Consider the following 57671-nt stretch of genomic DNA (forward strand, 5'->3'; position numbering starts at 1 on the left):
AGCGCCTTGTTTAGGGTAGAGTAGCATGCGTATAGTCACTGTTCGGGATCGCCTGATCACTCAACACAACTCTCTTTTTTCTATGAAAATCTATTTCTTCCTGGTACTCATTTTATTCGGTAGCACTTTGTTTGCTCAGACCAATTACGTACAACGAACCGCCAATTCAGCCACGCCAGCTAGCTTTAACACGTTGGTTGGTCCATCGGCAGGTAATCTGAGTATGAGTGGTGAGAGAAGTGTATTTATAGGCTTTTCATCGGGGTTTTCGAATACCACAGGCTCCCAAAATACCTTTATGGGCTACCAGGCGGGCTATTCAAATAAAACAGGAGGAGCCAATATCTTCACGGGTAATGAGGCCGGTTACTCCAATACAAGCGGAGGATCCAATATCTTCACAGGTAACCGGGCCGGTTACTTCAATACAACCGGAATCGCCAATGTCTTCACGGGTAATCACGCTGGTTATTCAAACACAATAGGTCAGAATAATATCTTTACGGGCGGCAGGACGGGATATAGTAATACAACAGGTAATGATAATGTCTTTACAGGAACTGAAGCTGGCTATTCAAATAAAACAGGGTTCGGGAATGTCTTTACAGGAACTGAAGCTGGCTATTTTAATATAACAGGGCGGGCTAATGTATTTACAGGAACTGAAGCTGGCTTTTTTAGTACCACGGGTAATAATAATGTCTTTACGGGTAATGAAGCTGGCTGGAGAAATACCACGGGCTCCCAAAATACCTTTATGGGCTATCAGGCGGGTTCTAACAACACTACTGGCAGCAACAACATTATCATTGGTCCTAATTCAGGTACGACCATCACCACCAGCGACGACAATGTACTGATGGGCTACAACGTACAGGCAGGTGATGGCTCGGGGGGGCACCATGTGATTATCGGTGGCGAAGCTGGTGGCGGAATCTGGGCGGGGGTGAGCAATACGTTGATTGGCCACCAGACCGGCGCCGAATCGCTGGCCCTTCATCATGCCACGGCCATCGGTGCGGGTGCTCAGGTCAGCGTGAGCAATGCGGTGGTGTTAGGCAGGGATGCCAATGTAGGCATCGGCACGAGTGCGCCAACGGCCCGGTTACACATCCGAAGTGCGCAGGCTAACGAGTCGGGCATTCGTCTGGAAGCGCTCACCAGTACTAGTCCTGTGCTGACGGCTAGTGACCGGTTTCTGAGCGTGAACGAGCGGGGGGATGTGGTGCTGGCTCGTTATCGGTTGACGATAACGCATACGAACGAATGGGCTGACCGGGTGTTTTCTTCTGACTATTTGCTCAAACCGCTTGCCGATGTGGAACGCTACGTTCAGACGAAAGGCCACTTGCCGGGTATGCCATCGGCAGAGGACGTAGCGAATCAAGGTGTTGACTTAGCCGAATTGAATGCCAAACTGCTGGAAAAAATTGAGGAATTGACCCTACATGCTATCAAGCAGGAGCAGCGGATCGACCAACTAGAAAAGCAACTGATTCGTCAACGCAATTAAGCCTGACTTGCCCTACTTTGAGTTCTACCTGTCATTACTGTCATGCGCGGCAGCCTGATGCTACCCGCACAACTGATCCAGTGCAGAAAAACGATATCTGGAACGGATCAATGGGGAATAGAAATTCATGAACGTAACGGTGCTTGCGAAGCGGTAAATGCCATTTTGGGCCGGATACTGCACGTGATAGGAGGGCATGTGGACAGTAAATAGGCTATTTACCACCCCCAACCCCCTCCTAAAACAGGAGGGGACTCCAGACTCCACAGCTTTTTTTAGACCACTCCAGGGGGTGGTGAAATCAAAACCCCTACAAGATTAGCCTATGGTTGAATTAAGGTAGGATTATTCAGCCATAGAAGATTTTGAACGTCGTTTCCAGACACTATCCATCCAACACTATGAAAACATTGGCAATCGTTTTTTCTCTTGTGTTAAGTGGCAGCCTGCTTCAGGCCCAGTCCTTCGTTGGAATCTGGCAGGGAACATTACTTGGCTCGCAAGATCAATCGGTACAGGTTGCCTCGACGCTCACGCTACGTCAGGAAGGCAATAACTACCTGGGTAATTTAGTGATGCGGCTTCCGAATGGCACGGAAGAAAGCTATGGCATTAAGGCTGTTTTGGTGAACAACATACTGGCAGGAACGGCCACATTTCCTTCCGATAACACGTCATATCAGATCGAGTGTGTATTCCAGGGCGACAAGTTGGTTGTTGCTGTTGGGCTATTGACTGTTCCAGTAATGGGTGGTGTATTTACGAAGGGGCAACAATCGGTAAAGGTTCCTCAGATGAAGAAAAACGAACCGTCGGCGGTTGCCAGTTCAGACGGATTATTCCGAAATAATCGGCTGGTTGGTGCGTGGGCTCATACCCGATACTACGGTAGTGGGGAGTTTTATGGGTCAGTACGTACTACGCTGATTTTTTATCCCGACGGTCGTATGGCGACAGGATCATCGTCGGGCAATGCCAGTTTGGGAGGAAGCTCCGTCAGCAGTACGTCCGATGGTATTCAGAGTATGGAGGGCGTTCGCTGGTACTCAAAAGGCGCTGAACAAATCTGGTTACGGTATACCGGGCGTGGCGCAGGGGCAGACAAGCTTTTTGCCGAGTATGGTATATCGTCCGATGCGCAAAAAATTCTCTTATACCGAAATGGAGGTAAGCAACTCTATCAGCGGGTGCAATAGTATTCCTGGTCGGGTATAGATGAGCAAGTCTCACCGGAAAGACATTGTTGTGCGCAAAAAAAGTACGCCTGTTCATCTACAAGTACTCGTTGATTTGCACGCTAGTAGAGGATTTATACTCTCTGAGAACTTCGTTTTGTTAACCCTAACAGACGTAAATCCGACTAAATCAATTATTCGTCAAACCAATTACTATCCAACCATGAAACGATGCCAACAGTTTATCCAGTACGGATGGTTACTGGCACTAGCAAGTTTGTTTATTGCCTGTAAAGAACAGCCGCAAACCTTTGCCGTACATGCGCCTATTTTCCCCTCAAATACCGAAAGAGTGACCTATACGCTTCGTCGTATTGAGGGTGATGTAGAGGTGGTTCGTTTATTCGAATCGGTACAAACGATCAATAGCGCGGGTACTACGTCGGCCCCGTCTGCGGAAGTGCTGCTCAAAACCTGGAACAGCCCGTCAGCCTCTTCTTTTCCGCTCACCTTTACTCGTTCAACGGGTTACGGATCAAACCGGCTCGTAACGTATCGTTTTGAAGTGGTTGGATCAAAAAACAACTACCAGCATCGAATTACGTTTGCTACCCGCCCTTATCCAGTACCCAATCAGGCGGCTCCAGTCTATGTCGTAGGGGATGTCAATAAAATCATGAATCTGGTTTTTATTCCGGATACAGATATGGCTTCGGACCTGACCACCTTCAGAAATGCAGTCAAGACGGATATTGATGAAGTATTTCACGAAGAGGACTGGATTCGTCGGTTTAGAAGTTCATATAATTTTTTCATTAACCCCGCCACTGGTCATGCGCACGATTACGATACCGAAACGCGCGACCACGAACTGCCTTCTAACTGGGATAATTTGAGTTTTGCTCAGGGGAAAGTTATTCTGCACAGCCGTTCTATCCGTGATTTTAATGAGCCGGATAAAAATCTATTCTCGGCCGAACACTACGTAAAAGGCACGTTATTACACGAGAGTGGCCATTGTTTTTATCGGTTGGCCGACGAATATGGAGGAGGAGTCCATTGGCAGGAAGCTGAACTGCCCAATAACTGGTCGACATTGATTGCCTGTCGGAATGATGCGGCTGGCCGTGGTATGACCACTGCCGATGCGCATCAGATGGGTACTAGCGGTTGGTATAAGTTATGCCCCGCTAGTTGCGTTATGGAGTCGTCGGGAGCAGCCATGCATCCTTACGAAAAGCCCTGCCGCGATCGGATTCTGTATGCATTGCTCAAACGATCATCTCAATAAACGCTAGCTATGAAAACGACATATCTATTCTTGTTGCTGACGATGTTGACTGGCTATTGTTATGCCCAAACCAGCACGGAGAAACTCTCGAAAGAGGAACGAAATCAACTGTCGAATGAACTCCCCAAATTAGACCGGTCGGCTGGTCAGTTTAATCCGGCATTTTTTAACGATACAAAAAATAGCCATCAAGCCGTCATTGTTCAGGTCGACAATGGTGTTTATACGCCGGTTAAGCGTGTTGAGCGGCCTGGTAAACTACCTTTTTTACAAGAGCAGGATGCACCATTTGTTATTAGCTACCTTTCCAAAGATGGCAAACAATTGGGGGGCTATTCTATTGCTACCCCAGCCAGTGTACGTAGTTGCGAAAGTCAGCGCGTTGGGGCGCGTAGCCCGGTGGGGAAATTCACGTTTGAATTGTTGATCCCTAATGACCCAGCGATTGAGCAACTAGCACTTTTCGATAATAAAAAGCGGATCGTTACGCTATCGCTTCCCCGTGCGACGAAGCCACCCAAAAAATAAGCCCTGAGCGAATTGGGTAGCGCTTTCTGAGCCGTACCCACGAATAGTAACAACTTAATCTGACCATTTCGGGCGAACGGTAGCGCGGCACGACTACTAGGTCTGAATTACGCCCACAGAAAATGATTTGGTGATGGGCGCATGATTAGCGGCTGCAATACCTTCTGACAGGATCTGCCGGGTTTGTAACGGGTCGATAACTGCATCGACCCAGAGCCGGGCGGCTGCATAGTAAGGCGACAATTGGGCGTTATACTGATCGGTGATTTTTTTCAGCTGAGTTTGCTCTTCGTCGGGCGTCATGGGCTGGCCTTTGGCTTTCTGGGCGGCTACCTGAATCTGTAGCAGCGTTTTCGCGGCCGAAGCGCCACTCATAACCGCCATTTGGGCCGTTGGCCACGCCAGCATCAGACGAGGATCGTAGGCTTTGCCACACATAGCGTAGTTGCCCGCTCCGTACGAATTGCCTAGTACAACGGTAAATTTCGGTACTACTGAGTTAGCCATAGCGCTAACCATTTTGGCACCATCTTTAATAATGCCCCCCTGTTCGGCCCGGCTACCAACCATAAAACCTGATACGTCCTGTAAAAACACCAGCGGAATCCGTTTCTGATTGCAGTTCATGATAAATCGGGCGGCTTTGTCGGCGGCATCACCGTATATGACACCGCCCATCTGCATTTCGGCGGGTTGGCCAGTACGTCCTTTCGCTTTCACAACTTTACGTTGGTTGGCAACAATGCCCACCGCCCAACCGTCGATACGTCCGTAACCACAAAGCAACGACTGTCCATAATCGGGTTTGTAGGTGTCAAAAGCAGAGTTATCCACCAGTCTATCCACAATCTCCTGCATATCGTAGGGTTTTACCCGATCAGTTGGTAGAAGCTGGTAAATATCGTCGGGGTTTTTAGCGGGCAGGGTAGGAGCAATACGGTCGAAGCCAGCGGTTGCCTGATGGCCGGTTTTGTCAAAGATTCGTTTAATAGCATCCAGGCAGCTTTTGTCGTCAGGATATTTATTATCGACAACGCCTGATATTTCGGTGTGGGTTGCCGCTCCGCCGAGGGTTTCAGCATCAACGTCCTCGCCGATGGATGCTTTTACCAAGTACGGGCCCGCCAGAAAAATGGAGCCCGTGCCTTCCACAATCAAAGCTTCGTCGGACATAATGGGCAGATAGGCTCCACCGGCTACGCAGCTACCCATGATGGCCGCTACCTGCAAAATGCCCATTGCTGAGAGCTGAGCGTTGTTACGAAAGGTTCGGCCAAAATGCTCTTTATCCGCAAAGACTTCATCCTGCAGGGGCAAATACACGCCAGCACTATCGACCAGATAAATAATCGGCAGATGATTCTCCATCGCGATTTCCTGCGCCCGGAGGTTTTTCTTCGCTGTAATGGGAAACCAGGCACCGGCCTTGACCGTCGCATCATTCGCCACAATCACGCACTGACGACCTGATACGTAACCAATACCGACCACAACCCCGCCCGACGGACAGCCGCCATGCTCGGCATACATGCCTTCGCCGGCAAATAACCCAATTTCAATAAATGGCCGATCTGTATCGGTCAGATAAGCGATACGTTCGCGAGCGGTCAGTTTCCCTTTCCGGTGCTGATCGTCAATTTTCTTGGTGCCACCACCGAGTTGGGTTTGAATAGTCCGTTGGGTTAGTTCGTCGATGAAGGGTTGCATGAATGTAGGGTTTGGATACTGTAGATTTTGCTGTATGTTAAGGGAAACGTAGCAACTACCCTAACTGTTGGTTATGGCTACATTTTCAGATAAGTCAGAAATGACTTTATCTTTATTGTCTACGCTGGTACGAACGAATCGTGCGGATAAATGGGTAATTGGCTACAATTCAATAAACGGTATTTCTTTCTGGCAGTTTTTCTATTTGTTGTTGAGATTCTGATTGCCAGATTCGTACATGATCAAATTGTCCGTCCTTACGTTGGGGACTTTCTGGTTGTTATACTTATCTATTGCTTCATAAAAGCATTATTGAACGTATCAGTGGAAAAAACGGCGCTATTTACGCTCCTGTTTGCGTATACGCTTGAGATTTTGCAGCATTTTCAATTCGTTGATAGAATTGGGCTAGGTAAGTTTCGACTGGCTCGAATCGTTGTCGGAACTTCGTTTGAATGGCTTGATCTGGTTGCTTATACTGCCGGTATTGGGCTGGTGCTCTTCGTTGAAGGGCGACTGGTTAAAAATAAAAAAAGAGATATCAGTACGTACTGAATATGTATTTGTTTCCGTAAGGTTTGTCCTATACGCCATGTCTCAAAGACATGGCGTATAGGACAAACCTTACTCCTGGTTGGTGGAATCTGCCGGAACAACCGTCGTGATTGTTGTGCTGGCTGCGGGCGTAGTAGCTGATTTGTCCTTGCGGCCAAAAAGAGAGAAATGAACGTAGCGTTTGGGGTGCTCGCGGAAATCAGTCAGAAGTTTTTCGAGGCTTACCGTCGTTTTATTCACGTTGCTATAGAATGCTTCGTCGGAAGCCAGCTTACCAATACTACCACGCCCTTTACTGATGTCGCCCAGAATTTGCTGAAGATTACCGACGGTTTTGTTAACGGTAGCCAGCGTTTGTTTAAGCTGAAGGCCCTGTAAGGAATCGGCGAACGTATCGGCTTTAGCTAAGATCGGCTTTAGCTGTTTTTCGGTTTCGACCAATGACGATGCCAGGTGGTTTACGTTAGCCAGCGTTGCCTGGAGCGCGGCCCGGTTTTCAGAAACCGTTAGACCCAGGGTACCAACGGTAGCATTAGCGCTTTTAAGCGTTTGGTTCAGCATAACGCCCGTCTGATCGAACTGAGCAACCACTCGATTCAACTGAAAGGTTAGTGAATCCACATTGTTAAGAACCGGCAGGGTTTTTTCGCGGATGAGGGCCGATAAGCCAGATTCTTTAGTGGCTACCAACGTACCACCATCTTCCAGGACAGGAGCGCCAGGGTTGATGGTAAGCTGAATCACTTTTCCGCCCAGAAGACCATCGTCGCCCAGAATGGCTTTGGTACCCTGGGTAACCCGAATATCTTTTCGAAGCTCCAACGTAACGAGTAGCTTATTAGCCTGATCCTGTAGAATTTCAATGCTTTTTACCTGCCCGACCGATAAACCATTGATGCGTACGGGATTAGATGGAGTTAGTCCGTCAATATTATCGTAAGTGACCTGGTACTTGCGGGTAGAGGAAAAAAAATCAGAACCTTTCAGAAATTCAAATCCAAAGTAAAACATCGTCAAGACGATGACAGCGAACAAGCCAACTTTTGCTTCCTGCGAAATTTTCATGCGTATGTGAAGGTGAACAGCCTATCAGGCCGCGCAAGCCATTTGATTAAGGGTATAACCAACTTTAGCCTGCGTTTGTCCCGCAAAGATGGGATTTTCGACCATTAGTAAGTACGCAAAGTGATCAGCGGTACGTATAAGTGCCGTTTGCCTTACTTTAGGGTTAATCGGAGGTCTCAATTTCCTCTTTGTATTGAGCGAATGCTTTATAAATAGCCGACGAAATTTCGTCCTGACCTTCCTCTGACCGTAAATAATTTTCTTCGGTTGGATTGGTTAGATAACCCGATTCGATCAGCACGCTCGGCATCGTCGCTTTCCACAAGACAATAAAACCCGCCTGCTTGACACCGTTGCTTTTCCGGTCGGCATTTCGGCGAAAACTACGCTCAATTTTTTCGGCAAAGTTGATGCTGCTTCCAATAAAGGCGTGTTGGTAGTTTGCCAGCATGATTGTAGCCAATGGCGAGTTCGGGTTGAAGCCCTTATAGGTTTGCTGATAGTTTTTTTCCTGCAAAATAACTGCGTTCTCCCGGCGTGCTACGTCGAGGTTTTGCTGGGTCTTGTGTAAACCCAGGGTGTAGGTTTCAGTGCCGTATACCTGACTGCTCGATGGACTAGCATTGCAGTGAATGGAAATAAAAAGATCGGCTCGATTCCGGTTCGCAATAGCCCCTCGTTCATATAAATCGACGAAGTGGTCCGACGAACGAGTATAAATAACCCGAATATTTGGATGGTTCTTCTTAATTTTCCGTCCCAATTGCAAAACGAGCGCCAGATTGACGGTTTTCTCTTTGACGTAACGCCCGTGTGTGCCGGGATCTTTACCGCCATGACCAGCATCGAGAATAACTGTTCGGAGTTGATTCGGTGCAGCCGCAGTTTCACTTTCCTGTTGCTCGGCCCGGCGTACAGTATCCTGGTTTACATCCTGCAAAAGCGATTGCTGAGCAGGTAGCACGGTCAGTGCCAGAAGAGGCAAAGAAACCAGAACGAGTGTTGTTACTATTCCGGGAGAAGGAACCGAAAATTGAACACTCGTTGATTTAATAATTTTTAACAGCTGAAAACGTTTCAAGGCAATAGCGGGATAACTGTTCGTGAATACCTTTGTAAGCCATAGGTTTAATACCGCTTTGGCAAATATAATTTTTTTGATAAAACTCAAAATAGGACACTTTATTTTACGGTCCCCGTTTATACGAGTTATCATCTGTCTCCTTTGGTCGTTTTGGGCGCTATCGGCGTTAGGACAGAATCAGCCGACATCAAAGCCGTCGACTCAAACGACCGTACCCCAAAAAACAACGTCTAGCAAAACAACGGCTACGTCAGGTACAACAATAACGACAAAACCGGCTTCACAGACTGCGCTTAAGGCAAAAACTACGCTACGGTCCGGAATTGTGTCGCCAAATATAGTTAGACCGGAAAGCTTAACCACTATTGGCAACGATTCGCTCCGGGTGGCTGCCGGCGATACGTCGAAAGCTGATTCGCTGAAAAGCGCTGACTCCTTTGCCACAACGGTTAAGTATCAGGCTAAAGACTCGACGATTTACGCGGCTGACGGCCAGACAGTTGAGTTGTTTGGCGATGCTAGCGTTACCTATGGCGATATATCGCTTAAGGCCGACTACATCCGCCTGAACTACCTGACCAACGAGGTTTACGCCAAAGGTCGTTATGATTCAACAACGAGCAAATGGATCGGCCGACCTATTTTTCAGGATGGAGAGGGCAAATATGATACCAAAGAAATTCGGTATAATTTCAAATCGAAAAAAGGCAAGATTCAGGGGGTTATCACGCAGCAGGGAGAAGGAAATATTCGTGGTCAGAACGTAAAGAAAGACGCTGAAGACAATTTATATATTGGGAAGGCAATCTATACAACCTGTAATCTGGCTACTCCTCACTTTCATATCAACGCCAGCAAACTGAAGGTCATTCATAACAAACAAGTGGTAGCTGGCCCATTCAATCTGGTTATCAATCAGGTGCCATTGCCCATTGGGTTGCCGTTTGGTTTTTTCCCGTTCCCGAAAAAGAAAGATATTGGTGTATCGGGAATCATTGTGCCGACCTATGGCGAGGAGCCGAACGGCCGAGGCTATTATCTGCGCGATGGGGGCTACTATTGGGCTGTTAACGAAAATCTGGGGCTGCAGTTCAAAGGTCAAATTTATTCGCGGGGGAGCTGGGGACTTGGCGTGTCGTCGGCGTACAATAAACGATATCGCTATAGCGGTGGGGTAAATCTGCAATTCAACCGCAACCGCTCCGGCGACCGGGTAGATACAACGCAGACACCACGTAACGATTTTTCGTTTACCTGGGCTCATACACCCGTACCGCGTGGTCGAGGGAGTTTTTCGGCCAACGTGAACGTCAGTAGTAATAGTTATAACCAGTTCAATTCCAATACTGGCACCAATGCTTACATCTCGAACGTAGCGGGATCTTCGGTACAGTATAGCCGTCAGTTTGGGCAGTATGCCCGCGCCGGAGCCAATGTTCGGGTGAATCAGCAGTTTGGACAGATTAACCGAGTTACGGGCGTTCGCGAAAACGGTAAAACAGACGTATCGTCCGATTTTAACTTTGGTATCAACCAGATCGCGCCGTTTGCCTTGAAAGGTGGTACGGGGCGCTGGTATGAGAGTTTCCGGGTTGGTTTGGATGTCAGCGGGTCAATCGGTGTCAGCAATACCATTCGTACTCAGGTTGATACGAGCGGCTTAGGATTTCCGGTTATTACCAATTTGGCGGTGATCAATGCCGTTCAGCGCGCTATTGACAGTGCGGCACGAGCAGCCGCTATTGCACGGGGCGAGGTAGTTCGAGACCCGAACCTGATTCCGTTCGATATGGACAATTTAGACCGGATTTGGGCAAACCGAACTATCCAGGCGCAATACAGTATCCCTATTTCGCTGCCTAACTTTAAGCTGCTACGTTATATCAACTTAACACCGGGCTTCTCGCTCCAGGGAAACATTTACACGAAGAAGCTTACGTATAATTATGAGGGCTATACCAATGGGGTTGGTGTTGACCCTGTTACGGGGAATTACTATCGGGATGCGGTCCGAATCGATACGGCGCGAGGTTTCTTTCCTTCCTATAATTTCTCGGCTAACCTGAGTATGAATACACGTTTCTACGGTACGTATTTTATTCGGGGGAAACGGATCGAGGCTATTCGGCACACGGTTGCGCCAACTATCTCGTTCAGCTATATTCCTAATTTTACAAATCCATCGTTCGGGCAGTTTCAGGTTTTACCGGGTGTGGGCAGTCTGGCAAACCTCAGCGAATATCGACGGACTCTGTCGGTGTTCAGGGGGTTGGGAGGTAGTACGGCCAGTACGGAATCGGCGTTTATTTCATTCGGGATCGTAAACCAGCTCGAGATGAAGGTGCGCTCCCGTGGTGATTCAACGGGGCAGGATTTTAAGAAGATTCCTATTTTCGACAATATCAGTATTACCGGAAGCTACAATATGCTGGCTGAAGAGTATAAGCTCTCGCCGATTTCGATCAGCGCCAATACGCAGATATTCAAGAACGTCAGCTTTAACCTGTCGTCTACGTTTGATCCGTACGCCACACGGCCTTATGGTGGCACAGCGTACTACGCGCTTATGGCTGCTACATCGGGGGCTGCGGCTATTCCGGGTAATACGTATTCGCAATATCTGCTTCAGGTGCTCGGCTATTCTGATCAGCAGTATGCACGGGTGCCACAGGTCTATGCCATTCAGGCTGGGCAGGGACTGGCGCGGTTAACGAATTTGCAGGCTTACGTAAGTACGCGATTTGCGCCCAAGCAGGCCGATAAAAAGAAAACCAGCCCTAATGCGTCGGATGCGACCATGAAGGCCATCAACAACAATCCTGAGTTATACGTTGATTTCAATATTCCCTGGTCGATCAATGTGAGCTATACATTCGGATTGACCAAGCTGACGCCGGAGATTTCGCAGGTTATCCAGGCATTGACCCTGACGGGTGATTTGAGCCTGACGCCCAAGTGGAAAATTACGTTCAACACGGGCTACGACTTCCAGTTCAAGAGCCCAACACTGACCACAATCGGCATTAACCGCGATCTTCACTGCTGGGAAATGGCCTTCAACTGGACGCCCTATTCGGGAAGCAATATTCGTTCGGGGAACTACTCCTTCGATTTACGCGTACGGTCGTCTATTCTTCAGGAGCTTAAACTCAGCCGTCGCCGTAGCTTCTACGACAATGGCGGGTTTTATCAGTAGAAAAGTTTATAGTTTGTAGTTTATGGTTTATGGTTTTCGGTTTATAGTGGCTGACGCCAGATACTTGCTGACGCATCAGTTACTATAAACCGAAAACTATAAACTCTAAACCATAAACTATAAACTTTTTTAATCCTGTTCCTCATTCACGGGCTCATTCATAATGGTATGGCCCATTTTGTCCCGTTTGGTACGTAAGTAGCGTTCGTTGTATGGATTGGATGGAATCTCAATAGGAACCGTTTCCACTATTTCCAGTCCATAGCCCATCAGGCCAGCCCGTTTTTTAGGGTTATTGGAGATGAGCCGCAGCTTACGAACACCGAGGTCGCGGATAATCTGAGCGCCAACGCCGTAGTTACGGGCGTCCATGGGTAATCCTAAGTCCAGATTAGCCTCCACCGTATCGCGGCCCATTTCCTGAAGTTTGTAGGCTTTCAACTTGTTAAGCAGACCAATACCACGACCTTCCTGAAACATATACACAACGACACCTTTGCCTTCAGCTTCAACCATCTCCATGGCCGTATGAAGTTGACCTCCACAGTCGCAACGGCAGGAACCAAAAATGTCGCCTGTCACGCACGATGAGTGCACACGTACCAGGATGGGTTCATTGGGTTCCCAGGAACCTTTCACCAGGGCGAGATGCGTATCGCCGGTGTCGTTCTGCTGATAAGCAATCAGGTCGAAGTGGCCCCATTCGGTGGGCATATCAACACCAATTTCGCGACGTATCAGTGTTTCAGTACGTAGTCGGTATTCGATTAAATCCTGAATGCTGATCAGTTTCATCCCGAACCGATCGGCCATCACCCGTAGTTGCGGCAGGCGGGCCATCGTACCATCTTCATTCAGTACTTCGATCAGAACACCGGCTGGTGATAAACCAGCCAGACGGGCCAGATCAATGGCTGCTTCCGTATGGCCAGCCCGACGTAGCACACCGCCTTCGGCCCCACGTAGCGGGAAAATGTGTCCTGGCCGACCGAGTTCTTCGGGTTTGATGTTCGGGTCGACCAGGGCCCGCAGTGTGCTGGCCCGGTCAGAGGCCGAAATGCCCGTTGTACAGCCGTACCCCAGCAAATCAACGGACACCGTAAAAGGCGTCGTATGAACAGACGTGTTACTGGTGACCATCATATCGAGGCCAAGCTCATCGCAACGTTCCTGGGTAAGGGGAGCACACATAAGGCCCCGGCCTTCACGAACCATGAAATTGACCATTTCAGGCGTAACCAGCTCGGCTGCGCAGATCATATCGCCTTCGTTTTCGCGATCTTCATCATCCACTACCAGAATAATTTTGCCTGCTCTAATGTCGGCAATAGCGTCTTCAATACGATCCAATCGGATAGGCGCCAGGCCTGATTCTGTTGGCTCGGTTCCGGTAATGTTGGTATTATTATTGCTCATTGGTTTGTTCGATGCGTGTAGCCAATGTATCTTTAAATTTTCGGTACAAGTTTATGCTTTTCGTTTTTAAGGTTCCTAAAAAGCGTGCGTGCATAAGCTTATATGCCTGAAAACTGTTTTTAAGAAAGATACGTTTCGTTGGACGCGAAAATGTCCGCTGAGTCGTTTCTAGGGATAGAAACTCTCTTAACAACTATACTTGATAAAACCTTTACCCTTGTGCGAATATTACGACCGTGGCCGCTTGATAGTGGGGTTAGAGCCAGATGGATTGCTTTGATCTGGACAGGCTTGTTTGTTGTACTAAGCGTGATTACCCAGGCACAGAATTACTGCGTAAACCCACAAGGTGCGGCTCAGGGCGGCTTTACGTTAGAAAAAGATAGAGTTTGTTTAGGTGATCCCGTTCGAATTACGGCATCCTCCCCCAACGTAGCGAATGTTGGGTATAATTTTGAATACAACGGAAACGGCCTGCCTAGCTCAACGACAAACCAGTCCAATAATCTTTATAACGCTCCTGGTTCATACACGATCATTCAGGTGGGTAGCGGTGGCGGAGCTGCTACAGGTACCATTTTCTGCCGCGTCGTAACGGTACTTCCGCGTAATCCCATAAAATTTACAGCTAAGCCTTGTGCTGGTCGGCAAGTTACTGTTAATGTAGAATTAGATGCTTCTACAGGGCAATATGACAATTTCATTATTAACTGGGGTGATGGTCAAAACAGTGGACCATTTAGTAGAACTGACATAGTTAATCCGCAAACGCATACGTATACCGGGACAATAACAAACCCGACGATCTATATACTGGGTACATACAATGCTCCGGCTAACTGTGGACTTTCTATAGCTGATGCCAGAACGACCCAGCAAACCGTGACACTTACAAGTAATGCATCGGCTCCTATTATTAATGAGCTCACTACTACTGGCGATAATACGATAACGATACGCTATCAGGCAACGGGTACTGTCCAGTTATTACAGAAGGATGCTTCGGGGATCTTTGCGCCGAATGGGCAGACGGGCACCGGCTCTGGTACGTTTACGGTGCAGGCTAATACCAAACAAGTGCAATGCTTTCAGATTCAAAACCAGGATGCCTGTAGCAATACAGCTACCAGTAAATCCGATCAGGTTTGTAGTCTGGTACTGGACGCTAAAGCGGCTAGCAAACAGAACGATTTATCGTGGCCAGCCTATAGCGGCAGTGGGTCAGTAAGGCGTTACACTGTTTCCAAAGGAGGTAGCCCAATCGGTTCCATCGTTAATCCGTCAGCTTCGTCTTATTCCGATAATAACAACATTAAATGCGGAGTGCAGTATTGTTATAGTATCGAAGCGACGGTTACGGGCACCGCTCAGGCAATTGTTAAGTCGAATCAGGCCTGCGTAACGGGTATCGATAATGAGCCATTAGAACCCTTCACTAATGTTTTGGTCTCTGTTGAAAATGATAAACCGCGTATCGTTGCTACGTTACCAGCTACCGCTACGTCGGCGAGTTACACGATGACAATTAGCCGATCGTCGAGTCCAACGGGTCCTTTTCAGGTAATTGGAACAACGAATCAGAACGTTTTTACCGATGAGTCGGCTAATGTGTCGAGCGGGGCTTATTGTTATCAACTAACGTACCAGACGGGTTGTGGACAAGTATCGGCTCCTTCAGCAACAGTTTGTACCGTGTTTTTGTCTTCCCAGTCATCGTCGGGTATCGATTGGACGACTGGTTCGCCGTTTACTCCGGCAGCTATAGATAGTTACTCACTGGAAATAGTCGATTCAGTTAATAATACAAAACGGGAAATTTCGATGGGTGGCAATACCCATTATGAACCCGACCCCGCTGATCCGACCCTTCAATCGCAACGCTATCGAGTAGTTACCGTGTCTAGTACGGGGGTGGTTAGTTACTCTAACTTCTTTACATTCCGGCGCGATCCGAAAATTCTGGTGCCCGATGCCTTTACGCCCAATGGCGATGGAACGAATGATACGTTCCTGGTAAAAGGAATTTATGTCGATCAGTTCAGGATGACGATTTTTAGTCGATGGGGCGAACCTATCTTTACAACCGATGATAGAACGCGGGGGTGGGATGGTACGATTAACGGGCAATTGGCTAATCCGGGACAGTATATGTACAGGATTGAAGTGATTGACCTGACCAACCAGAAAACTGTTCGAACCGGAGCGTTGTTACTAATACGATAAGGGTAGCGTTAGCTTAATGCCCAGTAATTACTAGAGAAATAGACGATGAATTTTAATATGATGGATATGTTCGGGAAAATGAAAGAAGTTCAGTCCCGGATGAAAGAAGCGCAGGAAGGGCTTGGGGTCGTTACGGAAACCGGCGAATCAGGTGCCGGATTAGTTAAGGTGACTGTCAATGGTCTGAAAAACGTGCTGAAAATTGAGATCGATGCTGATCTGATCAAGCCCGACGATAAAGAAATGCTTCAAGATCTTATTGTGGCGGCTACCAACAAAGCCATGGCTAATGTCGAAACCAAAGCCCGTGAACATCTCCGCCAGGCCACCGAAGGATTGTTACCCAACATTCCTGGCCTGAATCTGGATGGGCTAATGGGATAAAAGTGTTTAAGTTTGCAGTTTACAGTTGACCAGCGCAGGACTTCTTGCGGTTTGTAAGCTGTAAACTGTACGGACTATTCCGTGAAAACTGTAAACTCTCTTTGTGGATACCCTCGCAATCGTTATTCTGAATTATAACGGTCAGTCATTTTTAGCTAAGTTTCTGCCAACAGTTATTGCCCATGCCGAAGGACATCCGATCTACGTAGCGGATAGCGCGTCGACGGATGGGTCAGTTGCTTTCGTTCGCGCTAATTTCCCCGCCATTCGCCTGATTGAGCTGCCTTATAATGGCGGTTATGCGGGGGGGTATAATATGGCGCTCGACCATATTCGAACGCATTACGGTGGTGCTACGTACTACGTTCTGCCTAACTCCGATATAGAAGTAACTCCTGGCTGGATTTCACCCGTGTTGTCGTTGCTGGAAGTCAATCCACACATTGCAGCCTGTCAGCCTAAAATTCTGTCGTATAGCGAGCGTACTATGTTCGAGCATGCGGGGGCTGCGGGTGGTTTTGTTGATTGGCTCGGGTATGTTTTCTGTCGGGGTCGCGTGTTTGCTACGTTCGAGGCCGACCACGGGCAGTACGACAACAATCGATCGATTTTTTGGGCTACCGGAGCCTGTTTATTTATACGTAGCGATTTGTTTCATCGAGTCGGCGGTTTTGATACTTCTTTTTTCGCTCACATGGAAGAAATCGATTTATGCTGGCGATTACAGCGACTTGGCTACGAAATATGGGCCTGTGGTCAGTCGACGGTCTATCATGTTGGTGGAGGGACGCTACATAAGTCAAACCCGCACAAAACGTATCTGAACTACCGGAACAGTTTGTTTATGCTCTATAAGAACTGGCCTGCCGATGGCTGGTTATGGGGTAAGTTGCTGCTACGATTGATTATGGACGGCGTGTCGTCGTTGCTGTTTTTGAAAGTGGGTCAATGGCGCGATGTTCTGGCTATTATTCGGGCACATTTCGCCTTTTATGGGCAACTGCCCCAGCTACATAAACAACGGAAGCTGTTATTGAGCCAGCAAAAGAAGGCCGTTTCCCTTTATCCCAAAAGTATTGTCTGGGCGTATTTTGTGAAGGGCAAAAAGACGTTTAATGCAATGGAGTAGTACGTATGCGATAGGATGTATTACGTACTGGAACCCATCTATCGGATCTATAGCATAGAGTTTACATCATACTTCGCTACAGTTCCCAGATGGTAGGGTGGGCATGACGACGAAGATGCTTGTTCATTTCCATCCAGAATGCCAGAATCAAGTATAAGACGACTGGGGAGCCCAGCGTAAGAAAGGAAGTGTAGATGAAGTATAGCCGAATGCTGCTGGCCGAAATATTCATTTTCTCGCCCAGGACTGAACACACGCCAAAGGCATGCTTCTCGACAAAATACCTGAGTTTATCCATGCTTAGTTAGCTTGTCTATGAACGTTAACGAGTCAGTACAGAATTCATTGTACGAATAAAACTAACGTACCAAATCAATAGAATGTTTGCCGTTTACACAGAAATTCATATCTTTTTAGTAAAACTACCTAAAAAAACATTCGTTTCGCCTTGTGTTTGGAACAAATTTATTTACTTTGTGTTGTAGCGTGGGCAGGAGTTATATAAAATTCTTGTCTATCTATTGACAACAAAGTCCGTTGAGTGTCAGCCAAGTGTTCCGTGCATTGTATACTTTGGTGCCTGTTTCGCGTCCTTTGTTACTCTATATCCCTTTGTATGTTTAATTAGTTTAATTTTTTTTAGTTTTATGCAAACAGGTGTAGTAAAGTTTTTTAACGAAAGCAAAGGCTACGGATTTATCGTTGAAGATGACACCAACCGGGACATTTTCGTCCACATCACGGGTCTCAACGGAATCACTATCCGCGAAAAGGATCGGGTGCAGTTTGAAGTAGTTGACGGTAAAAAAGGCCTCAACGCTGTTAAGGTGAAGAAAATTGAGTCGGAGTACTAAATCAATCTCCGACAACGAGATAAAAAACCCCGCCCATGCAGTGAGCGGGGTTTTTCTATTGCCTACGCTTCCTGCCCAGTCCAGCTACGTACATCCGCAATGGCTGGCATCGGCACATCCATTTTGAGTTTCTTCCGAACGCCACCTAAATCGTTGAACAGCTTGTTGGGATTAGCCGTACGCAACTGTTCTACCGTTAGGAAGCCAAGTTTTTGCAGAGCTGGAACCCACTCGGCCGGAACACCAGCCTCTACATAATCACTTTCCGACGATTGTTCCAGTTTCTTTTCCGGGCGCATCTGCGGGAAGAACAATACGTCCTGAATAGAAGGCTGGTTAGTCATAATCATCGTCAGCCGGTCAATGCCCAGACCAACACCAGCCGTTGGCGGCATACCGTATTCCAGCGCACGCAGGAAGTCTTCATCCAGCGCCATAGCCTCTTCATCACCCCGTTCGGCCAGCCGTAACTGATCCTCGAAACGTTCGCGCTGATCGAGCGGATCGTTCAGCTCCGAATACGCATTGGCAATTTCTTTCCCGTTACAAATAGCTTCGAAACGCTCAACCAGGCCGGGTTTACTACGGTGTTTTTTCGTCAGCGGAGACATCTCAACGGGATAGTCCGTGATAAATGTTGGCTGAATCAAATTCGGTTCGCAGGCATCGCCGAATAACTCATCGATCAGTTTCGATTTGCCCATCGTGCTGTCGACTTTAATACCCCGGCTTTCGGCCACCTGGCGAAGTTCATCCTCGCCCATCGCTGATACGTCGACACCCGTATATTCCTGAATCGCTTCGAACATAGTCAGGCGTTTCCAGGGGCGTTTGAAATCGATGACATTTTCGCCGACCGTTACTTTGGTGGTTCCTGCTACGTCCAGCGCTACTTTTTCGACCATTTCTTCGATGGTATCCATCATCCAGATATAGTCTTTGTAGGCAACGTAGAATTCTACCTGCGTAAACTCAGGATTGTGAGTCCGGTCCATGCCTTCATTGCGGAAGTCCTTGGCGAATTCGAATACACCATCATAACCACCCACGATCAACCGTTTTAAGTACAGCTCATTGGCAATCCGCATGTAGAGCGTCATGTCCAATGTGTTATGGTGCGTACGGAATGGCCGGGCCGTGGCGCCCCCGTGAATTGGCTGTAAAATCGGGGTTTCGACCTCCAGGTATCCTTTCTGACTCAGGAATTGGCGGATCGAGTTGACCAGTTTCGTTCGTTTGACGAACACGTCGCGTACGTGTGGGTTAACGATCAGGTCTACGTAGCGCTGACGGTACCGCTGCTCAGGATCGGTGAACGCATCATACGTTTCCTTTTCGCCTTTTTCGTTGATCACCTCTTTCACAACGGGCAGCGGACGTAGCGATTTGTTCAGAATTTTAAATTCTTTGACATAAACCGATAGTTCGCCGGTTTTGGTGGTGAATATATGGCCCCGTACGCCGATGATATCGCCAATGTCGAGGAGTTTTTTGAAGACCGTATTGTAGAGGGTTTTGTCTTCACCGGGGCAAATATCGTCGCGCCGGAAATAGACCTGAATACGGCCCGTAGCGTCCTGCAATTCGGCAAACGATGCGCTGCCACTGATGCGAATGATCATTAAACGGCCTGCCAGCTGAACATTGCCCCAGCGTTCATCGCCCGATAAATCCATCTCGGACGTAATAGCTGTTTCGGGGCCATCGGGCTGGAAGTTTGCCCGGATATCGGCAACCGTAGTGGTTACGTCAAACAATTCGGCAGGATAAGGGTCGATACCCATCCGCATCAATTCTTCGCGTTTTTGTCGGCGATTTACTTCTTGTTCACTCAGCATATCTGAATTCTGCCAGTATCTGGGCAGGATTTATCTTTATACAGGTATAGTCTTTAGGGATTGGTCTACCAAAGAAATAGGGCGCAAAAATAACGAAAAGGATTGGCGTTTACAGAGATAAGCGCAAATTGGCAATAGCAGAATGATTCTTCCGGTGGAAATTGAACTGGCAGTACGTTCAAATTTTTCTAAAAGTTGATCCTGGCCTGCCTTAATTTAGGGGCTAATTAAGCAAACCTTACCACCATGAATTATCTGCGTACTTTATTGCTTCTGGGTTTTCTGGCTGTTATACGACAAGCTGTTTGGGCGGCTAAAATTGATACGGTCGATACGTATAGCGCTTCGATGAAGAAAACGATTAAAGCCGTTGTTATGACGCCAGATTCGTACGCAAACGACAACGAATTGCCGGTCTTATACGTATTGCACGGTTATAGCGGTAACTACGGCGATTGGGTGAAAAAAGCCCCGAATATTCACAAGCTGGCCGATTTATACCAGATGATTATAGTATGCCCCGACGGTAATTTCGGGAGCTGGTACTGGGATAGCCCCGTTGATCCGTCGTTCAAATACGAAACCTACGTAGCAGATGAGCTTGTTACCTGGATCGATAGTCACTACAAAACCGTCAAAAACCGGTCGGGGCGCGCCATCACAGGCTTAAGTATGGGTGGCCATGGTGCTTTATTTCTGGCCTTCAGGCATCAGACAGTTTTTGGGGCGGCAGGCAGCATGAGTGGCGGTGTCGATATCCGTCCCTTTCCGAATAACTGGGACATGGCCAAGCGATTAGGTACGTATGCGCAGTTCCCCGAGCGTTGGGAGCAAAACACCGTCATCAACCTGCTGCACTTGCTGACCCCAGGTTCGCTGGCATTACTGATCGATTGTGGTACAGAGGATTTTTTCTATCGGGTCAATACGAATCTTCACGAGAAAATGCTGGAACGGAATATTGCCCACGACTACATAACCCGGCCGGGAGCGCATAACTGGGCTTACTGGAACAATGCCATTACGTATCAGGCGTTGTTTATGCGTCAGTTTTTCGATAAAACCAAGGCCAATTAACGTGGTTGACGGACAAACTGCGCGTCATTTTTTTACAAAAGCCATAGGTCAATCCTATGGCTTTTGGTCAATTTTTGCCTTTCTCTGGCTGTTAATCAGTTGTGAGCCTTCTTCTTCTCCGAAGCAGCTAACCCCCGCTTTTTATCATTGGAAAGCGGTCTATAAGCCAGGGCTGACCGATAAAAAAGTAATGAGTGAGGTTAACGCGAAACGACTTTACCTTCGTTTTTTCGATGTCGACTGGGATGTTGCCAAACGTCAGCCTGTACCAAAAGCGGTAGTGCAGTTTGTCGAACGACCGGCGGGGCTGACCGTAATTCCTACTGTCTTCATCACTAACCGAACTATGTTATCATTGTCTGCGTCGGACGTAACGGGGCTGGCCCAGCGTATGGTTATGAAAATGCAGCAGATCGCTAAAGAGCAACAGATTCAGATTAATGAAGTCCAACTGGATTGCGATTGGTCGCCGGGAAGCCGCGATCGGTATTTTGCGTTATTAACTGCGGTGAAAAAACAACTGGGTCTGCCCGTATCGGCTACCATCCGACTTCATCAGATTAAGTACGCTGATCGAACGGGCGTGCCGCCCGTGGATCGGGGTATGCTGATGTTTTATAATATGGCCGACTGGAAAGAGGAAACTACGTACAATTCTATTCTGGATATGGACGTAGCGAATCGCTACATCGGTTTTATCGAAAAATATCCCTTGCCGCTCGACGCGGTACTACCCTTGTTCCGGTGGACAATTGTGTATCGTCAGGGGCGTTTTCTGACTATTCTAAATAACGTAACGCGGTCGCAGTTGATACGTAGCACTTTGCTTAAAACCCAGGCTGATACCAATCGGTTTGTAGCTCTGCACGATACCACAGCGTTTGGCATATCAGTACGTTCCGGCGATTTGCTACGTTCCGAAGCCTGCAGTCAGCAGGCGTTAATGCAAGCACGGCAGGCGCTGCTGAGCCGAATCCACAACCAACAACTTACGTTTGCTTTGTACCATCTCGATAGCACTGTTCTTATTCCTTATCCTCATGATTTCCTCCAGACGCTCCTCAAACCGATTAAGACGCCTTAGTTTATCGATTGGTATTTTGCTGGCCTTTGCCTGCGGGCCGGGATTATTCGACGAGAATGAGTTCCTGAGTTATTTTCTGCCGGAAAGCAGCCAGACGCGGCCGCAGGATCGGCGATACTTTTTCTCTCCCAATCTGTATAGCACCGAAGACCCCGCCGATACACTCAAGCCGGATGATAATCTGAAGGCCTGGGCAAGTTATGCAGGAAGCAGCGTATCTATGGCCTCTGTTGCAAAAGTGCTTTATGATGCGGATGAAAGCCGTTCGAATCCGTTTTATGCTCAATTGGTCCGGAGCCATGCGCCTGCCCTTACGTATCTGCAACTAGCTCATAAGGCCGAAAAGGCAAGCGGAGGTGGCGATATGTGGAATCCAGTTCCGGCCGACACAACTCAGTTAACACAATTACTTGCTGAAGCCAAAGCAGCCTATGCGCAGACGGCTGACCCGTTCCTGAAAGAACGCTACGCCTTTCAGGCGGTTAAACTGGCCGACCAGATAGGGGAGATCGATCAGTCAATTACGCTTTATGATCAGCTAGTGGGTCCGATTAGTCAGAAATCGTTTATCAGCGATTGGGCGTTAAGCCGTCATGCGGGTGCTACGTTAGCGAAAGGCGATACGGCCCGGGCCATTTATGAATTTGCCCAGGTGTTTGACCGGTGCCCATCCCGACGTGCGCAGGCCGAATCCAGCCTGCGAATTCATGGGATTCGTTTTCGGGAAGAAGCGCTGACATTTGCTCGTAACGATCAGGAAAAAGCCGCTGTGTATGCGATTTGTGCCATTCAGCCCAGGCAGGATGCACTCCCCCTTCTGGAAAAACTGGTTGAGCTGGCTCCGCAGAATCCGTTGGTTGAGTTAACGATGACGCGGGAAATTAACCGCAATGAATACTTTTTTCTATCGGATCAAAATCCCATTTACGGGTATGATGATGCGAGCCGCCGGGATTCGCTGGCTTTTGAAGATCGTAAAAAAAGCTCGCTGACTTACGCCGAAAAACTACGTGAGTTTGCGCTGAAATCGGCTGATAATAAACAACTGAATGACCCCGCTTTCTGGCTGACAGCGGCTTCGTATCTGGCTTATCTGGATAAAGATTATACCGATGCTACGTCGATTCTGGATAAAGCGGCTCTGGCTACTACAACGAATAACGAGCTGAAAAAACAGATTTCGTTGCAGCGGATGTTGTTGCTGGCCGCTCAGACTGAAGCGATCACGCCCGAAACCGAAACGAAGCTTATCGGCTATCTGGAAGAGTTTGGGAATAGGGAGAATTTTCGGTTCAACAATGCTTTTGTAGCAGTTTGTAAGCAGTTTTCGGAGTTGTACCTGCATGGCAGCAACGGAGCCAAATCGAGTGGTTGGCTATCTGGTTGTAGCCGGTCGAAGGAGAAAGCTGCTGGTGGAGCCGCCGTAGCTAAATCGTATCTGCTAACCATGCTGACATCGTCGCAGTTGAACAAGAGTGGGGCGTATGTGAACGTTAATACCGATCAGCTGGAAATCGAAGATACAACATCGGCGTCAACAGTACAGCAGGTCGTTGCTTTTGCGGAACAGCCTAACGCGACTGATTTTGATAAACGCCTGTTGACACTAACGGGCTTTGATGCCGACTATCTGAATACGTTATTAGGCCGTCGGTTATTGGCCGAACACCGGTATAAAGAAGGCGGTGAGGCTTTGGCTAAAGTAACCCCCAAGGTCTGGAAAGAAGATCCGTTTACTACGTATTTCGATAAAAATCCGTTCGAGGTGCCGCCGACAAACAAGGAGCTATCTCCGCCAAATCCGTATACACCCGTTCAGTTTGCACAACGTATGGCTCAACTCCAAAGCCAGGTGGGGCAGGCAACGGGCGATGACGCGGCTAAGATGTATTATGAATTAGGATGTGGTGCTTATAATCTCAGTTGGTTTGGTAATGCCTGGTTACTTGTCAAACGCTCCCGGAGTTCGGCGGAGTTGGGGGTAGCCTTGTACGCTACAAACCGATCCGGTGAGTTGGAACGTAGCAGCCAGCGCCTGATGAAAACACCTTACTATTCCACCGAGCCCGCTAAAGCATTTTTTGAGCAGGCCATGAAGCTGGCGAAACAACCCGAGCTGGCAGCAAAAGCGTGTTACATGGCCGCCCGCTGTGAACAGAACGAACTAGCGATTCGCCTGGCTATCGAAGAGGTGAAACGTGGCTATGCCGACTTTGACGAGAAAGCTCAGCGTGATTTAAGCCGTAAACTTCGGCGCGAGCAATACGGGCAATACTTCGCCCGATTGTCACACGAGTACGGCAAAACCCAGTTTCAGTCCGAAATGCTACGTGAGTGCGCTACGTATGCCGATTATGTGGCTAACAGGCCGTAGTGACTATCATTTCTTTTTTTCAGAATCAGCCGGGCAACATTGTCCGGCTGATTTCTTTTTATACCTACCAATTCGTCCTAAAAAACTGGGGTCTACAATGTTCCTGGCGACCGTTTATACAAATTCGTAGGAGTGTGATCAGGATAATAGCTATTATTGTACTATCAAATTGATATCAAATTCTTACCTACTATTTTATAATCATGAAAGAGAAAGAGCTTACTTCCGTATCCGGCTATTGGTTCCTGCTGATTGGCTTGTCCTGCCTTGTTGCTGGTGGCTTATCAATATTCTATAAGATGCCCATAGTGGCAGCCTTGTTATTGCTGTTGGGCATATTTCTTCTAATGGGAATTATGATCATTTACCCGAATGAAGGGATGGCTGCTACGTTCTTCGGCGATTATGTCGGTACGATCAAGCAAACGGGGCTACGTTGGGTAAACCCGCTGTATAGCAAACAAAAAATAAGTTTACGGGCACGTAACCTGAACGGTCAGACATTGAAAGTGAACGACAAAATGGGAAATCCCATCGAAATAGCCGCCGTGGTTGTCTGGCAGGTATCCGATACTGCCAAAGCATTGTTCGATGTCGATAACTACGTCAATTTCGTGCAGGTGCAATCAGAGGCTGCCGTGCGTTTTTTCGCGAGTTCGCATGCTTATGACAACATGGAAGATGAGCACGAAACGTTTACGTTACGTGACAATACAGGCCAGATTAACCATTTTCTGGAAAAGGAACTGGACGAGCGTCTGAGTCAGGCCGGTGTTCGGGTTATGGAAGCGCGGATCAGTCACCTGGCTTATGCGCCTGAAATTGCCGGGGCGATGTTGCAACGGCAGCAGGCAACGGCTGTCGTATCGGCCCGAAAGCAAATTGTTGAAGGAGCCGTTGGTATGGTTGAGATGGCGTTGACCCGATTGGCCGAAAAAGGTGTTGTTGAACTCGATGAGGAGCGCAAAGCCGCTATGGTGAGCAACCTGCTTGTTGTACTGTGCGGAGAAAAATCAGTCAGCCCGGTCGTGAACGCGGGCACACTCTATCAATAAACTTATCAACGCAATCAGGCCAGGAGCAGAGGGGAAGGTGATTCCTGTCTGAACTCCTGGTCCGATGTTTTTGTATGAATACCAGTTATGGCGGCTGAAAAGAAAGCTTTTATATTACGTATTCAACCCGAAACGCTGAAAGAGCTGGAGCGTTGGGCGCAGGAAGAATTCCGGAGTGTGAATGGGCAAATTGAGTATTTGCTCAATGATGCCCTACGGAAGCGGAAGAAACGTACCAAAAATACGCCAGTCGACGAGTCGGAGAGCACAACAGAAAGTGAGTAAGCAACTAATCCTGACTACTTCTGGCTTCTCGGGCCGAAGCCGTTCGGGGGTCCTGTTGTACTAGCTGATTATAGCGGTCGATGAGAACCAGGCGACCTAGCAGAGAGCGGTCATTGAGATTATGCTTCAGTACGTATTCCCGTAATTCCTGGTCGTAAGAGGTCATCAGCGGCTCGTAGATATCCACAAAAAACTTGTCCAGCGAACGCAGCTTGCCCGCATCGTAGACGAAGTAATCGAAATGTTCCTGATTTTGGGCCATCTGCGGCTGGTCCGCATAATAGGATGGATTGCTGAACGCCTTTTTGAGCAACCCGTGTGGTCGGCGTAAACGACGAACTACCGAAAGAGTACCATCCGTACAGATCTCGAAAAAAGTTTGTCGAGTAGCCTGTTTAGACCGGTTGTCTGGCAAGGCAACAAAATTTCGGTGTTTGTGGATTGTATAATCGAACCAGCCAAACTCATTGACCTGGTGCGCCGAAAACGTGCACAATCGGCCATCGGATTGACGAAGCAGAACCATTTCGGCAGACCAGTTGTAGGAGAGGTCGCCTTCAAGTACGGTTTTATCCCATAAGATGAGTTGACCGGTATGCCAAATTGGATTCGGTAATCCGTATGATGATCGCGAGAGAAGAAAAAATACAATCAGACTGGCGGTTAGTTGTATGTAGACTTTTTTCATAATAGCTAGTAATTAGTCAGGCAGGTGTATTCATGATGCCACCGAACTGGCTCACACTGTGAGACATATGCGGCTTGCTAGCTAAATTAACGAGTTCATAATTGCCTTGTTACCAGCGAAAAAATCGTCCAATTTCTGTTCTTTTGACTATATATAGATGGAATAGAATCGATAGAAGAAAAGTCTACTTGTTTTGTATTTTATGATTTCAGGCTTAGATTAATTCGTGTATAGACATTTATTTTATGGTATAGGCAATTTTGTGATTATTTTGCCTGGGTTGGAATAGTACAAAAAATGCCCTCCTAATAGAAGCGCATTTTTTGTACTATTTGCAGAATAATCTACTGAAGACCTTATAGGAGAGCAATGATTAACAAGGTAAGGTGCCTAAAAATAATGCGTTTATGAAGTAGAATAATGCCTTATCTATTAAATAAAGAGTTCGAATTGTGCTATTCTACGCTGATGTGATTCTCCGACTTTTGCTTTACCCAATTATCGTGCGCTTTTAGTTGGTTGTAATGGGAAATCAATAACAAGCGAGTGAACGTAGTTGATCGATGGCCAGCGGGTAAGCTAGTTAAGTAGTGGGCCAGTTCCGTACCATATTCACTTTCCATCTTGGGCCACAATACGTTGTGGAAATCGTCCAGGTTAGTCATCGTTTGCCCATCTACTACGTAGTAATGATAGTTTTCCAGGTTTTTAATTAGCTTTTCGTCCAATCCGCCAGCAGTAGGGTTGCCCAGGGCAATCGGATCGCGTGCATGGCGAAAGCGTCTATAAACCATCAATGAGCCAACGCCAAATTCTTCCAGAAAGACAGGTCGATGAAATGATTCGTTAACGGGGTAGTTAATAGAAACGAATTTGCGAAGCGCGTTATGTTTGTCGTCAAAATATTTGAATTCGCTAAGTTGATAAGCTGAAAAAGCCTTGACCGTGTTTCCGTCCCGGTATTGTAAAATTTCAGCCTTCCAGTTGTATTCGACGTCTCCCGATAAAACGGCTCCATTTTTTAGTGTAAGCTCCCCACGGCTCCAACTATTTTTAGCCAATACGTTGCCTCCCACAAAGCTTAGCCAGAGTATTACTAGTACATATTTTCTCATGTGGTCACTAACTGCTGAGCTGGTTGTTTTACAGGCGCAGCGCATTAGTAAACCGAAAATGGATGTCTCTAGGATAATTTACTATCTATACTTATTTAATGGTACTTATCTTTTATTTTATTTAATTTTTTTAATATATAAATATTTTGAAATTTGCGTAGAAACTAAATTTAGGATGGTTAATAAGCTGTTTATCAGAACTAAATTCTGGCAAATGCAGCCTTTGTGAAATTCAGTTGATTCTGGAATTTTTACGGCTCTGAAAAAATATAAATAAGCAGGCTGATCTTTCCTGCAACTTGGCATTCAAATGTATCGACTCGTGCTTTCTAGTGAGTTGATACGGTTAAATCAGTAGTTTAGATAGGCTCGTAGCTCACAAACATATTGATCCAGATCCGTCGGGCAAGTCGAAAGAAGAAGGGGGTAAGTGCGATTAAAGTTGGTATCAGCCCCACAGTAGGTTTAGTTCATCCATCCCGAACACTACAACAAACAGCACGAAAGAGCTAACAATGGTTGCTACGTAAAGGGCGTAACTAACATACATTGCGCCCGTGAAGAAGCCCGGTTCAGCTTCGTAGCGAAGGCCGCATACGGGGCAGTTCTCGTGCATCTGGTCAAACCGCTTGCTGAAAGCACTTTTCGTTACGAAAAAATCTCCTTCCTGACATCTAGGACACGTATTGAAAAGAATGCTGTTCAGCTTTTTCCCTTTTAACATAGCGTAATACGTTTGACTGATGTTGCTTATCGAAAAAACGAATACCGTTCACGGCAGTAGCCATAAAGCCACGTACCGCCGATGGCACTGAGTAGGGTAACCGTAACAACGACATAGCCACTGCCAATCTGGGCGAACAAAGGGCCAGGGCAGGCACCGGTTACAGCCCAGCCAAGGCCAAACATCAGACCGCCGAAAATCTGCCCTTTGCTGAACGTTTTTGGGGCAATAGATACGGTTTCGCCGGTAAGCGTTTTGATATTGAAGCGTTTAATCAACCATATCGATAAGATGCCGGTCAGTATGGCCGATCCGATAACGCCATACATATGAAACGAGTCGAGTCGGAACATTTCCTGAATGCGGAACCAGGAGATGATTTCTGCTTTGACAAATACGACACCAAAGGCGATGCCCACCAGCAGGTATTTCAGATTGGGAAGGAAGCTGGTCGACTCGGTACTGGTCGTTTTTTTATAGGCAATAAACTCGTCGGGTGCTGTTTTTGCGGGAGAAAAGAATGTTGTGCGCATCTCGCTACGTTGATTAGATAAGTTGAAGCAGATAAGGTAAAATCAGATACGTCATGGCAAAGCCACCTATCATGAAGCAACAGGTAGCTACCAGCGAAGGCCATTGCAGGTTAGATAAGCCCATGATAGCATGTCCTGACGTACAACCACCTGCCCAGCGCGTTCCAAAACCAACCAGGAATCCACCCAGCACGAAAAAGATCAGTCCTTTGAACGTGAATAGATTATTGGGGCTAAACAGATCAGCAGGCATGAGGCCCGAGAAATCCTTGATGCCTAAGTCCCGCAATGCCAACTGTGTAGCCGGGGCGATCTGAAAAGCATTTGGATCGTCCAGCCAGTGAGCGCCTATAAAGCCACCAATAGCGATGCCAGCCACAAAGAACAGATTCCAGGCTTCTTTTCGCCAGTTGTACTGAAAAAAGAAGATGTTGGCTGGCATACAGGCGGCACAGATGTGTCGTAACGACGACGATATGCCAAATGATTTATTTCCCAATAATAAGAGAATAGGTACTGTAAGTCCGATCATTGGCCCGGCTACGTACCATGGCCACGGGTGTCGGATCAATTCCAGAAATGTCATGCGTGACGCGGCTTATGAATGTACTAGTTGTTAATTATCGGTCTACCTGCTGTTTCCGATCAGTTAAACTGGTTCGCCAGCCGAGCTGATAGAAAACAGCAGGTGTTATCAATCAGTAGGTTGGTCAATAGGTGACGGGTTCTTCGGTTTCGGTAGTGACCGGATTACCTTCGGCTACCCATTCGTTCATACTACCTGCGTAATTTTTTACCTTCGTGAAGCCATTGGCTTTCAAAATAGAATAACCAATGGTGGCACGGTCGCCCCCCTGGCAGTAGACAACTACCGTTTTGTCGCGGCTGATCTGATCGAGATGGTCAGGTAACGTACCGACGAATATATTCTGAGCGCCGTCGATATGCCCTTTTTTATAGTCGGTAGCTCCGCGTAGGTCAATGATCTGTACATCGTCTCGATTCAGGTATGTTTTGAATTCTGGAAGACTGATCACATCGGACGATTGTAAATCATAGCCTAAATCATTGATATCATTTACGTACCCATAGACCTGATCCAGGCCAATACGCATTAGCTTACGCGTAAAGTCTTCCATCTGCAACTCATCGCCCACCAGCATAAACGGCTCGTTGTAGCTAATTAGCCAGCCCATCCAGGTTGCAAAGGAATTGTTGCCCTGAATATTCAGGCTGCCCGGTACATGGCCCTGGGCAAAAGCTGTTTTAGGGCGCGTATCAATTAATTTCATTCCCTGTTTTAGCGCTTCTGTTACGTCGGCTGGGCTGAGTTTTTTAAGCGTTGGTACGTGGGGGAGTAACGGACGATCAACTTTATTGAGTCGTTTCATCTGGGCAAAATACCGGGGTGCTTCCGGCTGATCCGCCAGTAAATACTCCGTAAATCTTTGTTCGTCTTCATCGTACTGGAAGGCCCAGTTACGGATTTTCTCGTAGCCGACTGTTGTGGAAGGAACCGCTCCGAGTGCTTTCCCACAGGCTGACCCTGCTCCATGGCCCGGCCACACCTGTAAATAGTCGGGCAACGTAGTGAACCGTTGAAGCGACCCGAAGAGCTGATGAGCACCTGTAAACTGAGTTCCCTGCAATCCGGCCGCTTTTTCCAGCAGATCCGGACGACCAACATCACCTACAAAAACAAAATCGCCGGTAAACAGCATCACGGGCTGATCGGTAGCGGGGTGGTCAGTAAGCAGAAAACTGATACTTTCGGGCGTATGGCCTGGTGTGTGTAGCACGTCCAGCGTGAGATTGCCTACCCGAATAACGGAACCATCACGCAGCCCTTCATGAGCAAAAGCGTACTGCCAGTCTGGACCGCCCTCGTCGGAAAGGTAGAGCGTAGCCCCGGTTAAGGATACCAGCTCCCGCGAACCAGCCAGGAAATCGGCATGAATGTGTGTTTCGGTAACGTGCGTAATCCGCAGGCCATTTTGCTGCGCCAGCGTGAGGTATGTATCCACGTCGCGTTTGGCGTCAATTACGATGGCTTCTCCGGTTTTCTGGCATCCAATCAGGTAGCTTCCCTGCGCCAGCGTTTTATCATAAATATGCTGAAAAAACATGGTCTGTTTTGGTTAGTTTCAGGTTGATGAACAAAAGTAGTTGGTCGGTAAATGGCCGTCAGTGATAAGTATCACACAAGGCTCAGGACGAGAAAAAAAGCTCGTGGCTCATGATATACAGACCCAGTAGCAGCACAAACCAGCCAAAGGCTCTCTTCAAAATAGCCCCTGCAATATAACGGGTGGCCCAGGTGCCGATGCTGATACCAATAACGGCTAACGTAGTGAATTTGAGCAGGAAGGCCCAGTCCATAACGTAGTGTTCCAGTCCGCTGGCAAATCCGATCAGTGAGTTGATGGCAATAATTAATAATGATGTGCCCACCGCCTGTTTCATGGGTAAACGGGCAAAGATCACCAGGGCCGGAATAATCAGGAATCCGCCACCTGCGCCCAGCAAACCCGTTACTATGCCTACCAAAGCGCCATCCAGCGACACCAGTGTGTAACTAACTCTTTTTTCGGGTTCGGAGTTACTGTCGGCGTTGTGCTCCCGAATCATAGCAAAAGCAGCAACCAGCATGATAAGCGCAAATACCAGCATCAGTGCTACGTCCTTTGATAGATGCGTCGTGGAAGTCAGTTGAATCGACTCCGGAATTTGAGGCAGAAGAAGTCGCCGGGCTATGATGACAGTAATAAACGAAGGCAGTGCGAAAGACAGGGCTACCGAATAGTTGACCAGATTGCGCCGGATATAATTGATGGAGCCAATCAGTGAGGTGGAGCCAACAATAAATAGCGAGTAAGCCGTTGAGAGAATTGGGTTAATGTGCAGTAAATAAACCAGTACCGGCAAGGTGAGGATACTTCCTCCACCTCCAATCAGGCCCAGGCTAACGCCAATGAGCACAGAAGCGCCGAAGCCCGCAATTTGTGAAGAACTCATACCCTACTTTTTTTGATCGAAAGTAGGGGCCATCGGGCGGGCGTTCCGTGACAAAAGTTACAGGAGTCTCAAAATTTAGAGAATCGTAATTTTATTTCGCATCAATTTAACCTGTCCGGCCTTCTCCAGCTGTTTCAGAAGTCGCGAAATAACTTCTCTGGACGTAGCTAATTCGTGCGCAATTTCTTCGTGGGTGATAGAAAGGACTGTACACTGGCAACTGTCCGTTTTTTTACGCAGATACGTCAGCAGCCGTTCGTCCAGTTTGTGGAATACAACTTCGTCGAGGGTCTGTAACAGATCATTAAAGCGTTTTTGATACGTCAGGAAAACAAACTGTTTCCAGCTGGAATACCGGCACATCCACTCGTCGACTTTGTCGACTGGAATAGCAATGAGTTCGGTATTTTCTTCAACCAGCGCCGTGATTTCGCTCTTACGACCGCCCATGCAGCAGGTAAGCGACATGGCGCAGGAATCCAGGCCACCCAGGTAATACAAAAGCGCTTCTCGGCCCTGATTATCGGGGCGCATAATTTTAATTGAGCCCCGAACAAGAATAGGAACCGATCGAATAAACTCGCCGGGTCGAATCATGTACGTACCAGCCGAAACTCGTTTATGGATACCAACCCTGGCTATTTCATCCAGTAGAGGAAGCTCAAACAGGCCAGTAAAGATTTCCTGTAAATAAGAGGTTGTTAACGTCATTCGAGTACGAAAAAAGTGTTGGCCGATACGTCAATCGTTGGTAAATAATTGCTGACGCCATAGGAAGCTGAAACCACTCAATAACGTAACGGAGCCGTCCTTAGTCTACAGCAAATCCATCGATTACGTTCAAGGCTGTGAAAAACGTGGGATGAGCATCGGTACCCGTTGGCGATACTGCTTGTAGGCGTTTCCGAAAGACGCGACCAGTTTTTGCTCTTCGAAGTGGATGCCGATTCGTATATATATACTGGCGGCCAGTAGCAGAATCAGATACGACCAGGTAGGTTGTGTTATCAAGAGGCCCAGCAGATAGAGAATGATACCCGTATATAAAGGGTGACGAACGTATTGGAGCAGGCCACTTTGCCGTAATTCCTGGCTATCGGAAGTTTTAGCAGTGGCTGGCCAGCCAACAAATTCGGCCATATCATAGCCACGTAGTGCCATAACAGCAATTGTTAGCCCTACGCCCGCGAGGAGCGTACCAAGCCATAAACTACCTCGCCAGGAGCTGACGTAATCAATCGGAGCCGTTCGGTGAAGCCAAAGTACAGGTACGAACGTAGCAACAGCAACGCCATTATATAGCAACCGGTAATACCGGTTAAACGTCCCTAGTTTGTTCGCCATCGTTTGCTTCATGCATAAGCTGGCCGTCAGACTATGAATTAGCCCAAACAGGAACCAGCTTAGTAAAATGTATGCGTAATACATTGGGCAAACGTTTTGCTCGAAAATCGATGTGAATCTATTAGAAAGGAGTATGTTTACTACGTAGCGTCGCTAACGAGGATACGTAGCACGTGTACATAGTGCTATTCTGTTCCGTTTCCGTAAACGTGACAGACAGAAAGTTAAGTTCTATGCATATGCTATCACCTGATTCTGGGCTTATTTTTTGGCAGATCGTTGTATTGCTTCAACTGCTTGGCTCTATTTATGCCCTTGTCCAGCTTTACAGGCATCCGGTATCTTTCAACATAAAGACAATTTGGTGCTTTATCATTCTATTTATTCCTCTGGGCTGGATTGTCTATCTCACGTTCAGAAAGCAGCAATTTTCAGATAGGTCATAAATGCAGATCTAAATTTTGCCTGGGTTATGCTATATGCTACGTATGGATTTAATCTAACGTAAACTATAACGATGTCTGGTAGTCAGGTAACTATCTGATCTGAATTTTGATCAACTCAGAACGAATTAGAATCGGTAGCCTGCACTTAGGCCAATCGTTGAAAGGGTGCCATATAATGTTCCTTCTGATGACGATCGAAACAAATTACCCCCTACACCCAACCGAGCACCTATCAGCAACCGATCCGTTAAGGCATATGTGTAGGTAGTTCGTAAATTCAAACCCACATTGAACGCACTCGTGTAAACCCAGCGATAAGAAATGGTCTCAATATCGCCATTTTGATTAGCTTGTCCTGCGACATCGTACGTATTCCCATTGCGTAAAAACCACAAGGAAGGTCCCGCTCCAAAAGCAACAGTATGGCGTTTCTGATTAATTACGTTAAAAAGAAAGCTTACATCTACTGTTGCCAATTGGGTACGCTGGTTTTCCCAGAAAACAGTAGATGTATAAAAGCGGTCTCTGGTGTATCGACTCGTAAAACTTAGGCCAGCTTCCATCGTCCAACGCGTGTTTGCTAATGGTTGACTGTATAACACGGAGTAACGAATGGCAGGAGATTGTTCCTGATGATCGCCTTTTACCCATAAGGCTTCAGTCGAAATATGTATAGACTTATTATAGGATTTAGTGAACTGGGCACAAACCCAATTGGAAAGTATCAACAAGATGCAGCAGAGTAAAAAAGATCTTTTCATCGTAGAGTAATGGTATTGATTAGGTCAAGTATCTAACGACAAGAGACAGTTTACATACTGAATGCCTGCTATAAGCAATACACTCTAAGATTCCTGGCAAAAAGAGCTGACTTCCTACGTTTCTACTTAGTTGGTTGAATCGATTACCGTTTCGCCAATCAAACGGACTCCTTCCAGCGTGAGAGAGGGAATAATATCGACAAAAGCATTCCGTAAAGAAGGAATACGGTTCGAGAGGCCACCGGTAGCAACGGCTATGCAGTCGCCGTTTAATTCCGTTCGGATGCGGTCGAGTAGAGAGCGGACCAGTCCTTCGTAGCCTAAGATTACGCCCGCCTGAATCGCGTGAGTCGTATTGGTACCCAGCGCCGATGAAGGAACCTCAATAGGCACTTCAGGAAGTTGAGCTGTATTGGCGAATAGCGACCGAATGGCGGTTTTTAATCCAGGCGTGATAGCCACACCTAGCATTTTGCCTTCGCCCGATACCGTAGTAAACGTTAGAGCTGTCCCGAAATCAACAACCACACAGTTTCGTTGGTACCGTGTAAAGGCCGCTAACGCATTGGCAACCAGATCGGCTCCTATTTCGTGGGGGCGTAAAATGTCGATAGGCAGCAAGGGGTAAACGCCGGGGCCAACCACAATCGGTTCGTAACCGAATAATTCCGTTAGCATGGATCGAATAATGGGCGTTACGTTCGGTACTACGCTGCTAAGGATGGTGGCTTTAATACTGCTTAGCGATATATTGGCTTCTAACAGCCATAGCCGTAACCGTGCTTCGTACGACTCGGCGGATTCGTCGTATCGGGAGGGCGTACGCCAGATGTGTTGCCAGTCTGCTTGATTGTAAAGGCCAAAAACGGCGTCGGTATTACCAATGTCTACAATAATCTGCACGAGAGCGGGAAAGGGACGTTTGTCGGGGCGAATTAAGGAGAAAAAGGTCAGATTCTCACAAAAGTGTTACATATTGATTGCCCCGCTACGGTGGATGCTGTCCTTAAAGAATAGCCTTTTTAGGCTTCGTAGTCATGAAATCTTTGAGGTAAAAAGGCTCGAAATTTGCCAGATCATCGACCCTACATGGCTCATAATGAGTGGAGGCTACTGTGCCGATCGTCCGGGCTGAAGGAGTAATGAGCTGTTCGAGGAAGATAGCGTTTGGCTGATGGCTAAGTATGGTTTTACATTTAGCGGCTCCATCCCCAAAAAATAGGACCGGACCTGTTGAGAGCTTATCCGCAAACGATGTTTCGTCAATAATTTCGGCCGATGTAGGCTGTATTTCTTGGCCATACGTATCGTAGAAAGCACAGTATACTTCCATCCGACGGGCGTCGATCATGGGGCAAAGTACGTAGTTGTCAGGATAAAAACTCCTAATCTGTTCAACCATACCAGCCAACGTATTGACGGCTAAAAGTGGTTTATCGAGGGCAAAGCAAAGCCCCTTAGCCGTTGACACACTGATGCGCAATCCGGTGTAGGAGCCTGGGCCTTTGGCTACGGCAATGGCGTCCAGTTGATTGAGTGTAAAACCACTATGACTAACCACATTCTCGATCAGTGTAGTCAGCATAGCCGCTGACGTTCGTTCCGTGAACAATTCATAACAACCTAGTAACGTACCGTTGTTATGCAGGGCCACAGAGCACGAAGCCGTAGAGGTATCAATAGAAAGAATAAGCACTGGTTGATAAATTAAGTATGATGAGTCAGGAATGATGAACTGATATGAAAACAATCGTTGCGTATCAATTCATCATTCCTGATTCATCATTGTATTATTTCCCTCCTTTCAGAATCGACGTGTATCGATTCATGTCTTTAAAGAGGTCGAGCGCTGCTTTTAGTTCGGGATCAGTAGCAAAAGAGGCTTCTTTTATGCCTTTCTGAAGATAATAATGGCCTGCGATTTCCTGCTCAAGTAGGGTCTTGATTTCGGTTTTGAAGGTCATCATATCCGCTTCTTTGCTGTGCGAAACTTTCGTTTTCAGCGCTTTCAGCTGGTCCTGAATCTGATCGAAATACTTTTCTTTTTTCGCTGAAGCTTCTAACGTACCAAGATCTTTTTCAACCTGGGTCGTATAATCGTATTCTTTATCGCCAGCCCATTTTGCGAAATCCTGATATTCGGCGTCGGTGAGGTGGAATTCACGGGCCGGTTTAATGGTTGGATGATCGTGCCGATATTTTACCGCATAATCAAAAATCAGCCCTTTGTTGGTTAGGCTCAGCGCAATGGGGGTTGGATTCGGTGCTTCAATCACTACGTCTGGCAACACGCCACCACCGTCGTAAACAACACGGCCCGCTTTGGTTTTGAAGGCAGTTTTGAGTGAGTCGGGTATTTTACCAACGCTACCATCGGCGTTGCGATGGCTATAGTCGATGGCCTGAATACAACGTCCGCTCGGGATGTAATACTTGGCTGTCGTGATTTTAAGCTTTGTGTTGAACGACAGCTCACGAGTGGTCTGAACGAGCCCTTTTCCATACGTCCGCTGACCAATCAACACGCCCCGGTCATAATCCTGAATAACGCCGGATACGATTTCGGCGGCTGAAGCACTATGGCTATTAGTCAGCACAATGATTGGTACCTCAAGATCCATTGGCGGATTTAAGGCCGTGTAGGTTTTGTTCCACTCCGTTACTTTGCCTTTGGTGGTTACCACTTCTGAATCTTTCGGAATGAAAATATTGCAGATGTCGATAGCCATATTAAGCAGACCGCCGGGATTCTCGCGAACGTCCAGAATGAGTTTTTTCATTCCTTTTCCCTTCAATTCCTGAAAAGCCGTACGAACTTCGCGCGACGCTGTAGCCGTAAAATCCTTGAGATCGATATAGCCTACATCTTCCGAAATCATACCGTAATACGGTACGTTCGTCATTTTTACTACGTCGCGGCTAACCGATAAATCTAAAGGCGATTTTTCGCCGAAGCGCTGCACGGTGAGTTTTACAGCCGTATTATTCTGACCTTTCAGCAGTTTGCCAGGGTCAACATCTTTGCGGTTTTTAATATCGACACCGTCTATTTTCAGGATTTCGTCGCCAATACGTAGTCCTGCTTTTTCGGCGGGCGTTCCTTCGTAGACCATCAGGACGATGTTCTTGCTCTGGCGTTGGCCAATCAAAGCACCAATGCCATTATACCGACCGGTGGTCATGGTCATGTAATCCTCGATCTCGTCTTCGGCGAAGAAGTTCGTGTAGGGATCGAGCGCTTTTAGCATCCCGTCGATGCTGGTTTTAACCATTCGGTTGGGGTTCACCTCATCGACGTAATACATATTCAGCTCCTTGAACAACGTAGCGTAGATGTCGAGGTTGCGGGCAATTTCGAAGAAGCGGTCGTCGGTTTTCATCGCTACCAACGATAAGCCCCCGGCCAGAGCACCAGCAAGAGCAAGGGATTTCCAGTGTTTTTTCATAACCTGTTCGGTACTATAAAGGCGGTTTAGTGTGTCAATTCTTGAATAAATTGCTGTTTGTTGTCAATAAATAAAGCGATTCGTCGTACAGACCGCTGAGTGCCAAACGGACCGCTCATTACGACTGGTTCTCGTAGCGTGATCAGTAGGTTAGGGGCTGCCAAAAGCGTACCAGTTAACAGGTCTGAGTGTCGCTCTGGTTTATCATTGATAGCTACTATCTGATCAATCAGATGGATGGCTACTTCGCCATAACTACGTAGGCCAAATCGAAAAATAACCTGATTGTCCCGAATTAACACTGGTCGTTTAATCGTAGCGACCAGGTCAGCGACAAAAAACAAAAGACCATAAAAACCTGCTATCGTTGCACACCAGGCCACCACGGGGCTCCATCGGTTCAGTAGTACATGCAGAACTACCGTTTCAATAAGACCAATCAGGATCAGTCCTATTGTCAAGGCTGTTTGGCCAGATGCCTGATGCGAACTGAAGGCTTTATCGGCAGCTGTTTTTTCTACAGGTACCCAACTCCCTAACAAACCGTATCGTAGAATAGACAGTTCGCTTACTAAAATACGATTAAATCGGGAATGGCCCAGTATTGTGTCAAGACTATGAAGCAGATTCCTGGTAAAGTCAGGATTTTGTACGCTGAGTTGCTGGTAATGACTAATTAGCTGTTTGATACGTAAAAGAGCATAACCGACAAAAAACAATTCGAGCAGTATCAGCGACTGGCGTAGCAGATCGATAAATTGCTGATGGTTTGCTGGTAGTATGCGTGTTGTTATACTCAGAGCTACGCCAAAAACGGCAAGTAGACTCTTCGCATTTATCTTAAGCTGACGAACAATCAGAACGTAGTAAAAGGCAGGAATTATCACGACCATGTCGATGGTAACTCCCGTCGAGACCCAATCTGGATAACGACTAAAGGCTGAGGACTGAACAGCAAAAAGCTCTGCCCCGATAATCAGCACGACTAATCCTGTGAATAAAAGAATCCAGCGAAATGAAGAAAGCGGGAGATTCATGAGAAACGATCCAATAGCTAAGGATGAGTACTGGAACGCCAGCTTGATCCGGCTACATTTTTTTTAGCGCCAATTTCATACCTTTTTCTATTTCTTCAAACGAAATAATCTGCTTAGCGGTATACAAAAAGGCGATATAGGCCGGATGAGATGAATCGGAATGAAAAGCCGACTTGTTGAGCCGATACGCTTCGCGAACACGTCGGCGAATGAGGTTTCGGTCAACGGCCCGTTTGAAGGTTCGTTTCGGGACCGTAATGACAATAGCGGGCAGGCCAGAAGAAGAAGCTTCGGTATGCGGAATATACAGTACGCGAAATGGAAAAAGGTAGAACGTCCGTACAGCCGCACTACCTTTTTTAAATAATTCGCCGAGAACCTTTTTGCTGCAAAGCCGCTCCGATTTGGTAAAGGTTTGCTGCATGGCTTAGTTTATAGTTACTCAGTGTGTCGTTTTCACAGCACCGCCCGAGCGGTTAGCTGACGTATTGATGCTGAAAACCGTGGACTGAAAACTGTAAACTAATTAAATTTTAAAGCGATCGCCTTTTTTCTCGTCTGAAACGGTCAGTTTGTGACGACCTTTTGCACGGCGAGCTGCCAGCACTTTGCGGCCATTAGCGGTTGACATCCGCTCGCGGAAGCCGTGCTTGTTTTTCCGCTTCCGGTTCGATGGTTGGTACGTTCTTTTCATGATATATCTTCCTAAAAGAGCCTTATTTCCAAATGAGTCCGCAAAGATAGTGGAATCACGCTAGTTTACCAAGCTTGTTTTTGGAAAAACGTTTTATCTGTAAAGGAGTTAGCTATTTAATACGTAGTTATTGGGTAAATCCGGTAATTTAGGTAGAACAAACGGGGTGCCGTAGCCTGTTGGTAGTACCAATTACCAACCTGTTGTGGGACTCTGGACTGTCTGATTCCAGCATTTACCCATTATTTGTTTACGCTCCTGCCAATGCATTACCGCCTATCTGCCGATCCTGATTTACCACACTATATTGCCGTCGAGGCTCATCTGACAGCCATTCAACAGCAGTCGGAAGTTGAACTTCAATTGCCAGCCTGGCGACCTGGTCGATATGAGCTACAGCAGTTTGCCAAAAATATTCAGCGGTTTGACGTAGTTGACGGAACTGGCCAAAAACTCCCCTTCCGTAAACTAACGAAAGATCGGTGGGTCGTACAGACAAACGGGGCCGAAGAACTCATAATCCGGTATAATTATTACGCCATTTTACTGGTGCCCAATCTGCTGAATGCCGGTAGCAGCTTCATTAGCGATACGTTGCTGTACGTTAATCCGGTCAATTTGTGTGTCTATGCCGAAGGACGTATCGACGAAGCCTGTACGCTTGAGCTAGCTATTCCCGACGGATGGATGGTAGCCTGCGGTCTGGAGAAAATAGACGCGAAAACGCTACGTGCTGCTGATTTTTATGAACTCGTTGATTGTCCGCTAATTGCCGCTCCGTCTATTCAGCATATCGATTATGCTATAAACGGGGTTTCCTTCCATGTTTGGATTCACGGAGGCTGGCGAACCAATGGCGAACCAACCTTCGATGCAGATCGGATTCGGAACGATTTTTTCCAATTCTCGCAGAAGCAGCTGGAATTATATGGCGAGTTTCCTGAACAGGACTATCACTTCCTGACGTTGATTTTGCCAGTGCCTTACTACCACGGTGTAGAACACCGCAATTCGACGGTGCTGGTGCTTGGTCCGAACGACGAAGGCGAAGGGCTCTACGTCGATTTACTGGGCGTATCGTCGCATGAATTATTTCATGCCTGGAACATCATCCGAATACGGCCTGTTGAGTTACTTCCCTACGATTTTACGAAAGAAAACTATTTTCAGACCTGCTTTGTGGCTGAAGGCGTAACAACGTACTACGGCGATCTGATGCTACGTCAGTCGGGTGTGTTCAACGACGAGGCTTATCTGAAAGAGCTTCAGGTTTTGTTCAAACGTCATTTTGAGAATAACGGCCGGGCGTTTCAGTCGCTGGTTGAGTCGTCGTGGGATTTATGGCTCGACGGCTACGAGAAGGGTGTTCCTGATCGTAAAGTTTCGGTCTATCACAAGGGAGCCATTGCTGCCCTGATTCTGGATCTACACATTCGTCGTCTCTCTGACCATGCGCGTTCGTTGGATGATGTTATGAAACGGATGTGGCAGCGGTTTGGTAAACCCTTCGTTGGATACACGTTAGAGGACTATCGGGCCATTACCGAAGAAGTAGCCGGGGAGCCGCTGGACTGGTACTATGAACTGTGCATTTTCGGGAATCAGTCGCTCGAAGAGAAACTAAACGATTACCTGGCATGGGTTGGACTGGAGATTGTCTACGAAACACCTTCTGCCGACTCGGCGGGCGGCATTCGACTGCTGGAACTGGACGATTTGGCTGCCGCCCAGCAGCGGGCTCACTGGTTTGGTGGTACGTTGACTGAAAGACCGCATGATGGTCTGGTGCCAAAAGAAAAGCTGGGTAAAGATGTGGTCGCAAAATGAGCGTAGTGTCTGCATTTTGTTGTAAATAGTGCTATCCTAAACCGTAATTCTGAACCCCATGCCACCATCTGCCACGCCAGGAATACCGTTTGACGACTACGTTCAGCACGACGCCACTGGCCTTGCCGAACTGGTTCGGTCGGGCGACGTAACACCGGCCGAATTGCTTGAAACAGCCATTGCACGGGCCGAAGCCGTTAATCCTGAGCTAAATGCCATTGTAACGCCACTGTATGAGAAAGGGTGGGAGATCAGTAAGCAATTGCCTGACTCAGGCCCATTCCGGGGCGTCCCATTCCTATTGAAAGATCTGGAATTTGAATGGGGTGGAACACCGATGAAATCGGGTAGTAGGGGCTATCAGCATTACGTATCACCCGCCGACAGCGAAGCCGTTCGGCGATTAAAAGCGGCCGGACTGGTTTTTTTCGGCAAGACCAATACACCGGAGTTTGGCCTTACACCCTATACGGAATCGAAACTCTATGGACCCGCCCGGAACCCCTGGAAAACAACCCATTCGCCCGGCGGATCGAGTGGTGGCTCGGCGGTGGCGGTTGCTGCTGGTATCGTACCAGCGGCTTCGGCTTCGGATGGTGGCGGATCAATACGTATTCCGGCGGCTTGCTGTGGATTGTTTGGGCTGAAACCGTCCCGAGGACGCGTTACGTTGGGGCCGCGTTTTGGTGAGCTTTGGAATGGAGCCGTCATCGGACACGCCGTTACTTGTAGCGTACGGGATAGCGCCGGTTTGTTGGATGTCGTCTCCGGCGGATTCCCTGGCGACCCTTATGGAATTGCACCACCTGTACGTCCGTTTGTTGACGAGGTCAGCCGCGAGCCGGGAAAACTTCGGATTGCCTTTTCGACCCAAACGCTCATTGAATCACAACCTGTAGATCAGGAGTGTGTAAAAGCGGTTCGGGAAGCCGCCCGTCTGTTAGAAAGTCTGGGACATACGGTAGAAGAAGTGCCCTTGCCCTACGAAAAGACACTCGTAACAGAAGCCTTTTTTGTGAATGTACTGAGCGAAACGGCCGCTACGTTGCGTGAATTAAGTAACCACCTCGGCCGACCTGTCCGTCGGGATGATGTTGAGCTAAATACCTGGGCGCAGGCAAGGCTGGCCGATGGATTTTCGGCCGTGGACGTAGCGTATCAGAAGCGTCGCTGGAATACATTGAACCGTAGCATGGGGCAACTGCATGAGACGTACGATTTGTTTTTAACTCCAACGCTACCGCGTCAGCCTATTCCGATTGGTACGTATCAGAACACGGCTTCGGAACAGCGACTGCTGAAGTTAGTTGATTCACTGGGCGGATTGAAATACCTGAATGGTAGCAAAATCGTGAACGATCTGGCCGAACGGTCACTGGGCTATATTTCGTTTACCGTTATTACAAACATGACGGGTCAGCCGTCGATGTCAGTGCCTTTACACTGGTCGCCCGACGGCTTGCCCATCGGAGTTATGTTTGCGGCTAAACTCGGTAACGAAGCTACCCTGTTTCGGCTGGCAGGACAGCTAGAGCAGGAACGTCCGTGGTTCAATAAGCGCCCGTCAGTGTAGACTATTGTCGGCTACTTACTACTACGGGCTCGCTTTTAACAGGTTTCCCGCCGGGAGCAAACCGATCTTTTAATTTCAGGAACTGCTTCTCGAAATATTCGTACGATACCCAGGCAACCAGTGTGGTCAGGGCGTAGCTGGCTACGTAGAGCAGTACAGAAAAGCCCAGCCCGTATGGTATGAACTGACGAATGACGTACAACGAAAGCACGATAACGACCGGGTGATACATGTACGTACCGTACGAAATCTTACCCATAAAGTTAAAGAACTTGTTTTCGAGGTTGATTACCGAGTTTGGGTTGGCAGCCAGATTCATAAGCAGGAACACAAAGAATAAGGCATATCCTTCGTAGTTCAGGCCCGGTATTCGAACGCCCAGGGCGAGCATGGTTGCCAGAACGGCATACACTACCCACTGAACGGGTTTCAGATACAGGAAAGTAAGAATAGGGTGCTTTTTGAACACCAGATAAGCGCCAATGCCGCCAATCGCCATTGTTCCAATCCGGAAATGGGCCAGAAAATCGGATACCAGCAGCATGCTTGTACCGGCTTCCGGTGCCGTAGAACCAGGACCGTAACGTAGCCAGAAGAAAATGCCCGCTAAAACGAAAGCTATGCTGGCCAGGATGAGCAGCGTCCGGCGAGGGCGCAAACTGCCAATTAACCAGGGCCAGATCAAATAGAATTGTTCTTCAACGCCAATCGACCAGGTATGCGAGCACAAAGGCATTTCGTGATATAAAGCCAGGGCAATATTGGGCATGACAATGCCGAAAAAGGCCAGCTTAGACCAGAAATGGTCGTTGGCAAACTCGGATACGCCAGGGATGTATAGGGCCGGAATGTGCGGGAAAACAAAAAAGCTTAAGCCAACAATCCAGAAATACAGAGGCCATATACGTAACACGCGTCGAACGTAGAAATTGCCAATGTGAATGCGTCCGGCATATTGCTTTTCGGCCAGAAGCAGATACGTAATGAGAAAGCCACTTAGAACAAAAAACAAGGCTACGCCCAAACGACCAGCCTGATAAACGACCGGATAGTCATTGGTTCTGGTGAACGTATCGGTATACCCGTAAATGGTTTTAAACTGCTCAATATGGTGGAAAACCACCGACGATGCTGCAAGAAATCGTACCCCATTAAAGCCGGGGAAGTAGACGGCAGAAGGATTAGTAGCCGACATAGTGCCTAATTCGGTTCAGCCGTAAAAGTAAGCAAAAAGTCTCCTTGCTTCATCAAGTGCGCCCGCAAGAAACCATAGGCACCCATAAAGAACTGAGTAATCGGCCCTGAACCGTACTGCTGTTACGAAGAAAAACCTCTGCTACGTCCGCCAAAAAAGCCACTACGTCCACCCGAAGGACGAGTCGTTCGTACGACGCGCGATGTGCGTACGTTTTCGCGTAGTTGCTGGGAGCGGTCAAATGCGCCAGAGTTGGCGTAGAAACCAGAACCATATCGACGCTCATCGGCGCGATACTGAGGGGCTGTTGATCGGCCCAGCATATAGCCCAGACTTCCCCAAAGCAAGGCACTCGACAGGCCGCTGTGATGATGGTAGGACTGATAAGCGCCCGGATTCTGCAAGTACGTTCGGGTCGATTCGTCGGAGTCAACCAGTTTTTTAGCCGCTTCTATGCTGAGTGTATCGCGGTGACCGTCGTAGTAACTGACAATGGCCCCGGCTTTATCGGGGTCGGCCTGAACTTCGTCGGTAATTTTAAAATTACCCGGCGCTGTTTCAGTGATATAGGTTCGAACGCCCTGTTTAAAGCTCGTTTCGGTCTGCTCGGGTTCGTCGGACTGGTTATTGCCGCAGCTTTGCAGCAAGACAGCGCCATTCAGTAAGGCAAGGCTTAGGGTAGCACTCAGTGTAATATCTTTTACGCGTCGTAGAAAGGTATGTTTGCGGAGAGGTGTCATAACTAGGTACGTTTATAACTACTAAACTAGCGCACCTCCTACAGGGTTGCAAATAGATACGGATAAACCGTTCTGCGTGTAAACTAACGGTCGTTAGAACGGACGATAGTGGTTTCCGAATAAGATGGCAACCCCAGCCGATACACTAACGACGCTAACAGGACGATTGCTGCTGTAATACGAGCTTTCCGACTGGCCGTTTGTTGTTTTGGCTTTCGATGTCAGGTTGTTGAACGTGCAAAGCGCTTGTGTATAATCGCCGTTCAAGTTTAGTGAGAAGCTACGCCCTAATCGATATTTCAGACTTAGACCACCGCCTAAAGCCGTTGCCCAGCTTTCTGAACCGGTCGTCTGCACCGACATATTCACATCGCCGATATTACCATTGATGGCCGTGTTGGGCAGCACCGCCATGGCGCGGCCAGCCAGCAATCGGGCATCAAGGGAGAAGCGACCCATAGGAATACTGACGTACGGACCTCCCATGATTGTCGTTACAGACCAGTGGTCGGCTTTGGCCGTCCATACATCCTGCTCCGATCGATAAACGTTCGTTAGTAGGGCGTCGGTTTGTAAGGCGTTACGGTGTTGTTCGGCTTTGATCATCAAACCTACCGGGCCAATGAGCCGATAGCCCGCTGATAAATTTATGGATACACCACGTCCAGCCATACTAGCCTGTTCTTCGCCAGGAGCGCAACTGCCGAAGAGGCCAACCGGTAAACTGGCTCCGGCAGACACCGCGAAGAAGCCTTTCTTATCCTGATGGGATAAAATAAAGCTTTTCTGGCAGAAGGAAACGGTGGTCATTCCGGCGGCTAAAACGGTTAGATAGAACTTCTTCATGGCGTAATTGGCTACAAATGAGTTTGGTATAGGTCCTCAGTAGACTTTATAAACAAATTCAATGCCACAATTACGCCTTTACTGAATTAAATCGGTTTGGTGTCTTTTAAGAGTCTCAGATACACACCGTTAGTCCAGCCAAACCCATCCTGGTTAGGGTATTCTCCTCCACCCGTTGTAAGCGATGCATCAACAACATTATATTTTTCCATCATTTTACCGGTGGCTTTAAATACCTTGTCGTTCAAGGCCAGCCAGCGGTCGCGGCCTTCATTGGCTGTTTCCTGAAAGCCGTAGTTCTGCAAGCCCCGATACACGATCCACTGTAAGGGAGCCCAGCCATTGGGCCAATCCCATTGCTGACTGCTACGTTCCAATGTTGTGACCCAGCCACCAGCCTGCAGAAAATCGTCTTTTAGTCGTTCATGAACGCGAGCAGCCTGTTCTGACGTAGCAATGTTGAAGAACAGCGGAAAAACACCGGCCAGTGTCAGATAAGGGGTTTGCTGTTTAGTTACCGCATCATAGTCATGAAAAAAACCAGTTTCATCGTTCCAGAAGAGTTGCTGAATAGCCTGTTTGCGACGTGTGCTGAGTGATTCAAAGTCGTCGGGTGTTGTCGAATCATCTGTTTGCGACGTAGCATCCTGTAGTGTCAGCTCAAGGTCGTATAAGAGACAGTTCAGATCGACGGGAACAAAGTCGGCTGTATGGATCAGGGCCATTGAGTTGGGGTCTGAAAACCAGCGGCTGCTAAAATCCCAGCCCGATTCGCAGGCGGCCCGGATGTGCATATACAGCACTTCTGGTTTTACACCCATCTCTTTTGCTTCGTCGGTTAATTCGATTTCCTGTCGGTAGGCTTCAGGGCGGGGAGTAGGCGTATTATCCCAGTACCGATTGAGGTAGGTTTGCGTGTCGATTTTAACGACTCGCTGATGCAGGTTTTGACCATCGGGAATCAGGCTTTTGCCAGCCATCCAGAAATCGTACTCGCGTTTTAATTGAGGCAAGTATTTCGTCAGTACGTCATGGCCTTCAATAGCCGCCAGTAATTTCACCATCAGCGAGAAATAAGGCGGTTGCGACCGACTCAGGAAATAGGTTCTGTTCCCGTTCGGAATGAACCCAAATCGATCAATCAGATAGGCGAAATTGTCGACCATGCCCTGGATCAGCTCAAGGCTGTTGGGAGTTGTTTCAAGCGACTCCTGAAGACCCAGCATCGTAAAATAACTATCCCAATAAAATATTTCCCGGAATCGACCGCCCGGAACAATGTATGGGAAAGGCAAGGCGATACGTGAACCCCCCATTTCAGGCGTATCGGCCTGCCGAGTTAGTCTGTCCCAAAGTCGATTGATGTGCTCGGCGGTAGAGACCGACGTATCGCTAACGTAGTTGCTGGCTACTTTTTCGGGTACTCTAAAGTTGGTACGTATGAATGTTTCCAGGTCAAAATCGGGTTTCGTTTTTTCCGTATCGTATAACGCAATCACCTCGGCCGGGGACGATTTCGGTACGGAGTCAACAAAGGTTTTCGAGTCAGTGAACACATGGCCTAGTTGTACATCACGAAAAAACTGACCGAAGAGCTGGTCAGGCGATAGGGGATTCGATTGTTTGGTCAAAGTAATTAAAACTAGTCGTTAAGTGTACTAAATGTGACGGTAGGTTTTGTTAGAACAAAAGAAATAATATAATTCTAACGGGAAAAGAAAATCAGTATGTTTATGACCTCTAAACGAGTAACCACCGTATTTTATGAACTATTGGCGTATTAAATTGTCACTCCTACTTAACTATTTTGTTTTCGCCATCTTATTAAACAGCGTTGGAACCGTCATTTTACAGGTTCAGAATAATTATGGCGTATCGGCCTCGTCGGCTAGTGTACTGGAAGCATTTAAAGACCTTACCATTGCTTTTGTTTCGTTTCTGATCGCTTCGTACAGCACACGTATAGGCTACAAACGTGCCATGTTGATTGCGCTGGGTATTGTTACGTTGGCGTGTCTGCTGATGCCCCAGGTGCCGGGCTTCTGGACGACTAAACTACTGTTTGCTGCCACTGGAGCCAGCTTTGCGCTCATTAAAGTCTCCATTTTTGCAACAATAGGACTTATTACGGAAGACGCAAACGAACACGCCAGCTTTATGAATTTTCTGGAGTCGTTCTTCATGATTGGTGTTCTGTCGGGTTATTTTCTGTTCAGCGCCTTTGTTGATGATAATAATCCGCAGTCAACCGCCTGGCTGACGGTGTATTATGTTCTGGCCGGTATTGCTCTGATTACTTTTCTATTGCTCCTGAGTACACCCATTGATGAATCGAGTGTTGAGCATGAACAGGCTAAATCGCTAGCCGACGACTTGGGAGATATGGTTAAACTGGCTATTACGCCGGTTGTGATGGTTTTTGTGCTGACGGCTTTTGTGTACGTATTGATGGAACAGGGTATCATGAGCTGGCTGCCAACCTTCAATAGTAAGATTCTGAAACTGCCGACCTCGCTTAGTATTCAAATGGCTAGTATTCTGGCCGCGTCTACAGCAATCGGCCGTTTTCTGGCGGGCGTTTTACTACGTCGTTTGTCGTGGTACTGGCTATTGATTGGTTGTCTGATCACGGCTGCCGGACTGGTTATGCTGGCGTTGCCCATGGCTAGTTCGGTGGGCAATACCGTAGTGACGGGCTGGGCCGATGCGCCAATGGCCGCGTTTATCTTCCCGCTGATTGGTCTGCTGATTGCTCCCATTTATCCGGCCATTAACTCCGCCATTCTGAGCAGTTTACCGCTTCGGAAGCATGGGCCAATGGCAGGCCTGATCGTTATATTTTCGGCACTGGGTGGAACAACTGGTTCACTAATAACGGGACACGTTTTCGAAACCTACGGCGGACAAACGGCCTTCTACTTTTCGTTAGTGCCCATTGGTCTGTTACTGCTTCTGTTGACAGCATTCCGCCGGATGCAGGCCAGAGCTGGTGTCAGCAGCGTTTTGAAGGAGACGGCCAGCGTTGGCGCTCACTAATCTCGTGTAGTTCTTTTTAACGTAAAATTGCCAGAGAAGTTAATGCTGAACGATGCTGCCCAATCTTTTCCTGTACTGGAGGGTTTACGGCTTGCTTATCTGTAAAGCTACCTTGCGATTCAGGTCAAATCTTCGTAAATTAGCCAGATTACTCAGCTCGACTAATGAACTTCAAATTAACGTCAGAATTTCAGCCAACGGGCGACCAGCCGAAGGCTATCGAACAACTGCTTAAGGGATTAAAAGAAGGCGAACCGGCGCAGGTTTTGCTGGGCGTAACGGGGTCCGGTAAAACATTCTCAGTTGCCAACGTTATCGCTCATACGAACCGCCCAACGCTTGTATTAAGTCATAATAAAACGTTGGCAGCGCAGCTATACGGCGAATTCAAGCAGTTTTTTCCGGAAAATGCCGTCGAGTATTTTATTAGCTACTACGACTACTACCAGCCCGAAGCCTACATTGCCACGACTAATACGTACATCGAAAAAGACCTGGCTATCAATGAAGAAATCGACAAGCTTCGGCTCGCTGCTACGTCGGCTCTGATGAGTGGTCGGCGCGATGTAATTGTGGTAGCGTCAGTGTCGTGCATCTACGGTATGGGCAACCCCGAAGAGTTTAAACGGAACGTAGTGAATATTGGTGTGGGCGAACGACTGAGCCGAAATCAGTTCTTACACCAACTGGTTGGGATTCTGTACAGCCGAACGGAAGGCGATTTTCAGCGTGGCAACTTCCGGGTGAAAGGCGATACCGTCGATCTCTACGTAGCGTATGCCGATTTTGCCTATCGGGTTATTTTCTTCGGCGATGAAATCGAAACCATTCAGCGGATAGATCCGTCGACGGGTAAGAAAATTTCGGAGGAACGTATCGTAACCATCTTCCCGGCAAACCTCTTTGTAACCGGCCGCGATACGCTCAACAATGCGATGTATGAAATTCAGGATGATCTGGTTTCGCAGGTCCGCTATTTTGAATCGGAGTTTCGGGAGCAGGAGGCTACCCGTATCAAAGAACGTACGGAGTTCGATCTGGAAATGATGCGGGAACTGGGCTATTGTTCCGGTATTGAAAACTATTCCCGCTATTTTGATCGGCGGCAGCCGGGACAACGTCCATTCTGTTTGCTCGATTATTTTCCGGACGATTATCTGCTGGTGATTGACGAAAGCCACGTAACGATTCCGCAGATACGGGCCATGTGGGGTGGGGACCGCTCCCGTAAAACGGCGCTTGTCGATTACGGATTCCGGCTGCCCTCCGCGATGGATAACCGCCCGCTGACGTTTCAGGAGTTCGAAGATTTATCGGGACAAACGATCTACGTATCGGCCACACCCGCCGATTATGAATTGCGGAAAAGCGAGGGTGTTGTGGTCGAACAACTGATTCGTCCAACTGGCCTGCTCGATCCAGAAATTGAAGTACGGCCAAGTCTGAACCAGATCGACGATTTATTGGAGTCGATCGATGGCCGGATTAAAAACGGCGAGCGCGTTCTGGTAACGACGTTAACCAAACGAATGGCCGAAGAGTTGACCAAATATCTGGACCGGGTCGGTATCAAAACGCGCTACATTCACTCAGAGGTGAAAACACTGGACCGGGTCGAAATTCTGCGCGATCTGCGGCTAGGTAATTTCGACGTATTGGTTGGTGTGAACCTCCTCCGCGAAGGACTCGATTTGCCGGAAGTGTCGTTGGTGGCGATCATGGATGCCGATAAAGAAGGATTCCTGCGCGATATACGATCGCTGATTCAGACCATCGGCCGGGCCGCCCGAAACGCGAATGGAAAAGTGATTATGTATGCCGATACCATTACGGGATCGATGCAGAAAGCAATCGATGAAACCAACCGACGTCGGGCCATTCAGATGGAATACAACGCCGATAATGGTATTGTGCCGACAACCGTATTGAAGTCGAGGGAGGCAATCATGGGTCAGACTAAAGTGGCTGATTCCAAAGCGAAACACTTCTACGTTGAGCCGGAAGAGATACGTATTGCCGCCGATCCGGTGGTGCAATACATGGGCCGTGGCGACCTGGAAAAAATCATTGCCGAAACGCAGTCGAAAATGGAGCGGGCGGCCAAAGACCTTGACTTCCTCGAAGCGGCTCGTCTGCGCGATGAACTGTTCCAGCTTCGGGATAAACTGAAGAAAGAAACAGCCTAATATCGACGTATTTATAAACCATTCTGCTGGCAGGCAATCGTAGCCTGCCAGCTTTTTTACAGCCAGTCCTTACACTGCCTTTTCTTTGAATTCCTGGATATGGCCCCGTTCCAGAAAATGGGCGTAAAAATCCGGTATATGGCTCATTCGTATAGCCTCAATAGTCTGCTCGATTGGATAAGGCACATGAACGAGTTCGTAGGTCACGGCATCGGGAGAGAACTGGCTTTGGGCCGAGAGGGTAATCAGCAGGTACGTAGCAAGTGGTTTGGTTTCCTTCGATCGGCCAACCGAGCCGCAGTTTATAGCTAGTTTAGGGATAGGATCGGTAGTCGTTGCGGAAGAGAGGGACCGTATGTATGATAGATGCGTATGACCCATAACCAACGTATCGGCGTTTTTGGCCTCCATCATAGCCCGTAGATCCTGCTCGTCGTGGTTTTCATAAATATACTCGTCTATCGCTCGTGGGCTGGCATGAACCAGTAGAAGGTTCAACCGGCTTTCTCCGAACGTAAACGAAAGCCTGCATTCTCTGGGAAGGCTGGCCAGGTACGCTTTGTTATCGGGGCGGATTGTCTGGCGGGTATAATCGATAGCCGAAAACCGAACCTGCGTCTCGGTAGCACTATGTTTCTTGAGCGGAACGGTAGGGAGATCGAAGGCGATACGTTCGTCATGATTGCCCATCAACGTAGTGATCCGGTTTTTCCGTATTCTATCAATAACCTCGTTGGGCCAGGGCGCGAAGTCAACCAGATCGCCCAGGCAAAAAATCTGGTCAACGTTACGTTGGTCTATATCCTTCAGAACGGCGTCGAGAGCAGGTAGATTGGCGTGGATATCGCTGATAATGGCGATTGTTAGCATGGCACATCAATAAAAATGATCCGCAAAGGTATCTGTCGGCTCGGCTATTCCCCTCGATAAATAACGCTTTCTGTAGGACAAATCACTACGTTGTCCGGCTAATAAGCTATTTTTTGGCAAGAGCAATAATAATGGGTCGTTCGACTGGATGTCCAAGATTACCGATCGTATGGTCAATTTCTTCCAGAATAGCCTCCAATGAAAAAGGAGCCGATTGTAGAAGGTTGATCGCCATTGACTTATCATAGGTTTGGAAGCCATATTGCGTAAAGGGTAGATTATCCATAAACCCTTTGTCGGCGAATACAAGCGCAAACCGACCTCCCGGTTTAAGAACACGATAAATCTCGGCGATGTAGCTGACTGGGTCTTGCCAGAAATAAACCGTGTTGACGGTCAGGATTTTGTCGAACGAATTGTCAGCAAACGGCATCGTTTGCCCGTCCGACAAAACAAACGATACCTGATTCGAAGCCACTAGTCCGGTATTTCGCCGTTGAGCCTCCTGAATCATCGTTTCCGAAATGTCGACGCCAACGTAACGAACGCCCTCGGCTGCGTTCACTACCGCATCGGCTTGGACAGCGTTGCCCGGTCCGATTTCCAGCACCGTGTCGTTATTGGCGATTGCCAGGATGTCGAAGCCGCGTTTTGTCATATTCAGATTACTGCGGTTCATGCGCTCGCCGGTAGCAATACCCATTTCGCCCGAGGGACAGCTCAATTGTTGGGCAATTTCCTTTAAGTCCGCTTCAGTCCATTCTTTAGCCATACTTGCTGGTTGAGGTTGGTGAATCGTGAAGTAACAAAAATCCAAAGACAACATTGTGCAAAATTCGCCCTTCAATAGAATGTCGCAGTAATCGGAACGCAGCAACCGATTGGTTTAAATGAATTCTCTATCTTGCAGAGACTATAACCCTAATTCCACCTATGAAACGTGTGTTTATCATCCTCGGCATAATTGCCGCTTTATTGCTTCTCGGTTTCTTTGGACTACGTTTCTGGACGAAGTCGGGAAGTCCTGAAGCAGAGGTGATTATTGATCAGGATGGATTTCGGGTAAAGGTGGCTTATTGTCGGCCCTATAAAAAAGGACGTACCATTTTCGGCGGGTTGGTTCCCTACGGAAAAGTCTGGCGTACCGGCGCCAATGAAGCCACGATCATCGAGTTAGCCCAGGACGTAACAATTGCCGGTAAACCGTTGAATGCTGGTCAGTATTCGCTCTGGACAATCCCAACCCCCGACAAGTGGACGATTATTTTTAATCGGGAAACTGGGCAGTGGGGCACCAACTATAATGCTACCGACGACGTATTACGCGTTCCCGTATCTTCACAAAAGCATAGCCCGCCAGTTGACCAGTTTACGATCAGCTTTGATGCGCAGAAAGAAGGGGCCAATATGCTGCTGACCTGGGATGAAACCGAAGCCGTTGTGCCGATTCAACGTCGTTGATACGTAGTGAATTCGACGTAGCATCAGGTACTAGCGGTGAAAACTGGTGGCTATGAACGTCAACGCATCAGGCAGGCCCGTACGCCAGTAGCTCCACGTGTGGGCCCCATCGCGCACCCGGTATTCGTGCGGAATCTGACGGTCCAGTAAGGCAATATGGAGCATCGAATTACCGATAGTTAACGCGTCGTCGTCGCCACAATCAATATACCAGCGTACTTTTTTTAGATCGGCTTCCGGCGCTGACCGGGCTAACGTAATGGGACTGTTCCGTTTCCAGGTAATCGTTAAGCGGTTTTCGCCGGTAACGGGGCCGCTGAAAATGGGCGCATATACCGTATTGTAACGTTCTTCGGGGATAGCCGCAAAGGTTTCGTCCGTGCGGACGGCCGCGCTCATGGCCGCACAGGCGCTAAACAGTTCGGGATGGTGCATAGCCAGGGTCAGGGAGCCGAAACCGCCCATCGACAAGCCCGAAAGTGCCCGGAACTCCCGTTGTGGCCGGGTACGAAACATGGTATCGATATGCGGAATGAACTCCTGTACAAACATATCTTCGTAACGAACCTTGTTCTGGTAATCATTGACATAGAACGTAGCGCCAGCGTCGGGCATAACAATAATCATCGGGGAGAGATCGCCCGAGCGAATACCTGCATCCGCAATACGGTCGGCTTCGCCAAATTGAACCCAGCTCGTTTCATTGTCGCCGAGGCCGTGAAGCAGATAAACAACCGGATACCGACGGTTCGATGTGTAATAATCGGGCGGAAGATAGATCGAGAATTTGACCTGTCGGTTGAGCAACGAGCTGTTGAATACCATGCTTTCCAGTAAGCGGGTCTGTGGGGCCGCCACTACCGGAACAGGGCCGTTAGACTGAGGAGTTGTTAATTGTGCCCGTCGGCGCGATTGCCCCAGCGTTGTGAGCAGTGGTACTATGGCAAGCAAAAAGACGAGTAGAGAGCGGGTTATCATGGATTTTCAGGGTATAAGGCGGTTAAATTTATGCGAAATTTGGCCGAAATTAGAAATAGGCGCACCTCTAGTGCGTTCTCTGTCATAACATCTCCTTGTTCTGTTAACGAAATAACGTTGTTGAGTATGCACAAAAGTTTACTCCTTATTCTGCTTTTTGTCTCTTTCCATACTACCAGCCTCTTTTCACAGACGTTACCCGATTGGGAGGACCCACAGGTTATCAGCCTGCATACCGAAAAACCACACGCTACGTTGATTCCCTTTGCTACTGAGCAGCAGGCGCTCGACGTAACAGATTGGCGAACATCGCCCTATGTGAAGATGCTGAATGGAAGCTGGAAATTCAGATGGTTGAAACATCCTAATCAGATTCCCGCTGATTTTTTTCAGCCGACAGTCAACGACCAAAACTGGGATGATCTGCTGGTTCCATCAAACTGGCAGGTGGTGGGTGCCCGCGAAGGACGGCCCTATGATCGGCCCATCTTTACGAATATAAAGCATCCGTTTCCGGCTACTCCGCCCCGTATTACGACCGATACGAATGCCGTAGGATTATATCGGCTACGGTTTACGATCCCCGACAATTTTCGGGGACGTAACGTTTTCCTGCATTTTGCGGGCGTTCAGTCAACGTGTCGGGTGTATCTGAATGGGCAGTTGGTTGGCTATCATGAAGATAGCATGACCCCGGCCGAATTTCGTATCAACGACAAGCTGAAATCTGGTGAAAATCTGCTGGCTGTGGAGGTAATCAACTGGTCGGATGGAAGTTACCTGGAAGATCAGGATTTCTGGCGCATATCGGGCATTTTTCGGGATGTATTTCTGTATGCTACGCCCACTACCTACCTGCGCGACCTCTATGTCGTAACCGATCTGGATGATCAGTACAATGATGCTACGTTGAAAGTGACGGCTAGCGTTCGTAATCTGTCGCCTACTGGAACAAAAGCACCGTATCGGCTCAAAGCCACTTTGTATGATCCCAAACGTGCGGTGGTTTTCACGGAAACAATCAATTCCGAAAATGCGGTCGATACGGGCGAAGAGGCTATTTTTCGGGTGAGCAAGGTTGTGAAGGCACCGGCGCTCTGGAGTGCAGAATCGCCATCGCTCTACACGCTGATCCTGCAATTGATTGGAACGGATGGTCAGCCGTCGGAAGCCGTTAGCCAACGTATTGGATTTCGGGAGATGAAATTAGCGGGGGGACAATTGCTGCTCAATGGCAAGCCTGTTACGTATAAAGGTGTCAACCGGCACGAATTTGACCCAAATACGGGTCGTGTAATCAGCCGGGAGTCGATGATTCAGGATATCAGGCTGATGAAGCAGCATAACATCAATGCGGTTCGAACCTCGCATTATCCGAACGTAACGGACTGGTATGATCTCTGCGACGAGTATGGCCTGTATGTGATTGACGAGGCCAATATCGAGAGCCACGAATTATGGTCGAAGGGGCAGTCGCCAGCCGCTAAACCCGAATGGCGCGATGCCTTTGTGGCGCGTGGAAGGGCAATGGTGGAACGGGACAAAAATCATCCGTCTATTGTGATCTGGTCGTTAGGCAACGAGAGCGACATGGGCCAGAATTTCCGGGATATGGCCGATATTATAAAACTAATCGATCCAACGCGCCCCATCCATTACGAGGGCCGTAGGCCCTATAACGCTACGTCGCTGACCAGTTTCGACATCATTTCAACCATGTATCCATCGGTCGACGATATAGTGAAGCTGATGGAAAAAGATCCGTCCCGCCCTGTCATTGTCTGCGAATACGCTCATTCAATGGGTAACAGCGTGGGCAATCTGAAAGACTATTGGGCGGCCATTGACAAATATCCGCGTCTGCAGGGCGGCTTTATCTGGGACTGGGTCGATCAGGGATTGCGGTTGAAAAATAAAGCGGGGAAGGGGTTTACCGATCACATTAACGCTATCGATGGGGCCAACGCTGGCGATGGCCTGGTTAACCCAGATCGGACACCGCAACCCGAAATCAATGAAGTTAAACTCGTCTATCAATACGTTAAGCTGACAACGCCAACCGCTTTATCGGCGGGTCAACCCGTGAAAATACACGTACGGAATAACTACAACTTCATGTCGCTGGAGCCGTTTCGGCTAGAGTGGGAGTTGATCCGTAACGGAGAAGTCGTTCAGCGGGGTGGCGAAAATAATCTGGTCGCTAAACCGGGGCAGACCCAGGTGTTAACATTGCCGGTACGTATTGACGACGTAATTGATATGAGGCAGATTACGGGCAACGCCCGGGCCATGGCTGCTAATCAGGCCCCTTTGCTGAATGAGTATTTTCTAAACGTGAGCATCCGGCTTAAACAGGCCACGAGCTGGGCACCGGCTGGGCACGACGTAGCGTCGGGGCAGTTTCCGGTAAAATTAACGTCGCTGGAGCCTCGGGTGCTGGCAATGAACCGGATTCCTGTCCTGAAAGCGACTTCGTCGGCTACGTCGATAACGGTACGGGGAAAAGATTTTGCCGTTGTATTCGATAAGAAAATGGGTACGCTGAGCCAATGGTTTTTCCACGGGGTGAACATAGTAGCCAAAGGGCAGACAGCGACAGATTCCGTGATCCCAGGCCTTCAACCTGGATTCTGGCGCGTACCAACCGATAATGACGAAGGGGGAGGAGCCAGCTCATTTGCCGCCCGCTGGCGTAAGGCTGGCCTGGATACGATGAAAGCCAGGCCGGTTGATGTAAAACTGGACGCCCGGCCTCAGATGGTGCGAGTAAGTTTTACGAATGAGTTGCTGGGTAATGGTGGTAGTATCCGCCAGCAAACCGATTATCTGGTGTATGGTACGGGCGATGTGGAGGTGACAACAACCTACACTCCGTCTGGTTCATTGCCTCCGCTGGCTCGTGTAGGGATGCAGATCCAGTTGCCAGCCACCTATACGCAGATAGCCTGGTATGGGCGAGGGCCTTTTGAAAGTTACGCCGATCGGAAGGAAGCCGCTAAAGTGGGGTTGTATGAAGGAAAAGTCGCCGACCAGTTCTTTCCCTACATAATGGCGCAGGAAAACGGTAACAAAACGGAGGTTCGCTGGGCCAAACTTACGAATGAAAAAGGGGGAGGTCTGCTGATTATAAGTGATATACGTAGTGGTGCTACGCTTGATATCAACGCTCGGGATTATACCAATGAAGCCTTGTTAAACGCCAAAAAGCCTGATCAACAAAACCTTGAACGCGGGAATGTAACGGTTGTCTCGATCGATATGGCGCAGATGGGACTAGGGGGCGATGACAGCTGGAGTCCTCGCGTTCATCCAGAATACCAGCT

At 48.1% G+C, this 57671-nt stretch carries 51 protein-coding genes (1 of these 51 only partly in view); 22 read left to right on the forward strand and 29 right to left on the reverse strand.

Going from position 1 to position 57671, the window contains the following annotated elements:
* The first annotated feature begins 82 nt into the window (after positions 1-82).
* From GK108_RS03805 to GK108_RS03820, 4 genes are all read left to right on the forward strand, one after another.
* On the forward strand, positions 83-1513 hold the full coding sequence (locus GK108_RS03805) for a right-handed parallel beta-helix repeat-containing protein (RefSeq protein ID WP_163942984.1): 1431 nt from the start codon (positions 83-85) through the stop codon (positions 1511-1513).
* Between the two features lie 401 nt (positions 1514-1914).
* Positions 1915-2709 (forward strand): hypothetical protein, encoded by a 795-nt coding sequence (locus GK108_RS03810; RefSeq protein ID WP_163942987.1) that lies wholly within the window; start codon positions 1915-1917, stop codon positions 2707-2709.
* A 202-nt stretch (positions 2710-2911) separates the two neighbouring features.
* Entirely contained in the window at positions 2912-3979 is a 1068-nt protein-coding gene (locus tag GK108_RS03815) for a hypothetical protein (protein ID WP_163942990.1), read from the forward strand.
* Between the two features lie 9 nt (positions 3980-3988).
* Positions 3989-4507 (forward strand): hypothetical protein, encoded by a 519-nt coding sequence (locus GK108_RS03820; protein ID WP_163942993.1) that lies wholly within the window; start codon positions 3989-3991, stop codon positions 4505-4507.
* Positions 4508-4603: 96 nt separating this feature from the next.
* On the opposite strand, the gene GK108_RS03825 is transcribed toward GK108_RS03820, so the two are convergent.
* Positions 4604-6214, reverse strand: a complete 1611-nt coding sequence (locus GK108_RS03825) for an acyl-CoA carboxylase subunit beta (RefSeq protein ID WP_163942996.1) — start codon at positions 6212-6214, stop codon at positions 4604-4606.
* A 150-nt stretch (positions 6215-6364) separates the two neighbouring features.
* Here GK108_RS03825 and GK108_RS03830 point away from each other — a divergent pair, with 150 nt between their 5' ends.
* On the forward strand, positions 6365-6769 hold the full coding sequence (locus tag GK108_RS03830; protein ID WP_163942998.1) for a ribosomal maturation YjgA family protein: 405 nt from the start codon (positions 6365-6367) through the stop codon (positions 6767-6769).
* Positions 6770-6838: 69 nt separating this feature from the next.
* Here the strand turns inward: GK108_RS03830 and GK108_RS03835 are convergent, their stop codons facing one another.
* Together GK108_RS03835 and GK108_RS03840 are read right to left on the reverse strand one after the other, a co-directional pair.
* Complete coding sequence (locus tag GK108_RS03835; protein ID WP_163943001.1) at positions 6839-7834, reverse strand: MlaD family protein; 996 nt, start codon at positions 7832-7834, stop codon at positions 6839-6841.
* Between the two features lie 163 nt (positions 7835-7997).
* Entirely contained in the window at positions 7998-8888 is an 891-nt protein-coding gene (locus GK108_RS03840) for an N-acetylmuramoyl-L-alanine amidase family protein (protein ID WP_317166484.1), read from the reverse strand.
* A 148-nt stretch (positions 8889-9036) separates the two neighbouring features.
* On the opposite strand from GK108_RS03840, the gene GK108_RS03845 reads away from it, so the two are divergent.
* Entirely contained in the window at positions 9037-12114 is a 3078-nt protein-coding gene (locus GK108_RS03845; protein WP_449618952.1) for a putative LPS assembly protein LptD, read from the forward strand.
* 129 nt (positions 12115-12243) lie between these two features.
* Here GK108_RS03845 and GK108_RS03850 read toward each other — a convergent pair whose 3' ends face one another.
* Positions 12244-13530 carry a bifunctional 3,4-dihydroxy-2-butanone-4-phosphate synthase/GTP cyclohydrolase II gene (locus tag GK108_RS03850; RefSeq protein ID WP_163943006.1) on the reverse strand — a complete coding sequence of 429 codons (1287 nt, stop codon included), beginning with the start codon at positions 13528-13530 and terminating at the stop codon, positions 12244-12246.
* Positions 13531-13749: 219 nt separating this feature from the next.
* Here GK108_RS03850 and GK108_RS03855 point away from each other — a divergent pair, with 219 nt between their 5' ends.
* The 3 genes from GK108_RS03855 (at position 13750) to GK108_RS03865 (ending at position 17266) form a co-directional block, all read left to right on the forward strand.
* A complete protein-coding gene (locus tag GK108_RS03855; protein ID WP_163943010.1) occupies positions 13750-15753 on the forward strand; it encodes a T9SS type B sorting domain-containing protein in 2004 nt (667 codons plus the stop codon).
* Between the two features lie 45 nt (positions 15754-15798).
* Positions 15799-16137 carry a YbaB/EbfC family nucleoid-associated protein gene (locus tag GK108_RS03860; protein WP_163943013.1) on the forward strand — a complete coding sequence of 113 codons (339 nt, stop codon included), beginning with the start codon at positions 15799-15801 and terminating at the stop codon, positions 16135-16137.
* Between the two features lie 103 nt (positions 16138-16240).
* Positions 16241-17266, forward strand: coding sequence for a glycosyltransferase family 2 protein (locus GK108_RS03865; protein ID WP_163943015.1), 1026 nt, complete (start codon positions 16241-16243; stop codon positions 17264-17266).
* 76 nt (positions 17267-17342) lie between these two features.
* Here GK108_RS03865 and GK108_RS03870 read toward each other — a convergent pair whose 3' ends face one another.
* On the reverse strand, positions 17343-17564 hold the full coding sequence (locus tag GK108_RS03870; protein WP_163943017.1) for a PspC domain-containing protein: 222 nt from the start codon (positions 17562-17564) through the stop codon (positions 17343-17345).
* Between the two features lie 349 nt (positions 17565-17913).
* Here GK108_RS03870 and GK108_RS03875 point away from each other — a divergent pair, with 349 nt between their 5' ends.
* Positions 17914-18120, forward strand: coding sequence for a cold-shock protein (locus GK108_RS03875; RefSeq protein ID WP_163943020.1), 207 nt, complete (start codon positions 17914-17916; stop codon positions 18118-18120).
* Positions 18121-18182: 62 nt separating this feature from the next.
* Here the strand turns inward: GK108_RS03875 and lysS are convergent, their stop codons facing one another.
* Positions 18183-19958: a lysine--tRNA ligase gene (lysS, locus tag GK108_RS03880; protein WP_163943021.1), complete on the reverse strand. Its 1776-nt coding sequence runs from the start codon at positions 19956-19958 to the stop codon at positions 18183-18185.
* Between the two features lie 246 nt (positions 19959-20204).
* Between lysS and GK108_RS03885 the strand changes: the two genes are divergently transcribed.
* The 5 genes from GK108_RS03885 to GK108_RS03905 all read left to right on the forward strand — a co-directional run bounded on the left by GK108_RS03885 (position 20205) and on the right by GK108_RS03905 (position 25833).
* Positions 20205-21035: an alpha/beta hydrolase gene (locus GK108_RS03885; protein WP_163943023.1), complete on the forward strand. Its 831-nt coding sequence runs from the start codon at positions 20205-20207 to the stop codon at positions 21033-21035.
* Position 21036: 1 nt separating this feature from the next.
* On the forward strand, positions 21037-22119 hold the full coding sequence (locus GK108_RS03890; RefSeq protein ID WP_317166480.1) for a hypothetical protein: 1083 nt from the start codon (positions 21037-21039) through the stop codon (positions 22117-22119).
* Entirely contained in the window at positions 22076-24493 is a 2418-nt protein-coding gene (locus GK108_RS03895; protein WP_163943025.1) for a hypothetical protein, read from the forward strand. Before GK108_RS03890 ends, GK108_RS03895 begins: the two co-directional genes overlap by 44 nt.
* Before the next feature lie 203 nt (positions 24494-24696).
* Entirely contained in the window at positions 24697-25548 is an 852-nt protein-coding gene (locus GK108_RS03900; RefSeq protein WP_163943028.1) for an SPFH domain-containing protein, read from the forward strand.
* Positions 25549-25635: 87 nt separating this feature from the next.
* Positions 25636-25833, forward strand: a complete 198-nt coding sequence (locus GK108_RS03905; protein ID WP_163943032.1) for a ribbon-helix-helix domain-containing protein — start codon at positions 25636-25638, stop codon at positions 25831-25833.
* A gap of 4 nt (positions 25834-25837) precedes the next feature.
* Here GK108_RS03905 and GK108_RS03910 read toward each other — a convergent pair whose 3' ends face one another.
* The 9 genes from GK108_RS03910 to GK108_RS03950 all read right to left on the reverse strand — a co-directional run bounded on the left by GK108_RS03910 (position 25838) and on the right by GK108_RS03950 (position 33336).
* Positions 25838-26521 carry a hypothetical protein gene (locus GK108_RS03910; RefSeq protein ID WP_163943035.1) on the reverse strand — a complete coding sequence of 228 codons (684 nt, stop codon included), beginning with the start codon at positions 26519-26521 and terminating at the stop codon, positions 25838-25840.
* Positions 26522-26976: 455 nt separating this feature from the next.
* Positions 26977-27636 carry a hypothetical protein gene (locus GK108_RS03915; RefSeq protein WP_163943038.1) on the reverse strand — a complete coding sequence of 220 codons (660 nt, stop codon included), beginning with the start codon at positions 27634-27636 and terminating at the stop codon, positions 26977-26979.
* Positions 27637-28084: 448 nt separating this feature from the next.
* On the reverse strand, positions 28085-28360 hold the full coding sequence (locus GK108_RS03920; protein WP_317166481.1) for a DUF983 domain-containing protein: 276 nt from the start codon (positions 28358-28360) through the stop codon (positions 28085-28087).
* A gap of 26 nt (positions 28361-28386) precedes the next feature.
* Positions 28387-28893 (reverse strand): DUF6691 family protein, encoded by a 507-nt coding sequence (locus GK108_RS03925; RefSeq protein ID WP_163943040.1) that lies wholly within the window; start codon positions 28891-28893, stop codon positions 28387-28389.
* A 13-nt stretch (positions 28894-28906) separates the two neighbouring features.
* Positions 28907-29479: a YeeE/YedE family protein gene (locus GK108_RS03930; protein ID WP_163943042.1), complete on the reverse strand. Its 573-nt coding sequence runs from the start codon at positions 29477-29479 to the stop codon at positions 28907-28909.
* Between the two features lie 124 nt (positions 29480-29603).
* Positions 29604-31019 carry an MBL fold metallo-hydrolase gene (locus tag GK108_RS03935; protein WP_163943044.1) on the reverse strand — a complete coding sequence of 472 codons (1416 nt, stop codon included), beginning with the start codon at positions 31017-31019 and terminating at the stop codon, positions 29604-29606.
* An 82-nt stretch (positions 31020-31101) separates the two neighbouring features.
* A complete protein-coding gene (locus GK108_RS03940; RefSeq protein ID WP_163943046.1) occupies positions 31102-31908 on the reverse strand; it encodes a sulfite exporter TauE/SafE family protein in 807 nt (268 codons plus the stop codon).
* 75 nt (positions 31909-31983) lie between these two features.
* Positions 31984-32619 (reverse strand): Crp/Fnr family transcriptional regulator, encoded by a 636-nt coding sequence (locus tag GK108_RS03945; protein WP_163943048.1) that lies wholly within the window; start codon positions 32617-32619, stop codon positions 31984-31986.
* A gap of 129 nt (positions 32620-32748) precedes the next feature.
* The gene (locus GK108_RS03950; RefSeq protein WP_163943050.1) at positions 32749-33336 is read right to left on the reverse strand and encodes a methyltransferase family protein; all 588 of its coding nucleotides are present in this window, start codon (positions 33334-33336) and stop codon (positions 32749-32751) included.
* Between the two features lie 155 nt (positions 33337-33491).
* Here GK108_RS03950 and GK108_RS31515 point away from each other — a divergent pair, with 155 nt between their 5' ends.
* Complete coding sequence (locus tag GK108_RS31515; protein WP_163943053.1) at positions 33492-33698, forward strand: PLDc N-terminal domain-containing protein; 207 nt, start codon at positions 33492-33494, stop codon at positions 33696-33698.
* A 125-nt stretch (positions 33699-33823) separates the two neighbouring features.
* Here the strand turns inward: GK108_RS31515 and GK108_RS03960 are convergent, their stop codons facing one another.
* The 7 genes from GK108_RS03960 to rpmH all read right to left on the reverse strand — a co-directional run bounded on the left by GK108_RS03960 (position 33824) and on the right by rpmH (position 39636).
* The gene (locus GK108_RS03960) at positions 33824-34459 is read right to left on the reverse strand and encodes a hypothetical protein (protein ID WP_163943056.1); all 636 of its coding nucleotides are present in this window, start codon (positions 34457-34459) and stop codon (positions 33824-33826) included.
* 126 nt (positions 34460-34585) lie between these two features.
* Positions 34586-35362, reverse strand: coding sequence for a type III pantothenate kinase (locus tag GK108_RS03965; protein WP_163943058.1), 777 nt, complete (start codon positions 35360-35362; stop codon positions 34586-34588).
* 103 nt (positions 35363-35465) lie between these two features.
* Entirely contained in the window at positions 35466-36155 is a 690-nt protein-coding gene (gene tsaB, locus GK108_RS03970; RefSeq protein WP_163943061.1) for a tRNA (adenosine(37)-N6)-threonylcarbamoyltransferase complex dimerization subunit type 1 TsaB, read from the reverse strand.
* A 94-nt stretch (positions 36156-36249) separates the two neighbouring features.
* Positions 36250-37905 carry a S41 family peptidase gene (locus GK108_RS03975; protein ID WP_163943064.1) on the reverse strand — a complete coding sequence of 552 codons (1656 nt, stop codon included), beginning with the start codon at positions 37903-37905 and terminating at the stop codon, positions 36250-36252.
* Between the two features lie 26 nt (positions 37906-37931).
* On the reverse strand, positions 37932-38942 hold the full coding sequence (locus tag GK108_RS03980; RefSeq protein ID WP_163943068.1) for a hypothetical protein: 1011 nt from the start codon (positions 38940-38942) through the stop codon (positions 37932-37934).
* 52 nt (positions 38943-38994) lie between these two features.
* Positions 38995-39366 (reverse strand): ribonuclease P protein component, encoded by a 372-nt coding sequence (locus GK108_RS03985; RefSeq protein ID WP_163943071.1) that lies wholly within the window; start codon positions 39364-39366, stop codon positions 38995-38997.
* A 102-nt stretch (positions 39367-39468) separates the two neighbouring features.
* Positions 39469-39636, reverse strand: a complete 168-nt coding sequence (gene rpmH / locus GK108_RS03990; protein WP_163943087.1) for a 50S ribosomal protein L34 — start codon at positions 39634-39636, stop codon at positions 39469-39471.
* Positions 39637-39900: 264 nt separating this feature from the next.
* On the opposite strand from rpmH, the gene GK108_RS03995 reads away from it, so the two are divergent.
* Positions 39901-41463, forward strand: coding sequence for a M61 family metallopeptidase (locus GK108_RS03995; protein ID WP_163943091.1), 1563 nt, complete (start codon positions 39901-39903; stop codon positions 41461-41463).
* Positions 41464-41521: 58 nt separating this feature from the next.
* Positions 41522-43036 carry an amidase gene (locus GK108_RS04000; protein WP_163943094.1) on the forward strand — a complete coding sequence of 505 codons (1515 nt, stop codon included), beginning with the start codon at positions 41522-41524 and terminating at the stop codon, positions 43034-43036.
* 1 nt (position 43037) lies between these two features.
* On the opposite strand, the gene GK108_RS04005 is transcribed toward GK108_RS04000, so the two are convergent.
* The 4 genes from GK108_RS04005 to treF form a co-directional block, all read right to left on the reverse strand.
* On the reverse strand, positions 43038-44231 hold the full coding sequence (locus tag GK108_RS04005) for an acyltransferase family protein (protein ID WP_163943096.1): 1194 nt from the start codon (positions 44229-44231) through the stop codon (positions 43038-43040).
* 122 nt (positions 44232-44353) lie between these two features.
* Positions 44354-44971 carry a hypothetical protein gene (locus GK108_RS04010; protein ID WP_163943099.1) on the reverse strand — a complete coding sequence of 206 codons (618 nt, stop codon included), beginning with the start codon at positions 44969-44971 and terminating at the stop codon, positions 44354-44356.
* Positions 44972-45064: 93 nt separating this feature from the next.
* Positions 45065-45817 carry a hypothetical protein gene (locus GK108_RS04015; protein ID WP_163943102.1) on the reverse strand — a complete coding sequence of 251 codons (753 nt, stop codon included), beginning with the start codon at positions 45815-45817 and terminating at the stop codon, positions 45065-45067.
* Positions 45818-45903: 86 nt separating this feature from the next.
* Positions 45904-47448: an alpha,alpha-trehalase TreF gene (gene treF / locus GK108_RS04020; protein ID WP_163943105.1), complete on the reverse strand. Its 1545-nt coding sequence runs from the start codon at positions 47446-47448 to the stop codon at positions 45904-45906.
* Between the two features lie 133 nt (positions 47449-47581).
* Between treF and GK108_RS04025 the strand changes: the two genes are divergently transcribed.
* Together GK108_RS04025 and uvrB are read left to right on the forward strand one after the other, a co-directional pair.
* Positions 47582-48853 (forward strand): MFS transporter, encoded by a 1272-nt coding sequence (locus tag GK108_RS04025; protein WP_163943107.1) that lies wholly within the window; start codon positions 47582-47584, stop codon positions 48851-48853.
* A 164-nt stretch (positions 48854-49017) separates the two neighbouring features.
* Positions 49018-51039 carry an excinuclease ABC subunit UvrB gene (gene uvrB / locus GK108_RS04030; RefSeq protein WP_163943110.1) on the forward strand — a complete coding sequence of 674 codons (2022 nt, stop codon included), beginning with the start codon at positions 49018-49020 and terminating at the stop codon, positions 51037-51039.
* A 69-nt stretch (positions 51040-51108) separates the two neighbouring features.
* Here the strand turns inward: uvrB and GK108_RS04035 are convergent, their stop codons facing one another.
* The gene (locus GK108_RS04035; RefSeq protein ID WP_163943113.1) at positions 51109-51909 is read right to left on the reverse strand and encodes a metallophosphoesterase family protein; all 801 of its coding nucleotides are present in this window, start codon (positions 51907-51909) and stop codon (positions 51109-51111) included.
* A 106-nt stretch (positions 51910-52015) separates the two neighbouring features.
* Entirely contained in the window at positions 52016-52681 is a 666-nt protein-coding gene (locus GK108_RS04040) for a class I SAM-dependent methyltransferase (RefSeq protein ID WP_163943115.1), read from the reverse strand.
* Between the two features lie 161 nt (positions 52682-52842).
* Here GK108_RS04040 and GK108_RS04045 point away from each other — a divergent pair, with 161 nt between their 5' ends.
* A complete protein-coding gene (locus GK108_RS04045) occupies positions 52843-53370 on the forward strand; it encodes a DUF2911 domain-containing protein (RefSeq protein ID WP_163943117.1) in 528 nt (175 codons plus the stop codon).
* Between the two features lie 30 nt (positions 53371-53400).
* Here the strand turns inward: GK108_RS04045 and GK108_RS04050 are convergent, their stop codons facing one another.
* Positions 53401-54348: an alpha/beta hydrolase gene (locus GK108_RS04050; RefSeq protein ID WP_163943119.1), complete on the reverse strand. Its 948-nt coding sequence runs from the start codon at positions 54346-54348 to the stop codon at positions 53401-53403.
* 126 nt (positions 54349-54474) lie between these two features.
* Between GK108_RS04050 and GK108_RS04055 the strand changes: the two genes are divergently transcribed.
* Positions 54475-57671 carry the 5' portion of a glycoside hydrolase family 2 TIM barrel-domain containing protein gene (locus tag GK108_RS04055; protein WP_163943122.1) on the forward strand. The gene runs 97 nt beyond the window's last position, so only the first 3197 of its 3294 coding nucleotides appear in the window; it begins with the start codon at positions 54475-54477; its stop codon lies beyond the right edge, outside the window.

It is taken from the genome of Spirosoma terrae (genome assembly GCF_010435915.1).
Lineage (GTDB): Bacteria > Bacteroidota > Bacteroidia > Cytophagales > Spirosomataceae > Spirosoma > Spirosoma terrae.

Excerpts from the sequence above, each read along its gene's own strand:
- GK108_RS03805 (WP_163942984.1), top strand. The coding sequence starts at position 83 with ATGAAAATCTATTTCTTCCTGGTACTCATTTTATTCGGTAGCACTTTG.
- GK108_RS03810 (WP_163942987.1), top strand. The coding sequence starts at position 1,915 with ATGAAAACATTGGCAATCGTTTTTTCTCTTGTGTTAAGTGGCAGCCTG.
- GK108_RS03815 (WP_163942990.1), top strand. The coding sequence starts at position 2,912 with ATGAAACGATGCCAACAGTTTATCCAGTACGGATGGTTACTGGCACTA.
- GK108_RS03820 (WP_163942993.1), top strand. The coding sequence starts at position 3,989 with ATGAAAACGACATATCTATTCTTGTTGCTGACGATGTTGACTGGCTAT.
- GK108_RS03825 (WP_163942996.1), bottom strand. The coding sequence starts at position 6,214 with ATGCAACCCTTCATCGACGAACTAACCCAACGGACTATTCAAACCCAA.
- GK108_RS03830 (WP_163942998.1), top strand. The coding sequence starts at position 6,365 with ATGGGTAATTGGCTACAATTCAATAAACGGTATTTCTTTCTGGCAGTT.
- GK108_RS03835 (WP_163943001.1), bottom strand. The coding sequence starts at position 7,834 with ATGAAAATTTCGCAGGAAGCAAAAGTTGGCTTGTTCGCTGTCATCGTC.
- GK108_RS03850 (WP_163943006.1), bottom strand. The coding sequence starts at position 13,530 with ATGAGCAATAATAATACCAACATTACCGGAACCGAGCCAACAGAATCA.
- GK108_RS03860 (WP_163943013.1), top strand. The coding sequence starts at position 15,799 with ATGAATTTTAATATGATGGATATGTTCGGGAAAATGAAAGAAGTTCAG.
- GK108_RS03870 (WP_163943017.1), bottom strand. The coding sequence starts at position 17,564 with ATGGATAAACTCAGGTATTTTGTCGAGAAGCATGCCTTTGGCGTGTGT.
- GK108_RS03875 (WP_163943020.1), top strand. The coding sequence starts at position 17,914 with ATGCAAACAGGTGTAGTAAAGTTTTTTAACGAAAGCAAAGGCTACGGA.
- lysS (WP_163943021.1), bottom strand. The coding sequence starts at position 19,958 with ATGCTGAGTGAACAAGAAGTAAATCGCCGACAAAAACGCGAAGAATTG.
- GK108_RS03885 (WP_163943023.1), top strand. The coding sequence starts at position 20,205 with ATGAATTATCTGCGTACTTTATTGCTTCTGGGTTTTCTGGCTGTTATA.
- GK108_RS03895 (WP_163943025.1), top strand. The coding sequence starts at position 22,076 with ATGATTTCCTCCAGACGCTCCTCAAACCGATTAAGACGCCTTAGTTTA.
- GK108_RS03900 (WP_163943028.1), top strand. The coding sequence starts at position 24,697 with ATGAAAGAGAAAGAGCTTACTTCCGTATCCGGCTATTGGTTCCTGCTG.
- GK108_RS03905 (WP_163943032.1), top strand. The coding sequence starts at position 25,636 with ATGGCGGCTGAAAAGAAAGCTTTTATATTACGTATTCAACCCGAAACG.
- GK108_RS03910 (WP_163943035.1), bottom strand. The coding sequence starts at position 26,521 with ATGAAAAAAGTCTACATACAACTAACCGCCAGTCTGATTGTATTTTTT.
- GK108_RS03915 (WP_163943038.1), bottom strand. The coding sequence starts at position 27,636 with ATGAGAAAATATGTACTAGTAATACTCTGGCTAAGCTTTGTGGGAGGC.
- GK108_RS03920 (WP_317166481.1), bottom strand. The coding sequence starts at position 28,360 with ATGTTAAAAGGGAAAAAGCTGAACAGCATTCTTTTCAATACGTGTCCT.
- GK108_RS03925 (WP_163943040.1), bottom strand. The coding sequence starts at position 28,893 with ATGCGCACAACATTCTTTTCTCCCGCAAAAACAGCACCCGACGAGTTT.
- GK108_RS03930 (WP_163943042.1), bottom strand. The coding sequence starts at position 29,479 with ATGACATTTCTGGAATTGATCCGACACCCGTGGCCATGGTACGTAGCC.
- GK108_RS03935 (WP_163943044.1), bottom strand. The coding sequence starts at position 31,019 with ATGTTTTTTCAGCATATTTATGATAAAACGCTGGCGCAGGGAAGCTAC.
- GK108_RS03940 (WP_163943046.1), bottom strand. The coding sequence starts at position 31,908 with ATGAGTTCTTCACAAATTGCGGGCTTCGGCGCTTCTGTGCTCATTGGC.
- GK108_RS03945 (WP_163943048.1), bottom strand. The coding sequence starts at position 32,619 with ATGACGTTAACAACCTCTTATTTACAGGAAATCTTTACTGGCCTGTTT.
- GK108_RS03950 (WP_163943050.1), bottom strand. The coding sequence starts at position 33,336 with ATGTATTACGCATACATTTTACTAAGCTGGTTCCTGTTTGGGCTAATT.
- GK108_RS31515 (WP_163943053.1), top strand. The coding sequence starts at position 33,492 with ATGCTATCACCTGATTCTGGGCTTATTTTTTGGCAGATCGTTGTATTG.
- GK108_RS03960 (WP_163943056.1), bottom strand. The coding sequence starts at position 34,459 with ATGAAAAGATCTTTTTTACTCTGCTGCATCTTGTTGATACTTTCCAAT.
- GK108_RS03975 (WP_163943064.1), bottom strand. The coding sequence starts at position 37,905 with ATGAAAAAACACTGGAAATCCCTTGCTCTTGCTGGTGCTCTGGCCGGG.
- GK108_RS03980 (WP_163943068.1), bottom strand. The coding sequence starts at position 38,942 with ATGAATCTCCCGCTTTCTTCATTTCGCTGGATTCTTTTATTCACAGGA.
- GK108_RS03985 (WP_163943071.1), bottom strand. The coding sequence starts at position 39,366 with ATGCAGCAAACCTTTACCAAATCGGAGCGGCTTTGCAGCAAAAAGGTT.
- rpmH (WP_163943087.1), bottom strand. The coding sequence starts at position 39,636 with ATGAAAAGAACGTACCAACCATCGAACCGGAAGCGGAAAAACAAGCAC.
- GK108_RS03995 (WP_163943091.1), top strand. The coding sequence starts at position 39,901 with ATGCATTACCGCCTATCTGCCGATCCTGATTTACCACACTATATTGCC.
- GK108_RS04000 (WP_163943094.1), top strand. The coding sequence starts at position 41,522 with ATGCCACCATCTGCCACGCCAGGAATACCGTTTGACGACTACGTTCAG.
- GK108_RS04005 (WP_163943096.1), bottom strand. The coding sequence starts at position 44,231 with ATGTCGGCTACTAATCCTTCTGCCGTCTACTTCCCCGGCTTTAATGGG.
- GK108_RS04010 (WP_163943099.1), bottom strand. The coding sequence starts at position 44,971 with ATGACACCTCTCCGCAAACATACCTTTCTACGACGCGTAAAAGATATT.
- GK108_RS04015 (WP_163943102.1), bottom strand. The coding sequence starts at position 45,817 with ATGAAGAAGTTCTATCTAACCGTTTTAGCCGCCGGAATGACCACCGTT.
- GK108_RS04025 (WP_163943107.1), top strand. The coding sequence starts at position 47,582 with ATGAACTATTGGCGTATTAAATTGTCACTCCTACTTAACTATTTTGTT.
- uvrB (WP_163943110.1), top strand. The coding sequence starts at position 49,018 with ATGAACTTCAAATTAACGTCAGAATTTCAGCCAACGGGCGACCAGCCG.
- GK108_RS04035 (WP_163943113.1), bottom strand. The coding sequence starts at position 51,909 with ATGCTAACAATCGCCATTATCAGCGATATCCACGCCAATCTACCTGCT.
- GK108_RS04040 (WP_163943115.1), bottom strand. The coding sequence starts at position 52,681 with ATGGCTAAAGAATGGACTGAAGCGGACTTAAAGGAAATTGCCCAACAA.
- GK108_RS04045 (WP_163943117.1), top strand. The coding sequence starts at position 52,843 with ATGAAACGTGTGTTTATCATCCTCGGCATAATTGCCGCTTTATTGCTT.
- GK108_RS04050 (WP_163943119.1), bottom strand. The coding sequence starts at position 54,348 with ATGATAACCCGCTCTCTACTCGTCTTTTTGCTTGCCATAGTACCACTG.